The sequence below is a fragment of the Pseudosulfitobacter pseudonitzschiae genome, assembly GCF_002222635.1.
Classification (GTDB): domain Bacteria; phylum Pseudomonadota; class Alphaproteobacteria; order Rhodobacterales; family Rhodobacteraceae; genus Pseudosulfitobacter; species Pseudosulfitobacter pseudonitzschiae_A.
In genome coordinates this window covers 399,921-454,324 of sequence record NZ_CP022415.1, presented here as the reverse complement: position 1 = coordinate 454,324, position 54,404 = coordinate 399,921, and the positions used below count along the sequence as shown (strand labels likewise).

Below are 54,404 nucleotides of genomic sequence, written 5' to 3'. Positions count from 1 at the left end.
ATCGCGGGTGTGGCGGGCAACGGCCAGTCCGAATTGCTGGCACTGCTGGGTGGCTATGCCCACGGCACCGGCACCGTGTTGCTGAACGGCGATCCCATCGAACTCAGCGGCAAACATGCCGACGGCCAGTCGCGCCGTGCACGCGGCATCGCACACGTTCCCGAAGACCGCCAGCGCGAGGGTCTGATCTTGGGTTTTCACGCGTGGGAAAACACCGCCTTTGGCTATCACCGCGATCCGGCCTATCAATCGGGCCCGTTGATGAACAACGCCGCCATCCGCGCTGACACGGAAGCCAAGATGGAACGCTTTGACGTTCGGCCGCCCAATCCGAAATTGGCCGCCAAGAACTTCTCGGGCGGCAACCAGCAAAAAATCGTCCTCGCTCGCGAAATCGAACGCAACCCCGACCTTTTGCTGGTGGGCCAACCCACGCGCGGCGTTGACATCGGCGCCATCGAATTCATCCATCAACAGATCGTCGCCCTGCGCGATCAAGGCAAGGCGATCCTGCTGGTCTCGGTCGAGCTTGAAGAAATCTTTTCACTGTCCGACCGCATCGCGGTGATGTTCGACGGTCACATCATGGGCGAACGCCTGCCCGACCAAACCGACGAAAAAGAACTGGGGATGTTGATGGCCGGAATGGAGGTTCCGCTATGACCGTGCTTTCTTCTGGCTGTAAATATCTCAGGGGAGTCCCGCAGGGACGGGGGCAGCGCCCCCACCGCCCCGCCCGCCACACAGGAGCCGCCCGATGGATGTGATGCCAAAATGGGCCGAGGTAACCCTTGTACCTTTGATTTCGCTGATCCTTGCCGCGATCATTTCCGCGCTGGTGATCCTTGCTATCGGAGAAGACCCGATCGCCGCTGTTAAACTGATGGTCTCGGGCGCACTCGGGTCGACTTATGGCTGGGGTTATACGCTCTACTACGCCACCAATTTCATGTTTACCGGCCTTGCCGTCGCCGTCGCCTTTCACGCGCGGCTGTTCAACATCGGCGGCGAGGGTCAGGCGGCTTTGGGCGGTTTGGGCGTCGCGCTGGCCTGTCTTTTCATCCCTTGGCCACATTGGTCGCTGGCGCTGCTGGGCGCGATTGTCATGGCTGGTATTTTCGGCGCGATCTGGGCCGCGATTCCGGCCTATTTGCAGGCCAAGCGCGGCAGCCACATCGTGATCACCACGATCATGTTTAACTTTATCGCAGCCTCGCTGCTGAATTACATCCTAGTGAACGTCCTGCGCCCGCGCGGCAGCATGGACCCCGCCACCGCCCGTTTCCCCGAAACCACCCAATTGCCAACGCTGCACGAGGTTCTGGCCCCCTTTGGCATCAGCTTCTCGAAGGCGGCCCCTGCCAACATAACCCTGCTGGTGGCAGTTCTGGCCTGCGTTCTGGTCTGGGTTCTGATCTGGCGCACGCGTTTGGGTTTTGAACTGCGCGCTTACGGGCAGTCGGAAAGTGCCGCCAAATATGCGGGCATTTCGCCGTTCAAAATCACAATGGTCACTATGATCATCTCTGGCGGGTTGGCCGGACTAATGGCGATCAACAATGTGATGGGCGAGGCCGAGCGCCTGGTGCTGAACGCCGTCGAAGGTGCCGGTTTCATCGGCATCGCCGTGGCACTGATGGGCCGAAGCCACCCCTTTGGCGTGTTTATCGCCGCGATCCTGTTCGGGTTTCTCTATCAGGGCGGTGCCGAACTGGCGTTGTGGACGTCGATCCCCCGCGAGTTGATCGTGGTCATTCAGGCACTGGTGATCCTGTTCACCGGCGCGCTGGACAATATGGTGCGGATGCCACTGGAGCGGATGTTTCTTGCCATCCGCCGCGCCCGCGCGCCCAAGCCTGAACGCAAACCCGTAGAGCCGGCGGAGTAATCTTATGGATTTCCTGACCTTGATCCAGCTGCTGGACAGCACCGTGCGTCTGGCGACACCGTTGCTGCTGGCCTGCCTTGCGGGCCTGTTCAGCGAACGCGCAGGAATTTTCGACATCGGCCTTGAAGGCAAGATGCTGGCCGCCGCCTTCTTTTCTGCCGCTGTCGCTGCGGTCACGGGGTCGGTCTGGTTGGGGTTGCTGGCGGGCATCGCCGCGTCGCTCATGCTCAGCGCACTGCACGGCGTTGCCGCAATCACCTTTCGCGGCAACCAGTTGATTTCCGGCGTGGCCATCAATTTTCTGGCGGCGGGTCTGACCGTGCTGATCGCGCAAAGCTGGTTCCAGCAGGGCGGGCGCACCCCGTCGCTGATCGGCGGCGGGCGGTTCACGCCGATCACCCTGCCCTTTGCCGAGGCTCTGGCCGACGTGCCGGTTCTTGGCCCGATCTATGCCGAGTTGATCTCGGGCCATTCCATACTGGTCTACATGGCCTTTGCCGCCGTGCCGCTGACATGGTTCGTGCTGTTTCGCACACGCTTTGGCCTGCGTTTGCGGGCGGTGGGGGAAAACCCTGCTGCTGTGGACACTGCCGGCGTCTCAGTGGTCGGGCTGCGCTACGCCGCCATTGCGATTTGCGGCGTGCTGTGTGGCATCGCAGGGGCCTATTTGTCCACGGCTCTGCAGGCAGGTTTTGTCAAGGATATGTCCGCAGGCCGTGGTTATATCGCGCTGGCGGCGCTGATCTTTGCCAAGTGGCGGCCTTGGTACGCGCTTTACGCGACCTTGTTGTTCGGCCTTTTCGGAGCCTTGGAAACGCGGCCCGATGTGATCACAGCTCTGACCGGACTGCGAGTTCAGGGCCAGTTGTTGGGCGCACTGCCCTATATCATGACGGTGATTATTCTGGCGGGTTTTGTTGGTCGCGCCACACCACCCCGCGCGGGGGGCGAACCCTATGTCAAAGAACGATAGGTCCAGATCGCATGACTTATCGGTCCTGATATCCGATGCTGCGGTGTAGCATATTGCTTTCGCCCCTCGGCAAGGCCTAAGTATAGACATGCAAGTATACCTACCCATCGCAGAAGTTTCGATAAATGCCTTCTTGCTGTTGGGGCTGGGCGGGCTGGTGGGCATTCTGTCCGGCATGTTCGGTGTAGGCGGCGGGTTTCTGATGACGCCACTGCTGTTTTTTATCGGCATCCCCCCTGCGGTGGCTGTGGCCACCGGCGCGAACCAGATCGTTGCCTCGTCTTTCTCTGGTGTTCTGGCGCATTTCCGACGTCGCACAGTTGATCTGAGGATGGGCACTGTCCTGCTGATCGGCGGGTTGATCGGGGCCGCCGCTGGTGTGGCCGTGTTCAACTATCTGCGTGCGATCGGTCAGGTCGATCTGATGGTGCGTCTTTGCTATGTGCTGTTTTTGGGTATCATCGGCTCGTTGATGTTTGTCGAAAGCCTGTCCGCGCTCCGCCGGTCCAAATCCGGCAAGAAGCCACAGCGCAAAAAGCACGGGCTGGTCCACAAGATGCCCTTCAAGATGCGGTTTCGCGTTTCGGGTCTGTATATATCGGTGATCCCGCCGCTGCTGGTTGGACTTCTGGTTGGTGTGTTAGCCGCGATCATGGGCGTGGGCGGCGGGTTTATCATGGTGCCTGCAATGATCTACATCCTCGGGATGCCGACCAAAGTGGTGATTGGAACTTCGTTGTTCCAGATCATCTTTGTCGCTGGCTTTACCACCATGTTGCACGCCACCACCAACTATACCGTGGATGTGGTTCTAGCTGTCCTGCTGTTGGTCGGTGGCGTCATCGGTGCGCAGATCGGCACCAATATCGGCATGCGGATGAAGGCAGAGCAATTGCGCGTGTTACTGGCACTGTTGGTCATGGTCGTCTGTGGCAAGCTGGCGCTTGAACTGCTGTTGATGCCATCCGAGTTGTATTCCATCGCCGCCACGAGGGCACAGTGATGCTGGCCCGTATATTAGCCATCCTGACGCTGTTCACCGCCCTGCCCGCAATGGCGGAACAGGTCGTGCTGGGCCTGTCCCAGAACGAAGTTGCTATCACCGCCAGCTTTGACGGCTCGGAAATTCTGATTTTTGGCGCGGTCCGCCGCGAAGAGCCGATCCCCGACGGTCCACCGCTAGAGGTTGTGATTACTGTGGCAGGACCGTCGCTGCCCGTAACCGTGCGCCGCAAAGAGCGTCGCTTTGGCATCTGGGTCAACACTGATGCTGTCGATGTGGACCGCGCGCCCAGCTACTATGCCGTCGCCTCAAGCGGACCGCTGCGCGAGGTTCTGACCAACGTCGAAGATCTGCGCTACCGCATCTCGGTGCCCCGTGCGATCCGCTCGGTGGGGGCGCCGATGACCATTCAGGATTCGGCTTCTTTCACCAACGCGCTGATCCGTATCCGAACCGGGTCCGACCTCTATCAACTGCTTGAGGAAAAAGTGGCCGTGGACCAGCAAACACTGTTCCGCACTTCGATCCAGCTGCCCGCAGCGCTGACCGAAGGTGGCTATGTCACCCGCATTTTCCTGACCCGTGACGGGACAGTGGTATCGCAGTACCAGACGACCATCGATGTGCGCAAAGTGGGGTTGGAGCGGTGGCTGCACGCCCTGTCTCGCAATCAACCGCTGCTGTACGGGTTGATGTCGATTGCCATCGCCATTGCTGCCGGTTGGGGCGCATCGGCGGGGTTTGCACTGTTACGGCGCTAACTTCTACAAGAACGCTTCGGGCTCGGCCAGATTCAGCGGAGCGGCTGGAAGGGCTCTTAAATCGTCCACGCGCAACGGCTCGGTCGGTTTTGACAGACGGTTGCGCACCACCCAGATCAGTCGGTTCTGCGCACGGGTGATCGCCACATAGGCCAGACGTTTCCACAATGGTTGCCCCGCCTCGACGCGGCCCATGCGGGCGGCGACAAACAGGTCGGGTGTGAACACCTGCACCGTGTCCCACTGGCTGCCTTGTGCCTTGTGAATGGTTACGGCTGCGCCATGCAGAAATACCGCCCCCATACCTGCCGCAAAGGGGATGAACGGCTCTTCCTCGTCCGGCTTTTCAATCTTGACGATCGACGCTGCGGAAATCTGCGGATCTTCTGCGCCCATGACGTGCAGACGCGAAAACCCCGGCTTGCGCCCTGCCCCCAGAAACACCACCTGCGCGCCTTTGATCAGGCCGCGTGCTTCGAGGTCCAACCGCTTTTTGCGGTGTTTCAGCGGCAGCTCGATCCCGTCGCAAATCAGCGGCTCGCCTTCGATCAATGCGTCTTCGGGTGCGCCATAGACCGTGCGAAAGGCATTGATCAGCCGGATGCGGGTGGCGTTACGCCAGACCAGAACCGGGCTGCGTGACATCAGATCCACCTCGACCCGCTGGCCCCAAACGACACGTTCGTCGCGCTTGGAGGCCTCTTCGACCATCTTCTCGAAATGGTGGAACTCAAGCGCGGGGTCGGCCAGCGCGTGGGCCAGATCAAGGATCGGGTTATCGGCAGCCTGACGGTGGACGCGGCTAAGGTTCATCACCTGTGGCGCAGGCAGTTTTTCAAAGACCATCGTGCCGGACTGACCAACAGGTGCCAACTGGGCCGGATCACCAAACAGCAACAGCGTCGGGAAAATCTCCTTGAGGTCGCCGAACTGTTTGTCGTCCAGCATCGAAGATTCGTCGATAAACCCGATGTCCAGCGGCTCTTCCCGGCGTTTCCAGCCGGTGATGAAATCGCTACCGCGCAGGCCAGCGGCGGCCAATGCGCCGGGGATGGATTTGTTATTGGCATAAAATGCCGCTGCACGGTCCAGCGCCATTTCTGTCAGGTCGGCAATGTCGGGACGTTCGCCATTGCCCGCCAGCCATTCGGCGATGCGTTCGTATTCAGGGTCGTAAACCGGCGTATACAGGATGCGGTGGATCGTTGTGGCCGGCACCCCGCGCAGACGCAGAACGCTGGCCGCTTTGTTGGTCGGCGCAAGGATTGCAAGCGTGCGCTTTTCCTTGCGTTTGCGCGATTCATAATCGCCCGAAACAACCTCAACCCCTGCTTGCTCCAGCGCTTTGTAAAGCTGCGCAAGTAGCAACGTCTTGCCTGATCCGGCCTTGCCCGTCACAGCCATAACCGCGCTGGCCGAAGATTTTGGCGGCGTCAGAAGCTGTTCATCCAGATCAATGCCCGCGCCCCGCAACATTTCGGTGACTGCGTCATAGGCCACGGCCTGATCGTCGGAATATGTAAGGGCCGTGTCTATCATGGCGCAACCCTAAAGCGGGGCTGCGACGGGGACCAGAGGGAACCCGTGCTTTAACCGGTGTGTGCCAGATTTTGTGTGCGCGATACGCCAAAGGAACGGTCGAACCACTGGCGCGAAAGCTGTGGCGTGACGCCCGCACGCTCCGCGACTGCGGCCTTGGCGGTAGGGTCGAACTGCCACAATCCCACGCTGATCTGATCGCGGCCCTGCCCCTGACTGCCCAGAACTTCGGGAGATGAGCCGATCATGCGATAAATGCGTACCATACGCGCATCGAAAACTCCGACAAAATGGTCTACTTCAAAGTTTTCCATGATCTCGCCGCCCCCCAGCATGAGGGCTGCGGCGACATGGCTGCCTGCGCCGCGTGACAGACAAAACCGTGTGCATTCCCAGATGCGCGGGCTGGCGATAGGCACGCCGCCGGTCAGTTGACCAAAGTGGTCGTTGACCATCACCTGTCCCGTTGTGGGCAAAAAGCGCATGGAACCTCCGTGGCTGCCGTCAGGTTCTTCCCAGATCACATAGAGCGGGTTCATCCCGTCATATGCGTCGCGCTCGGCACCAGTGTCGTCCACGCTGACCTCCCAGCCCAGCCGCGTTTTGAACTGGTCGGCACGGTCGCGGAACATGCCATCGCGCAATTCGGGAAATGTCTGAAGATCGTGGCCATAGATGTAGCGTAGCATGGTGCGGCTCCCCTGAGGTCTGTGAGATCTCAGGGGTAGCGGCGGCAGTGTTAACGTGGGCAGTAGCGGGCGTGCGGTGCTGCGGGCGGATGCGCAACACTATACCACGATCAAACCTCTGCTCATGGCGCGGGCGACGGCGTGGGTGGTGTTCATTGCCCCCAGCTTGAACCGCGCGCTTTCGATATAAACCCGCAGCGTATGCTCTGAAATTGACAGGGTTTCAGCGACCTGTGCGCGGCTATAGCCCATCGCCAGCAGGGTCATGGAATCCACCTCGCGCGGGGACAAGCCACGGGCCTGTTCGGGCTGGCGGTCTGGTTCGAACTCCAGCGCCTTTTGGTTGAAAGCATGACCAATCAGGATCAAGGAACGCCGGTACGTTTCGGTAAACGTCGCCCAAGTCGCATCGTCACAGGTGTGCGATACGGTGAACAGCGCAAACTGGCCGTTGGGCCCACGGATCGGTACGGTAAACCCCTGATTGCCGACCCCGTATTCAATCGCTTCAGTCTGAAAGACGCGCGCGGCCTTGCTGGACCAATCCAGCCGCTTCCAGTCGACGGGGTGAAAACGCTGGTAGCAACCGATCACGACCGGATCAATGCGCAGGTAGTTTTGCTCGACATAGCGTTCGCGCCAGCTATCGGAATAGGTGCCACAGCCGTACTGATCCCCGGCGCTGTCGACCCAGTGATAGATCATGTGATTGATCGCGAATAATGCGCGAAATTCTTCGATGACACTCTGAAGAACTGCCAGCGTGTCAGATCGCTCCAGCTTCTCCAGTATAGCTTCCATTTGCGCATTCAGCGTCATCATGCCCGCCCGTTGCCAGTTCCGCTCTTTCGGCGATCTCGGCCATTGCAACGATTGCAGTATCGTCCAGCTGTTCAGCTAAAGCGGGCAATCCATTTGCGCGGGCAAAGGTCCTGAGATCCGTCAGAACATCCAAAATCCAATCACTCTTCATGGTAGGTTCACCCCTAGTTGGTTAACGCTTGGTTAATTCAACTATAGCATGAGCCAAAACTCTTAAGAAATTCGCGTATTGGCACTCCCCAGAAATGGTGAGGGGGTCGCGGCCAAGCCTTTGACACCAAAAGCCACCCTTCCAACAGCAAAACGCCCGCGAACCACTTGGTGATTCGCGGGCGCCGTATTCGCCACAAAATGCAGATGTTTGGATTACCTTCCGGCTTCCAATGCATCCTCAAAAGTGCGTAGGCCGGTCTTGGGGGCCTGAACCAGCACCGACATGTTGCCGGGCTTGTGTTCGTTGCGCATCATTTTCATGTGTGCGTCAGGCAGGTCTCCCCAAGCAAAAACTTCGGACATGCAGGGATCAAGACGGCGTTCCAGCATCAGACGGTTGGCGGCTGACGCCTGTTTGAGGTGGGCAAAGTGGCTGCCTTGCAGACGCTTCTGGTGCATCCACATGTATCGCACGTCAAATGTCAGATTGAACCCCGAGGTGCCCGCGCAGATCACGACCATACCGCCCTTTTTCACCACGAATGTGGATACAGGGAACGTCGCCTCGCCGGGGTGTTCAAACACCATATCGACGTTCACGCCCTTGCCGGTGATGTCCCAGATTGCCTTACCGAATTTGCGGGTCTCGTTGAACCACTCTTTATATTCGGGTGTATTCACCGTCGGCAGTTGCCCCCAGCAGTTGAAATCCTTGCGGTTCAGAACGCCCTTGGCCCCCAGATCCATCACAAAATCGCGTTTGCTTTCATCCGAGATCACGCCAATGGCGTTGGCACCAGCCGTATTGATCAATTGGATCGCGTAAGACCCCAGACCACCCGACGCGCCCCAGACCAGGACGTTCTGACCGGGCTTCAGATCGTGCGGCTCGTGGCCAAACAACATCCGGTATGCAGTAGCCAGTGTCAGCGTGTAACATGCGCTTTCTTCCCAAGTCAGGTGCTTGGGGCGCGGCATCAACTGTTGCGCTTGCACGCGGGTGAACTGGCTGAATGATCCATCAGGCGTTTCATAGCCCCAGATGCGTTGGCTGGGCGAATACATCGGATCACCACCGTTGCACTCTTCGTCGTCGCCATCGTCCTGATTGCAGTGAATCACGACCTCGTCACCGACCTTCCAGCGTTTAACCTTGTCACCCACCGCCCAGACGATACCAGAGGCGTCGGAACCCGCGATGTGGTAGGGCTGCTTGTGGCCGTCAAAAGGGCTGATCGGCTGGCCGAGGGCTGCCCAGACCCCATTGTAGTTGATGCCCGCAGCCATCACCAGAACCAGCACGTCCTGACTGTCAAGCTCGGGCACATCCACGACTTCTTGCAGCATAGCACTGTCAGGTTCACCGTGACGTTCGCGGCGGATGGCCCACGCGTACATCTGTTTGGGAACATAACCCAGCGGGGGCATTTCACCCACTTCGTAAAGGTCTTTTTCGGGTGCTTCGTATTGTGCGATGCCAGTGTCCAAAGCCATGCCAGCCTCCTTAACCATAGATGAAACGCCGCAGTGCAGAATCGCGGCGGGTTTAGGGTGAAATATTGCCCATCACGTAATATTGCAACCACATTTGGGTAAATTTTGTAATTTTATGACTTTGCGCACGCAGAAAGTTAGGGCGCAGGTGCAGCATCGCTGTAAAAGTGTTCGATCGAATTGGCATAGAACACCAACACGTCGCGTTCGGCAGGGTTCATCGCATAAAGACCATCGGTTTCGGTGATCAGCCCACGCAGCAACATATGTTTTTCCGCCTTCAGGCTGATGGCTGGAATTGATTCCCGAGTGACCAGCAGGTTGGTCTTGGCGGTGCGTATTTCCGTGTGTATCGCCTGCTGCAAGGCTTCATGGGTCAGTGGACCCGAGGCACGCAGCATCACCCGCGACAGCAAAGGCACAAAGGACAACGGCATTTCGCTTTCAATTCGGCGCATCAGATCGACCCCCAGCGCTTTTATGTCCGGCTTTGGTGCATAGCTGGACAGGGCCACCGGCTGGCCGAACACCACTGCGGCCTCGCCAAAACGCATATGTTTGCCTAGCAAACGCAGCCAGCCCTTGCGTATGATATAGAACAGGATCACCGAAATCCGGGCGCGAAAACGGCGGCTGCCTTCTTTGTTGGCTGAAATCAGGATGCGATCTTCGAGCACGCGATCATAGTTGATCGCAACGGGGACAAATACCACCTCACGGCCAGATTCCTCCCATGCCTCAACTACATATGTGAGCAGGCCCAGCTTCGCAGGCATTACGCGCCCTGTCAGCGAAAGCCCTCCTTCGGGGAAAATCGCCTGCGTGGCACCACCGGCTGTGGCCATCTGCACATAACGCTGCAAAACCCCGCGATAAAGCGGACCACGCGATTTGCGGCGAATGAAATACGCTCCCATCGACTTGATCAGACCGCTCAGCGGCCAGACCCGCGCCCATTCGCCCACGGCATAGGACAGCGCCGAAGCGCGCGCCGCCAGATAGGTGACCAGCACATAATCCATGTTAGAACGATGGTTCATCACAAAGATAACGGTGGCGTCGGGGGCCACGTTCTTAAGCGCCGTTTCGTTGAGCAAACCGGTGCGCACATCATATACAGTGTTGGCCAGAAAGCGCGCTGCGCGAATGCCAAAGCTAAAATAGGTGAAGGCCGAGAAGCTTGGGACAATTTCGCGGGCATAGCGCTTGGCTTGCTCGAAAGCGACAGCTTCGGGAACGCCTTCGGCGCGGGCGTGTTCAACGATGGCTTGGGTCACCTTGGGGTCATAGACCAGACGCTGGATCATATCGTGCCTGCGCGCCAGTTTGAACGGCTCGATCGGACGGGTCAGACGCGTGTTCAGTCGCGCCACAGCCTTTTCCAGACGCCGCCGGAAAAACCACCGCACCGACGGCAACAAAAAGTGGCTGAGCGCGGTGACCATGGCAAACAACACGATTACGATAAACAGCCAAAGCGGAAGTTGAATGGTTTGCGTCATGCAACCACATTTGCAGGCGGACACGCCCTAGGACAACAACCAACTTCACAATCACAGACCGTCGGCGCGCTTTGTGCCGGGTCAATCGCGCGAACCGGATCAAATGCGTTTACGCCGCAATGCAGCGAATTGACACTACCCGAAAGTTTCATATAGCTAGATCACAACGCAATAATATTGCCCACGCAGATTCATGAGGCCCTTCGATGACACAAAAAGACCGCCCCTGGCTTATCCGTACTTACGCAGGCCACTCGACCGCCAAGGCGTCGAATGCGCTGTATCGGTCAAATCTGGAAAAGGGCCAGACTGGCCTGTCCGTCGCCTTTGATCTGCCCACCCAGACTGGTTACGACAGCGATCATATTCTGGCGCGCGGCGAAGTGGGCAAGGTTGGCGTGCCCGTGGCACATCTGGGCGATATGCGCGCGTTGTTTCAGGACATTCCGCTGGAACAGATGAACACCTCGATGACCATCAACGCGACAGCGCCGTGGCTGCTGGCGCTTTATATCGCGGTGGCCGAAGAACAGGGTGCGGATGTAACGGGCCTGCAAGGCACCGTGCAAAACGACCTGATCAAGGAATATCTCAGCCGCGGCACCTATATCTGCCCCCCTGCTCCGTCGTTGAAAATGATCGCGGACGTGGCCGAATATTGCTATACTAATGTACCAAAATGGAACCCGATGAACGTGTGTTCCTATCACCTGCAAGAAGCGGGTGCTACGCCCGAACAGGAATTGGCCTTTGCGCTGGCTACTGCAACGGCTGTTCTGGATGAATTGAAACCCCGTGTTCCGGCAGAAGATTTTCCCGTATTAGTTGGGCGTATTTCGTTTTTCGTGAATGCCGGCATCCGATTTGTGACTGAAATGTGCAAAATGCGCGCTTTTGTCGATTTGTGGGACGAGATTTGCGCAACCCGCTATGGTGTAGAAGATTCCAAGTATCGGCGCTTTCGCTATGGCGTGCAGGTCAATTCGCTGGGGCTGACCGAACAGCAGCCTGAAAACAACGTCTACCGTATTCTGATCGAAATGCTTGCGGTCACCCTTTCCAAAAAGGCACGCGCCCGCGCGGTTCAATTGCCCGCTTGGAACGAAGCGCTTGGCCTGCCGCGTCCTTGGGATCAGCAATGGTCAATGCGGATGCAGCAAATCCTGGCGTTTGAAACCGATCTTCTAGAGTTTGACGACCTGTTTGATGGTAACCCTGCGGTTGACGCCAAGGTCGAAGAATTGAAAGCGGGCGCACGGGCCGAATTGGACAACCTTGATGGCATGGGCGGCGCAATTGATGCGATCGACTATATGAAGGCGCAATTGGTGCAATCCAATTCCGACCGCCTAAGCCGGATCGAAGCGGGCGAAACCGTAGTTGTCGGCGTAAATAAATACACCAACTCCGAGCCATCGCCGTTGATGACCGAAGACGGTGGCATCATGACCGTGGACCCTGCAACTGAAGCCGACCAGATCGCCCGTCTGGAAGAATGGCGCAGCAGCCGTGATCAGGCGGCGGTCGACGCCGCGCTGGCCGAATTGCGCACCGCGGCAGCAACGGGCGAAAACGTGATGCCAGCGTCAATCAGCGCCGCCCGTGCTGGTGTGACCACCGGCGAATGGGCCGCCCAGATGCGCAGCGTCTTCGGGGAATACCGTGGCCCCACGGGCGTGTCGGCATCGGTGTCGAACAAAACCGAAGGGCTGGAAGACCTGCGCAGTGCCGTCGACGCGGTCAGCGACAAGCTGGGCCGCCGCCTGAAATTCCTTGTGGGTAAACCCGGACTGGACGGACATTCGAACGGAGCCGAACAAATCGCTGTGCGCGCCCGCGATTGCGGCATGGACATCACCTATGACGGCATCCGCCTGACCCCCGAAGAAATCGTGACCGCTGCACTTGAGCAAAACGCACATGTGGTCGGCCTGTCGATCCTTTCCGGCAGCCACGTGCCTCTGGTCGAAGATTTGATGGAAAGAATGCGCGCTGCAGATTTGGGCCACATTCCCGTGATTGTTGGTGGCATTATTCCCGATGAAGATGCTAAACGCCTCCAGGGTTTTGGCGTGGCGCGTGTCTATACCCCTAAAGACTTCGAATTGAACACTATAATGAATGACATCGTAACTCTGGTCGATCCAAAAGCTGTGGCTGCCGAATAACCATCCAATGCGCCTATTACGAGAAACACAAAAATTCGCCAAATACGCGAGTCCACTTGACAATGTCAAATGTATTGCCAATTGCGCCGGAATGCGCGATGGATAAAGCTTGTGCTTTAGGAAAGGCAATCAAATGAACATTGATCTTAAGACCATGTCGCACAAAGACTTGGAAAAGCTTCTGGTCGACGTAAAGGCGGCGATTAAGAACGCTCAGACCCGGGACCGCCGCGAGGCGCGCAAGGCAGCAGAAAAAGCGGCTGCGGAGTACGGTTTTTCTCTGGAGGAATTGTCTGGCCCTGCCAGTTCGAAAAAGGCGGGAAAAGCGAAACGCCCATCCGAACCGAAATTCGCAAACCCGAATGATCCGTCGCAAACGTGGACCGGAAAAGGCCGACAGCCGAAATGGTATGTCGAAGCGGTTGCAGGCGGGAAAAAACCCGCCGATCTGGAAATCTGAACCAGACGACCGGCATTTTCTGGCGCGGCCAACATTCCGCGTATGAAGATCAAGCGCCACTTTGCGCCGTCTTGCTTCACTCTCACACCACCACCTGCGCGCGGCGTCTCGCGGGTGGCGGTGCCAGGCCCTGGAATCCATTGAAATAGAGGATGGAACTGGCGGCCGACCCCAACGTCATCCCACCGCAAATGTGGCAATCCTGGCTTGTCCTCTTGCCCCGTCGTCCCCATGAAGGCAGTCTGACCCAGACACCTTCAGGAGACCGCCATGACCGTCCACATCGGAGCCAAGCCCGACCAGATCGCAGAAACCGTGCTGATGCCCGGTGACCCCTATCGCGCCAAATGGGCCGCCGAGACGTTCCTGGACGGAGCTGAACTGATCAACGAAGTGCGCGGGATGCTGGGCTTTACCGGAACATGGAAAGGCAACCGCGTCACGATTCAGGGATCGGGCATGGGCATGCCGTCGCTGTCGATCTATGCCAACGAGCTGATCGGCGAATATGACGTAAAAACCCTGATCCGGATCGGGTCATGCGGCGGGATGCAGCCGTATGTGGGCATCCGCGACGTGATCGTGGCAATGACCGCCAGCACAATTACCTCGCCTTCCTCGGGTATTTTCCGCGAAATGAATTACGCCCCTTGTGCCGACTACGGCCTGCTGGCGGCAGCGGTCAAAGCCGCAGAGGCGCGCGGGACCAAGACACATGTGGGCGGGATCTATTCGTCGGATGTGTTCTATGCCGAACGGCCCGATCTGGATGAACAGATGGTGCGCCACGGTATCTTGGGTGTCGAGATGGAAGCGGCAGAGTTGTATACGCTGGCGGCGCGTCACGGACGCCGGGCGCTGGCGGTCCTGACGGTCAGCGACCATTTGCAGACGGGCGAGGCTTTGCCGTCCGAAGACCGCGAGAAAACCTTTGGCGACATGGTCGAGATCGCGCTGGAAGCCGCATTTGCGTGATTACCCAAGTGTCTGAAAGCCACAGGTAAGGAAATTGAGTCCGAAATGCAGGGCTGTCTGACCCTCTACCAGCCGTGGGTGCGGTTGTAACCGTTGGGCGCCAGAGGTTCCCAGTTCTTCAGGGCGTCTGGCTGCGGCTTGAAAACCTCGACCAGCAGCGGATGGCAAGGGACCGTGTCGCTGGAATGTTCGGAAGAACAATCACCGCCCGGGCATGCACTCAACCCGCCCAAAATGTCGATCTCGGCGAAAAAATCGATGTGGTCACCAGGGCGCACGGGGCTGGCCTTCATGAAATATTGACCGGTGTCCCGGGTAAAGCCTGTACACATGAACACGTTAAGCACATCATGAACGTGCGTTTCGGCCTCTTGCGGTGCTATGCCCAGATGGGCCGCCAGCGCGCGGGTCAGGTTCGAGTGGCAGCAGTGGTGGTACTGCCCGCCTGCCAACAGGTTGTGGGTATAGGGATCGCATCGGGTGCCGATCACATCGTGAACCGATCCGCCAAAGCTGTCGATACCGTACCAGTCCAGCGTGTCGTGGATCACCGTGGCCATCGGGCGCATCGCAGGAAAGCTGGACCACATACGGTCGCCCGTCGTCAGGTGGGTGCCGTGCAAGGCGCGGGTTTTGCCAGAGTAGAACCGTTCAGACAGATCGCGGGCGTTCCACAGATTCAGATCGCCGACCTGTGGGCCTTCTATGGATGAAATGCGAAAGATATGGCCCGCGGGTGCGCTGAATGTAGCGGCGTCGCGCGGTGGCACTGTGACCTCGTCCACCTTGCTCATACCTTTACGAGCGGCGGAATATAGGCCCATATCAGGCTGCGGCAGCGTTTCGACCGGATAGCAAATCACCGGCGTAATGGCGCGGCGGGCTTCGGCATCATCTGGAGGATTGGGCAATGGGTGACCTCTGGTCTGAGGGCGTGCGGCGCGCGCCGCAAGAGGCGCACGCCGGGTGAACATCAGATGGAGCGTTCAACCATCATTTTCTTGATATTCGAAATCGCTGCAGCAGGGTTCAGACCCTTGGGACAGGTTTTCGCGCAGTTCATGATGGTATGGCAGCGGTACAGTTTGAACGGATCTTCAAGATCGTCTAACCGCTCACCCGTAGCCTCGTCGCGGCTGTCGATGATCCAGCGATAAGCGTGCAGCAAAGCGGCTGGCCCAAGGTAGCGGTCGCCGTTCCACCAATAGCTGGGGCAGGATGTCGAGCAGCAGGCGCACATGACACATTCGTACAGGCCGTCCAGCTTTTCGCGATCCTCCACCGACTGCCTCCACTCTTTCGCGGGGCGGTTGGTCTTGGTTTCCAACCACGGCATCACCGACGCGTGCTGGGCGTAAAAGTGCGTCAGGTCGGGGATCAAATCCTTGACAACCGGCATATGCGGCAACGGATAGATCTTCACGTCACCCTTCACTTCGTCCATGCCATAGATACAGGCCAACGTGTTGATGCCGTCGATGTTCATCGCACACGAGCCGCAAATACCCTCGCGGCAGGACCGGCGGAATGTCAGCGTCGGGTCGATCTCGTTCTTGATCTTGATAAGCGCGTCCAAAATCATCGGGCCGCAGGCGTCCAGATCGATCCAGTAGGTGTCGACTTGGGGGTTTTTGCCGTCATCGGGGTTCCAGCGGTAAATCTGGAACTTGCGCAGATTGGTGGCACCTTCGGGCTTGGGCCATGTTTTACCGGTTTTGATCCGGCTGTTCTTGGGAAGCGTCAGTTGAACCATCTGGTGTCTCCTTTACGCGGTCAGGGCTGCAACGCCCGCCTTGGTGATGCATGATTGTGTTTCTGGCCGTTCGAGGACACCCCGAACCAGCACAGCGGTTGTTTCACGAACGCCGATCACGGCGTCTTTGGCGAATTCACCGATTTCACGGGCCGATGCATTGTCGATGATGCAATCGGAAAAGGGGGTCACTGCGGCCTTGGGCACCATCGGAAAACGGGTCACAAGTGTTTCAGCGACGGCCGCCTTGGCCGACTTGCGCGCCACACCGTCCACCGCCTGGGTGGTTTCAGCGCAGGCCGTCAGCGCCACCAGCGACAGGATCAACAGTGCCCTCATGCCGCCCACCGCGTGAACATCACGTCCATGTGGCGCGGTTGTGCGCGCTTACCGGGACCATCCGCAATGGCAAGAATGTCGCGCAGCTCCAGCCCCGCTTGCGCCAGCAGCGCGATGGCTTCTGATGGGGGCGCGGTTTTGGTGAAACGGTCAGTCACGCTCAACTCCAATATCACAAATTCGCAGCGTTTCAGTGTTTTGGGGCCACCCGCCAGCACGGCGGCCTCGAACCCCTCGGTATCGATCTTCAGACCGACGCGGCCATCATAGGCCTTGGCGACATCGTCCAGCCGTTTGACGGGCACCTCGTAAGTATCGACCTTGTTGAAGGTCGTGGCCAGATTATCTGTCCGCTCCATCAACGATGCCATCGCCCCGCCCTTGCCCGGTGTCGTTTCGGGAACATTCAGCGCAGCAATACCCGTTTCGGCGCCCAGTGCCACGGCATGAAAGTCGAAATCGTCCAACTGCCCCGAGGTGCGCACCGCATCTGCGCAATCGGGCTGCGGGTCGACCAGCACAAAGCGCGCATTGGGAAAGGATTTGTACAGCCACGGCGTGCCGTCATGTACCCCGACATCAAACACGACATCGGGGGAAAATCCGTATCCTTTCAGATAGAACGCACGCGTCTTGACGGGATGGACAGCCAACCCTTCGGACTTTAGCGTGCGCCGGATTTCACCAAGCATGGCTCAGAACGTCCGCTTTTTCGGTGCGATCTTCTTGGGGTCGATGCCACCGTCGTTGTGACTGGTCAAAGGCTGCTCGTGAACGCCGCGATAACCCAACGACGCCGCATTACCTTTGAACCAGACAAGGCTGTGCTTGCGCCAGTTCTCGTCGTCGCGCTCGGGATAGTCCTCATGGGCATGGGCGCCACGGCTTTCCTTGCGCTCGGCGGCGGCAGTGATTGTGGCCACTGCGTTGGGAAGCAGGTTGGCCAGTTCCAGCGTTTCCATCAGGTCCGAGTTCCACACAAGGCTGCGGTCGGTGACCTGAATATCGGACCATTTGCCTGCAATCTCGTCCATCGCGACCTTGCCTGCCTGCAACGTCTTGTCTTCGCGGAAGACAGCGGCGTCTTTTTGCATGGTCTGCTGCATTTCCATGCGCAGATCGGCGGTGGTCGTGTGACCCTTGGCATAACGGGTATTGTCAAACCGGTCGAGCGCGGCCTGAATGGACGCAGGGTTCGGCGTGGGCACGGCACTGTCGGGATCGACGATCTTGCCCGCGCGGATTGCTGCAGCACGACCAAAGACAACAAGGTCGATCAGCGAGTTGGACCCAAGACGGTTAGCCCCGTGCACAGATGCGCAACCGGCCTCGCCCACGGCCATCAGGCCCGGTGCAACACGATCAGGTTCGTCCGCTGTCGGGGACAGCACTTCACCCCAATAGTTCGTGGGAATACCGCCCATGTTGTAGTGTACGGTCGGAATCACGGGGATCGGCTCTTTGTTCAGGTTCACACCGGCAAACACGCGCGCGCTTTCGGAAATGCCTGGCAGACGTAGTTTCAGTGTTTCGGGTGGCAGGTGCGACAGGTTCAGGTGGATGTGGTCACCGTTCTTGCCCACGCCGCGCCCTTCGCGGATTTCCATCGTCATACAACGGCTGACGTAGTCGCGCGGGGCAAGGTCTTTGTACTGGGGCGCGTAACGCTCCATGAACCGTTCACCCTCGGAGTTGGTCAGATAACCGCCCTCGCCGCGCGCGCCTTCGGTGATCAGGCAGCCGGCACCGTAGATGCCGGTGGGGTGGAACTGCACGAATTCCATGTCTTGCAAGGGCAGGCCCGCGCGAGCGGTCATGCCGCCACCATCGCCGGTGCAAGTGTGCGCGCTGGTGGCGCTGAAATAGGCACGGCCATAGCCGCCCGTTGCCAGCACGACCATTTTCGCGCTGAACAGGTGCAGTGTACCGTCATCCAGCTTCCAGCACATCACGCCCTGACACACGCCGTCGTCGGCCATGATCAGGTCGATGGCGAAATATTCGATAAAGAACTCGGCCTTTTCTTTCAGCGACTGACCATAGAGGGTGTGCAAGATGGCGTGGCCGGTCCTGTCGGCGGCGGCACAGGTCCGCTGCACGGCAGGGCCTTCGCCAAACTCCGTTGTGTGGCCCCCAAAAGGACGCTGATAAATCTTACCCTCTTCGGTGCGCGAGAACGGCACGCCATAGTGTTCCAGCTCATAGACCGCCTTGGGGGCTTCGCGGGCGAGATATTCCATCGCGTCCGTGTCACCCAGCCAGTCCGACCCTTTTACGGTGTCGTACATATGCCATTGCCAGTTGTCGGGGCCCATATTGGACAGCGATGCGGCGATGCCACCCTGTGCGGCAACTGTGTGCGAGCGTGTCGGGAACACTTTGGTGACGCAAGCGGTGCGCAGGCCCTGTTCGGCCATGCCCAGCGTCGCGCGCAAACCGGCACCACCTGCCCCCACGACGACCACGTCGTATTCATGTGTTTCAAATTCATATGCAGCCATTGAAATGTCTCCTCTGACTGGCGATTAAAGTGCGATGCGGGCGATGGCGAAAAGGCCCGTCGCCGCAATGGCGTAGCAGACGCAGATCATCACCAAGATCGAGATCTTTTCGGCGGCACCGTGAACATAGTCTTCGATCAGCACCTGAACACCGTCCTTGAAGTGCTTCATCGTTATGACAAAGGTCATTGCCGCCACGATGGCGGGGAACGGTTGGCTGAAGTATTCCAACACTTCGGCGTGCGGCTTGCCCAGCATCGGACCAAAGGTGAAAACAAACAGCGGGATCAGGATCAGCAGCGCAAAAGAGCTGACTTTCATTGCCCAGAAATGCGCGGTGCCGGATTTGGCCGATCCCATGCCTACGGCGCGCTTGCGGTCTGTAAGATAACGCATCGGTGGCTCCCTTAGATGATGATGACGGTCAGGATGGTCAGCACAACCGATCCGCCGATGACAGCCCAACCGAGTTTTTGGGCGGTTTCGATCTCAAGACCGATGCCGGTGTCCCAGACCAGATGCCGGACACCTGCCAGCGTGTGATACCAAAGCCCCCACAGCGACAGCGTCATCACCAGATCACCAAACCAGCTGGTCAGAAACCCGTCAGCAGTTGCGAAAGCTTCGGGTGATATCGCAGCGGCAATGAACCACCATGTGATCAGCAAAGTGGTGACCAACAACGCATTGCCGGTGATCCGTGTCAGGATCGACGTCATCGACGTCAGCTGCGGGCGGTAAATAGTCAGATGCGGTGAGAGCGGGCGGTTGCCCCGGTTCACGTCGGCCATGACGACTCCTTTGGCTTGGTGCTTGGTCTCTTACTAAACCGTTTTTTGGCGCTGTCACCTAGATGCGCAGCTTTGTTTTCAATAACACACGTGGTTTTTTAGCGCATCGCGCGAAATTTTCCACTTTGTGATCACGGCAGATTGCACTGTGATCACAAATAAAACACGACTGTTTTTATAGGATTTATGTCGCCGCGCTCCCTTGATCTTAGAGCGGCACCAGCGCCCAATAGTCCAGATCCAGCAGAACGTCGGGCAGGTATTTGCCGTCATCCCCGCGCAACTTGAACGGATCGCCGCCCTTGGTCGCCACCAGCCGCAACCTCAGCGCGCCGACGCCGGGGGCGCGGGTCTCGGCCTTATCCAGAACCTCGGACCATGCGCGGATCGTATCGCCCGAAAGACAGGGATTGGCATGCGCCCCGCCGTTCAGCCCCACAACCATCTGTGCGTTGGCCAATCCGTTGAACGACAACGCCCGCGCCATCGAAATCACGTGACCACCATAGATCAGCCGACTGCCATCGGGTCGTGCCGAAGTGTCAAAGTGAACCTTGGCCGTGTTTTGCCACAAGCGTGTGGCCATCATATGTTCTGCTTCTTCCACAGTGACGCCGTCCACGTGGTCAATCTGCTCACCGATCTCGTAATCGCCCCATCGGTGCGGCTCGCCGGCCAACGTGAAGTCGTAGTTGGTGAAATCCAGCCCCTTGGGGATAACCAGCGCGCTCGGGGCCACCACCTTCGGCATCTCCGGCACCACAGTTTCAGGCGCGAGCGCATCCACGTCGCCTTTGCGCACCATGACCCAGCGCACGTATTCCAGCACTTCTTCGTCATGCTGGTTCAGGCCCGTTGTGCGCACATAGACCACGCCCGTCTTGCCGTTCGAGTTCTGTTTCAGCCCGATAACCTCGGAGCGCGCCCGCAGCGTGTCACCGGGCCAGACCGGCATTTTCCAGCGCCCTCCGGCATAGCCAAGGTTCGCCACAGCATTCAGCGACACGTCCGGCACGGTTTTGCCAAAGACGATGTGAAAGGCAATCATGTCATCCAGCGGTGAGAATGGCAGCCCGCAGGTCTGCGCAAACTGGTCCGACGAATACAGCGCATGTCGCGCCGGATAGAGCATGTGATAAAGTGCACGCTCGCCCATCTTGACGGTCCGTGGCACCGCATGGTCGATCACCTGACCCAGTGTATAATCTTCGAAGAAGCGCCCCGCGTTGGTCTTCATCACTGCGCACCCAGCTTGGTGTCTGGGGTGTAGATGCCGGGGGCCTCTTTGACGACGGCCTGCCCGCAGCGCATGATGCCTGCAGTGTGGTCCCATGTTTGGGTCGGGCTTCCGTGCAACTCCCAGCCCTTGTTCAGCGCATCCGTTACTTTGTGGCAGAATGCAGATGTGTCTTCTTCAGACAGAAAACGGTATAATTTCATTGTGTTGCCCCTATCCGAACGGGTTGTAGCCCAGCCATGCGTGGATTGCACCGATCACACCCATCAGCACCAAAGCGGCGACCAGAAACATGCCGTCCTTTGCGATACTGCCCTTGGGCGGCGCGGTCCAGTTCGGCTCGGCGCGGTTGATCACGAACATCTCGGCCAGCGACCAGACCAGCAGCCCGCCGAACAGCACGAACGATGGTGTATCTCCGTTAACCAACAGGTGCGCCACAGCCCAAAGGGCAAAGCCCGTCAGCATCGGGTGGCGCATCTTGTAAAAGATAGCGCCCTTTTTCGGGCCGGGGCTGACAAAGTACAGTGCGACGATCATCAACAGATTGTTGATGCCGGTCGTGGCCGGATGACGACCCCAGAAAAACGCACCGTCAGCGGCCTTGTATCCGAAGATCATCAGCAGAACCGACACGACCAGGGCACCTGCAATCACGCCGGCCCCAGCATTACCCAGCGCGGCACGTTGCGCAGGCATGGCGCGTTTGAAAAAGTGGGCCGCAGCCCACAACAAAACACCAAGTATCAAAAGCGCCATAATTCTATTCCTCTGCCGTTGTCGCAATGGCCTCGGCCTGTGCGATCAGCTTGCGTGCGGTTTCAACGTGTAGGTTTTCTACGATTTTGCCATCCACCACGGCAACCCCCTGCCCCGAGGCTTCGACTGCGTCAAATGCTTCGATCTGGCGGCGGGCGGTGTCAATCTCGGCCTCGGAGGGCGAATAGGCGGTGTTGGTCACAGCGACCTGTGCGGGATGGATCAGCGTTTTGCCGTCAAACCCCATGTCGCGGCCCTGTTCGCATTCCACGGCCAAGCCTTCATCATCCTTAAAGGCATTATAAACACCATCTACGATCGCCAATCCAAAGGCTTTGGCCGCCAGCAGGCACAGGCCCAGACCGGCCTGCAACGGCAAACGGTCGGCGCGTGCGCGTGTGTTCAGCTCTTTGGCCAGATCATTGGTGCCCATAACCAAACCTTGCAGCTTTGGGTGGGCAGCGATGGCGGCCGCGTTCAACATGCCCGCAGGTGTTTCCATCATCGCCCACAACGGGACATCACCGGTGATCGCGGCCAGCGCATCCAGATCGGCGGGGCTGGAAACCTTGGGCAGCAGGATCGCATCGGCGCCCATCGTGGCTGCGGCGCGCGCATCGTCTGCGCCCCAATCGGTATCAAGTGCGTTGATGCGGATAATCTTCATGCGCGCGCCATAGCCGCCTTGGGTCAACGCCTCGGCCAGAATGCCGCGTGCGCTGACCTTTTCTTCGGTGGTCACCGCATCTTCAAGATCGAAAATAATCGCATCGACGGGCAGCCCCCGTGCCTTGTCCAGCGCACGTGGTTTGGATGCGGGGATATAGAGAACGGAGCGCAACGGACGGTCGAGAGCCATAAGCCTGCCTTTCGGGTCGGGTAATATTGTTGCGCGCAAGGGGGGCATTTTTTTGCGAAAGGTTCAAGTGGAAACGCGCCGCAATGCAGCAAAACTGGAATTATTCGCAACTGCGCACGGCGCGTTAACCGTTATTTACCATTCTGCCTGCAGGTTTGTTTTGCCCGACATCACCGTAAGGGTCGTTTCGGCAGGGCCGCCGAACCTTTGCGGAAGGGATGTCGAGACTGCACAGCAACCGGGGCCGCCCGGTCATCCTCGGGCTACCGGATCAGGCCAGATGACTGCGGGTGACGCCTTTTCGATCAAAGGCTGAACAACATGACACGCAACAAAAAGTTTTTGCATCTTGCCGCACTGACTGCGGCTGCCACGCTCTATCTGACTGTAACAAGCCATGTTGCAGCTGAAACAGGCAACCGCAATTGCGGCCCCCGCGCACTGGTCGTGGACCGTCTGGCACAGGGCTATGGCGAAACCCGCCAGTCGATGGGGCTAGGCACCAACAACCAGATGATCGAGGTATTTGCCTCGTCCGAGACCGGCACATGGACGATCACGGTAACCTCGCCCGCAGGGGTGACCTGTCTTGTGGCCTCCGGTCAGGCCTTTGAAGAACTGGCCGAAGCATTGCCAGCACCCGGCAATGACGCCTGAAAACAATCAAGAAGGATTCAAGAGGCGGCCCAATTGGTCGCCTTTTTTATTTGTTCAGGTCAGCCCGTCCCAGATCAACTTGGTTCCCGTCAGCACCAGCAATACATAAGTCAGTGCGAAAAACGCACGTTCCGGCACCAGCCTGTGCGCCTTGACACCCAGCCACGCGCCCGCCAGCGCAAAAGGCGCCAGTGCCAAATTGGCCAATCCGGTTTGCAGCGTGAACATGCCCAGAAACGCGTAGGGAACGAACTTGGCCACATTGATAACCCAAAACAGCAATACCGTGCTGGCCTGATATTCAGTCTTGGTCATACCGCGCGACAGCAAATAGACCGCCGCCGGTGGCCCACCCGCATGGCTGACAAAACTGGTGAAGCCGGCAACCACGCCCGCAACGGCCCCCGCGCCCTGCCCCAGCGGCCTTGATGCGGACCTGATCCAGCCCAGCGCACGGCCCACCTGCCAGCAAACAAACGCCAGCGAAATCGCTCCGATCAGCACGCGGAACACATCAGCATCGGTCATCTGATACAGTGCCGCCCCCAGCGCCACACCGGGCAATGCACCCAAAATCAGCACACGCGCTTCGGGCCAGCGCCATTTGGCCCAGTAGGGCCCCAGCGTCGCCACGTCGATCAGCATCAACATCGGCAACATCACCCCCAGCGCCAGACCCGGCTCAACCACCAAAGCCAGAATCGACGCCCCCGCAAAGGCTGCCCCCGAGCCAAAACCACCCTTGGAAACACCTGCGAATAACACCGCAGGTCCAGCAACGGCAAAGAATGCCCAATCCAGTTCCAGCACGTTAACTCCTTGGAAACCTTTGCAATGCACTAAAGGTTAGCGGGTAACATCGCGCACCACCAGCGGCAGGTGACAGCCATGCCGCGCCGCAGCAGCCTTGCACGCGACGCCGATAAGGACTAGGCAAACCGCAAATTCACAGCAACCCTGGAGACTACTCATGGCCAGACCCAAGATTGCGCTGATCGGCGCAGGTCAAATCGGCGGGACGCTCGCGCATCTCGCAGCCATCAAGGAATTGGGCGACGTCGTCCTGTTCGACATTTCCGAAGGCATTCCCGAAGGCAAGGCACTGGACATCGCTGAATCCGGCCCCGCCGAGGGTTTCGACGCCAGAATGAGCGGCACCCAGTCCTACGAAGACATCGCAGGCGCAGACGTCTGCATCGTTACCGCCGGTGTGCCCCGCAAACCGGGTATGAGCCGCGATGACCTGCTGGGGATCAACCTCAAGGTTATGAAATCGGTCGGCGAGGGCATCCGTGACCACGCCCCGAACGCCTTTGTGATCTGCATCACCAACCCGCTGGACGCAATGGTCTGGGCGCTGCGCGAATTTTCTGGCCTGCCCCACGAAAAAGTCTGTGGCATGGCCGGCGTCCTGGACAGCGCGCGTTTCCGCCACTTCCTTGCCGAAGAATTTCAGGTGTCGATGCGCGACGTCACAGCCTTTGTGCTGGGTGGCCACGGTGACACAATGGTGCCGTTGACACGCTATTCGACCGTTGCCGGTATTCCGCTGCCTGATCTGGTCAAAATGGGCTGGACCACACAGGAGAAGCTGGACGCCATCGTGCAGCGCACCCGTGATGGCGGTGCCGAAATTGTTGGCCTGCTGAAAACCGGCTCGGCGTTCTATGCGCCTGCGACATCTGCCATCGAGATGGCCGAAGCGTTCCTGAAAGACCAAAAGCGCGTGTTGCCTTGTGCCGCATATGTTGATGGCGCTCTGGGCCTCAAAGGTATGTATGTGGGCGTGCCCACAGTGATCGGTGCCGGTGGCATCGAAAAAATCATCGACATCAAGATGACCAAAGACGAACAAGCCATGTTCGACAGCTCGGTTAACGCTGTTCAGGGTCTGGTCGACGCGTGCAAAGGCATCGACAGCTCGCTGGTGTAAGCCGTAACATGCTGTCATGAACAGGGCCGGGCACGTTAACGTGTCCGGCTTTTTTTATGGTCCATTCAACGTAAGTTGGGCCTAGGACATCGCCTCGCATACGGGGCAAACGGGGGTTCGGTATGTCCCAACTGCCTGACATCAAACGCAAGCTGACCACGATCCTGTCAGCGGATGCCGCGAATTATTCGGGCCGTATGGCGCGCAACGAAGTGGACACAGTGCAGGCCCTGCGCCGCGCCCGTCGGGTGATTGACGCCGCCATTTTCACGCGCGGCGGGCGCATCGCCAACACTTCGGGCGACGGTCTGATTGCCGAATTCTCATCCGTTGTCGAAGGCGTGGCCGCCGCCGTCACAATCCAGCGCGAGCTGAACGTCATGCCCGACGCCCTCCCCTTTCGGATCGGCGTGCACCTTGGCGATGTCATCATCGAGGGCGACGATCTGCTGGGCGACGGCGTAAACCTCGCGGCGCGGTTGCAGGAAAACGCCGTGGTCGGAGGCATTCTGGTGTCGCGTCAGGTGGTTGACCACGCCCGTGGGCGTCTTGACGTCGAATTTCGCCCCCTCGGCCCTGCCACGCCCAAAAACCTGATTGAAGAGATCGCATTATATGCCGTGCTGGCCGACGGCGTCGCGGCCCCCGGTGATCTGGCTTCGGTCGCGCCGCGCGTTGACCTGCAACCGCCCCACCACACAAGCCAAGACCCCGTTGCCGCATTTCGCAAGTCGTGCAGGCGTGCGGCTCTGGCCGCCGGGGTGCTGGTGATCATCGACATATTCAATGGCGCTGGCCCCGGCTGGCCCGCTCTGGTCATTACCGCCATTGGCGTGTCGCTGCTGCTCAAGTGGCGGAACCTGCGCGCGACCAAAGGCTGAACATTCCGCAGACCCAAGGGAATCTGTGTCATTGCGTCGCCAAATGCCATGACAGTCATAACCCGTAAGTTTTGTGATCACAGGAAAAATCGTGTGATCACAAATGGCGGATTTTCTGCGCAATTCCCCGCTTGCCGCACCTTTTCAGTTTACCATCCGTTCATGCATGATCGTATACAGCCAATTAAACCGCAGCTAATCAGGACCGCTTTGTCATGAACATCCACGAATACCAGGCCAAGGCCTTGCTTCGCTCTTACGGTGCCCCCGTTTCGGACGGGCGCGTTGTGCTGAAAGCCGAAGACGCCAAAAACGCAGCCGCAGAAATGGACGGCCCACTGTGGGTGGTCAAAGCGCAGATCCACGCAGGTGGACGCGGCATGGGCCACTTTAAAGAAGCGGGCGCCGGTGAAAAAGGCGGCGTGCGCCTGACCAAATCGGTCGAAGAGGCCGCTGAAGAAGCCAAGAAGATGCTGGGCCGCACATTGGTCACGCACCAGACCGGCCCCGCGGGTAAACAGGTCAACCGCATCTACATCGAAGACGGCTCGGGCATTGAAACCGAACTGTACCTGGCCCTGCTGGTTGATCGCCAGACCAGCCGCGTCAGCTTTGTCTGCTCCACCGAGGGCGGCATGGACATCGAAGAGGTTGCAGCTGCGACACCGGAAAAAATCCTGAGCTTTTCGGTCGATCCGGCCACCGGCTATCAGGCCTTTCACGGCCGCCGTATCGCATTTAACCTTGGCCTTGAGGGCAAGCAGGTCAAACAATGCGTCGGCCTGATGGGGTTGCTGTACAAAGCCTTCTTGGAAAAAGACATGGAGATGCTGGAAATCAACCCGCTGATCGTCACCGACGGTGGAGACCTCAAGGTGCTGGACGCCAAGGTCAGCTTTGACGGCAACGCGATCTACCGCCACTCCGACATCAACGAATTGCGTGACGAGACCGAGGAAGACCCCAAGGAACTCGCCGCCTCCAAATACGACCTGAACTATATCGCGCTTGACGGCGAAATCGGCTGCATGGTCAACGGTGCGGGTCTGGCGATGGCCACAATGGACATCATCAAGCTGTATGGCGCCGAACCTGCCAACTTCCTTGACGTGGGCGGCGGTGCGACCAAAGAAAAGGTCACCGAAGCGTTCAAGATCATCACCTCCGACCCGCAAGTCAAAGGCATCCTTGTGAACATTTTCGGCGGCATTATGCGCTGCGATGTGATCGCCGAGGGTGTTGTGGCAGCGGTCAAGGAAGTGGGCTTGAAGGTGCCGCTGGTTGTCCGCCTGGAAGGCACAAACGTGCAACAGGGCAAGGACATCATCAACAACTCCGGCCTTGATGTCATCGCTGCCGAAGACCTCAAAGATGGCGCGCAAAAGATCGTGCAAGCGGTCAAAGGCTAAGCATGGTAAAATTCGCTTTTCTACCCGCCATGCTGTCAGCCTGCACGTTGCTGGCAAGCTGTTCCCAAAGCTACACGGACGGTGCCGGCGAAACCAGTACGACGCCTGTGCCCAAAGCCGTGGTAAACGTTGACGAGACCAAATCGACCCTCAAAAGCCAGACAATGACAATTGGCATGGTGCCCCCGAAGTATCATGGTTCGATGCAGATTGGCGCCGTTACGGGGTTTGGCAAGAACAAGGCCTTCACTGTTCAGCAGGCTCCGATCTCCGACAAGCAAGCCCGCGCCTATTTCGCAGATAGCCTGAAGGAAGCGGGAGCATTGCCGGGTGGCAAATACGTTCTCGACATCGCCCTGCTCAAACCGGCGGTACCACCGAGCCTTGGGGCCGTAAGGGCAGAGACGGAAATTTCGTACACCCTTAAGAACCGAGCCGGACAAACCGTGTTCAGTACGATCGAAACCGCACCATTTTTAGTGACTTTCAAGGCAGTTCCGCTGGGCAACCTCCGCGGGATGGCGGCATTCACCGGCAGCCTCAACAACAACACAGCGCTTTTTGTTCGCGCCCTCAAGTAATCCAAGGAGCCTTCTGACATGGCAATCCTCATCGACGAAAACACCAAAGTCATCTGTCAGGGCCTGACCGGCTCGCAGGGGACATTCCACACCGAACAGGCCATCGCCTATGGCACCAAAATGGTCGGCGGCGTGACACCGGGCAAAGGCGGGCAGACCCATCTTGACCTGCCGGTCTACGATTCGGTCCACGAAGCAATGCACATGACCGAAGCAAACGCCTCAGTGATCTATGTTCCGCCCCCCTTTGCGGCGGATTCGATTCTGGAAGCCGTCGACGCGGAAATGCCGCTGATCGTATGCATCACCGAAGGTATCCCGGTTCTGGACATGATGCGCGTCGCACGCGCGCTGGAAGGGTCCAAATCGCGCCTGATCGGCCCCAACTGCCCCGGCGTGATCACCCCTGACGCCTGCAAGATCGGCATCATGCCCGGCCACATTCACAAGCGCGGCAGCTGTGGTGTTGTTTCGCGCTCGGGCACGCTTACCTATGAGGCAGTGAAGCAGACAACCGACATGGGTCTGGGCCAGTCCACGGCCGTGGGCATCGGCGGCGATCCGATCAAAGGGACCGAACACATTGACGTGCTGGAGATGTTCTTAGCCGACCCCGAAACCCAGTCAATCATCATGATCGGCGAAATCGGCGGTTCCGCCGAAGAGGAAGCGGCACAGTTTCTGGCCGACGAGCGCAAAAAAGGCCGCTGGAAACCCACAGCCGGTTTCATCGCAGGCCGCACAGCCCCTCCGGGCCGTCGCATGGGCCACGCGGGCGCAATCGTTGCCGGTGGCAAGGGCGACGCGGAAAGCAAGATCGAAGCGATGCGTGAAGCCGGTATCGTGGTGGCCGACAGCCCCGCGACACTGGGCGAAGCGGTCAAGGAAGCGATCGACAAGGGGTAATTGTGGAGGGCGCAAACAACATACCTTCCGGCATTTTGGCCATGTTCCGCTTCAAGGAGCGCATGGCCCGCAAGGCATATTGGCAGTTCCTGCCAATAGCCTTGCTGCCGCCTGTGTTGTATGCGTCGCAAGTCGATTGGCTGGAGGTGCATCCTTGGCATGGCATGGCGAAACTTGCGGTATTGTTTGTCACTGCCCTTCCCTTTCTTCTGGCAACCTCTCGCCGTCTCAATGACGCGGGGTTTGACGGCGCACAGGCTTTTTATCCCTTTGCCCCCTTTGTGATCCTCTGGCTCGGCTATCAGGTCTTCCTGTGGGCCGGGTTCGCAATCGGGTTGGTGGGTGGCGGCCTTATCGCTCTGCTTTTGTGGTTCGTTGCCGCACTTATCCTGATCCCACTCCACCTCATTATGCTCTTCGTAACTTTGATGACGACAGCCACCGTTCTTGGCCAAACGCTCGTCGCATCCGAACCCAGCACCAACGCACACGGTCCCAACCTTCGTGAGGTACTTTAATGACCGACCACCCCGCCAACGACCAGTTCCACTCCTCGTCCTTCATGCAGGGGCACAACGCGGAATACCTTGAACAGATGTATGCGCGCTATGCCAACAACCCCGGCGCTGTGGACGAAGCATGGCAGGCCTTTTTCAAAGAGATGGGTGACGACGATACCAACGTCAAAGCCGAGGCCGCAGGCCCAAGCTGGGCACGCGCCGACTGGCCGCCCGTGCCCGGTGATGACCTGACCCAAGCCCTGACCGGTGAATGGGCCGCCCCCGCCGAGGTCAAAGGGGCGGGCGACAAGATCAAGGCCAAGGCCGAAGACAAAGGCGTCGAGTTGAGCGACGAGATGGTCAAACGTGCCGTGCTGGACAGCATCCGCGCGTTGATGATCATCCGCGCCTACCGCATCCGCGGACATCTGGTCGCCGATCTGGATCCTCTGGGTATGCGCGACAAGACCCCGCACCCCGAGCTTGACCCAAAATCCTACGGCTTTACCGATGCCGACATGGATCGACCGATCTTCATCGACAATGTGTTAGGCTTGGAAATCGCCACGATGCGCCAGATCATGGACATCGTGAACCGCACCTATTGCGGCACCTTTGCCCTGCAATACATGCACATTTCCAACCCCGACGAATCCGCCTGGCTGAAAGAGCGGATCGAAGGGTTGGGCAAGGAAATCCAGTTCACCCGCGAGGGCCGCAAGGCAATCCTGAACAAAATGGTCGAGGCCGAAGGCTTTGAAAAGTTCCTTCATGTGAAATACATGGGCACCAAACGCTTTGGTCTGGATGGCGGCGAAAGCCTGATCCCTGCAATGGAGCAGGTCATCAAGCGCGGCGGCGCCTTGGGCGTCAAGGAAATCGTGATCGGCATGCCGCACCGCGGCCGTCTGTCGGTTCTGGCCAATGTAATGCAAAAACCCTACCGCGCGATCTTCAACGAATTTCAGGGGGGCAGCTTCAAGCCCGAAGACGTCGATGGATCCGGCGATGTAAAATACCACCTTGGTGCCTCGTCTGACCGCCAGTTCGATGACAACACCGTCCATCTGTCGCTGACGGCAAACCCCTCGCACCTCGAGGCGGTGAACCCCGTCGTCCTGGGCAAGGCCCGCGCCAAACAGGACCAGTGGGGCAGTGCGGACCGCACTTGTGTCATGCCGATCCTGCTGCACGGCGATGCGGCCTTTGCGGGTCAGGGCGTCGTGGCTGAATGTTTCGCCCTGTCCGGCCTGCGCGGTCACCGCACCGGTGGCACCATGCACATCGTGGTGAACAATCAGATCGGTTTTACCACAGCGCCGCACTTCTCGCGCTCGTCGCCCTATCCCACCGACAATGCACTGGTGGTCGAGGCGCCGATCTTCCACGTCAACGGGGACGACCCCGAGGCCGTGGTCCACGCTGCAAAAGTGGCCACCGAATTCCGCCAAAAGTTCCACAAAGACGTCGTTATCGACATCTTCTGCTACCGCCGCTTTGGTCATAACGAGGGCGACGAGCCCATGTTCACCAATCCGGTGATGTATAAAAAAATCAAAAAGCAAAAAACCACGCTGACGCTCTATACCGACCGCCTGGTCAAAGACGGCCTGATCCCCGAAGGCGAGATCGAGGACATGAAGGCAGCATTTCAGGCCAAGATGAACGAAGAGTTCGAGGCAGGGAAAGAATACCGCCCGAACAAGGCCGACTGGCTGGATGGCAAGTGGTCGCATCTGGATAAGATGAAGCAAAAAAGATACCAGCGCGGCAAAACGGCAATCAAACCCGAAACTTTGGCCGACGTCGGCAAGGGGCTGACCACCGCACCCGAAGGTGTTGCGCTGCACAAGACGGTTGAACGTCTGCTGGACGCCAAAAAAGCCATGTTCGAAAATGGCGCCGGCTTCGACTGGGCCACAGCCGAGGCGATCGCGTTCGGTTCGCTGCTGACCGAAGGATTCCCTGTGCGTCTTTCCGGACAGGACAGTGCGCGCGGAACGTTCAGCCAGCGCCACTCGGCCCTGATCAACCAGGACAATGATGATCGCTACTATCCGCTGAACAACATCCGCGAAGGTCAGGCCCAGTACGAGGTCATCGACTCGATGCTGTCCGAATACGCGGTGCTGGGGTTCGAGTACGGCTATTCGATGGCAGAACCCAATGCCCTGACCCTGTGGGAAGCACAGTTTGGCGACTTTGCCAATGGCGCACAGATCATGTTTGACCAGTTCATCAGCTCGGGCGAAAGCAAATGGCTGCGGATGTCGGGCCTGACGGTACTGCTGCCGCACGGCTTCGAGGGTCAAGGCCCGGAACACTCCAGCGCGCGTCTGGAACGGTTCCTGCAAATGTGCGGTCAGGACAACTGGATCGTGGCCAACTGCACCACGCCTGCCAACTACTTCCACATCCTGCGCCGCCAGATCCACCGCGACTTCCGCAAGCCGCTGATCCTGATGACGCCAAAATCGCTGCTGCGTCACAAGCTGGCCGTCAGCAAGGCAGACGAGTTCACCACCGGATCGTCCTTTCACCGTGTGCTGTGGGATGACGCCCAGCACGGCAATTCCGAAACCACGATGGCCGACGATGACAAGATCAAGCGCGTGGTAATGTGTTCCGGCAAGGTTTATTACGATCTGCTGGAAGAACGCGACGCCCGTGGCATCGACGACATCTATCTGCTGCGCTTCGAGCAATTCTACCCCTTCCCCGCGCAATCCGCGGTGAAAGAGTTGGAACGCTTCAAGAATGCCGAAATGATCTGGTGTCAGGAAGAACCGAAAAACCAAGGCGCATGGACCTTTATCGAGCCGAACATCGAATGGGTTCTGAGCCGGATCAAGGCCAAACATCTGCGCCCCGAATATGTCGGGCGTGCCACGTCGGCATCGCCTGCGACAGGTCTGGCCAGCCAGCACAAAGCACAACAAGCCGCACTCGTTGACGAGGCGCTGACCATCAAAGGATCGAAATAATGACTGATGTCCGTGTGCCCACCTTGGGCGAATCCGTGACCGAAGCCACCGTTGCCACATGGTTCAAGAAACCCGGTGACGCAGTGGCCGTCGACGAAATGCTGTGCGAACTGGAAACAGACAAAGTCACCGTCGAAGTACCCAGCCCCGTTGCAGGCACAATGGGTGAAATCGTAGCCGCTGAAGGTGAAACCGTGGGCGTCGATGCCCTGCTGGCCACCATCTCGGAAGGTGGCAAAGCCGAAGCAGACGCATCCAAGGAAGACAAGCCCAAGGCCGAAGCCCCGGACGACGCGCCTGCTGCTGACACATCGTCAGGCGGTGACAGCGTTGATGTGATGGTGCCCACATTGGGCGAAAGCGTCACCGAGGCGACCGTCAGCACCTGGTTCAAACAGGTTGGCGACACCGTCAGTCAGGACGAAATGCTGTGCGAGCTGGAAACCGATAAGGTCAGCGTTGAAGTGCCCGCGCCCGCAGGTGGCGTGCTGTCGGAAATCACTGCGCCCGAAGGGACCACTGTCGATGCATCCGCCAAGCTGGGTGTCATTTCCGGTTCGGCCTCGGGCGAAATCGCCCCCGCACCTGCCCCAGGCAAGGCAACCGAAGCAGCGCCATCCTCGGGCAAAGACGTCGAAGACGCGCCCTCTGCCAAAAAAGCGATGGCCGAGGCTGGTATCAGCCGCGATCAGGTCACAGGCTCGGGTCGTGATGGCCGCATTATGAAAGAAGACGTGGCCAAGGCCGTGGCCGCCGCTGGCAGCGCACCGGCCCCGCAAGCCTCTGCCGCTCCGCGCGCGCCTGTCTCTGCCGACGATGCCTCGCGCGAAGAGCGGGTCAAGATGACCCGCCTGCGCCAGACCATCGCACGCCGCCTGAAAGACAGCCAGAACACCGCTGCGATGCTGACCACCTATAACGAGGTCGACATGACCGAGGTGATGGCGCTGCGCAACGAATACAAAGATCTGTTCCTGAAAAAGCACGGCGTGAAGCTGGGCTTTATGTCCTTCTTCACCAAGGCCTGCGTTCACGCGCTGAAAGAAGTCCCCGAGGTCAACGCCGAGATTGACGGCACCGACGTGGTCTACAAAAACTTCGTTCACATGGGCATTGCCGCAGGTACGCCCACGGGTCTGGTCGTTCCGGTTGTCCGCGACGCCGACGCCATGTCCTTTGCCGAGATCGAAAAAGCGATTGCCGAAAAAGGTGCGCGCGCCCGTGATGGCAAACTGTCGATGGCGGAAATGCAAGGCGGTACGTTCACCATCTCGAACGGTGGCGTTTACGGCTCGCTGATGTCCTCGCCGATCCTGAACCCGCCACAGTCTGGCATCCTTGGCATGCACAAGATTCAGGACCGTCCAATGGCAATAGGCGGTCAGGTCGTGATCCGTCCGATGATGTATCTGGCGCTGTCCTACGACCACCGCATCGTGGACGGCAAAGGCGCCGTGACCTTCCTTGTGCGCGTCAAAGAAGCGCTGGAAGATCCCCGTCGTCTGTTGATGGACCTGTAAGGAGTGAGGCGGGGTAACCCCCCGTCACACCTTGCTAAGGGCTAAGGCAACTAATCGTTGAATGCAAAACGTCGCTAAGGTGCCCCGTGCAGAAGAAACAAGCACTTGAGTACCCGCAGAAATTGTTAACGAAATTGAATTCTTAATATTGGAGGCGGCCGTATGACGAAAACGAGTGCACTGATCTTGGTTGGAGCTATCGTTGGCCTAGTCTTGGGTTCTTCTATGGGCATTGCTGTTGGTGGAACAGCATACAATGCCATGTATTTTCTTGCCCCGACAGGAGCATTCATAGGCTGGCTGGTTTCAAGAGACAAAGATGCGGATGGTAGAACCAGCGATGTTGGAACATTTTCAAGCAACTCAGAATTTGGATTGGACGAAGACTCCGCGCCGAAAAGCCCAGACAATAAACCCGACGAGAAGAATTTCTTCATGGGATTATTTTGGGCTGCGGCAGCACTGTTGGCTACATTATGGAACTTCCAAATTGATCTGCTCGAAAGAGTTGGCGTTCTAAATAGTTTTGTCCAGAGGCCTCTCTACTTCTTGGCATTATGCATCTGTATTTCATTGTTTTTTCCGCCATTCATAGGTCTGTACATTTTGGCATGGCTTGGCGCACATCAATTTGGGATTTCAGAAACTAGCAAATATAGGGCGGATATCAATTGACCCCGATCCTCCTCACCATCGCCCTCGCAGGCCTGTTGCACATCACGCAATTTGTCGTTGCCTCTTACATGGCCAATGTGGACATGGGCCCCGGTTATACCACCAGTCCGCGCGACCACGACTCCACGCGCCCGGTGCGCACCACCACCGGACGGATGCTGCGGGCCTATGACAACAACGTGCAGATGTTTCCGTTCTTTGCCTCCGGCGTATTGCTGATCCATCTGACGGATCAGGCCACTGGCGTAACGGTGGGCGCTGCTTGGGTTTATATTACTGCCCGCGCACTTTATATTCCCGCCTATGCGCTGGGATGGCAACCGTGGCGTTCCTATATCTGGCTGGTGGCGATGGCCGCTGTTGCCACGCTTTTCATCGCGTCCCTGATCTAGGGCGCGCCCGCATCACACGGGGCCATCAATGCCTCGGCAGAAACAGATGGCACACGTGCCGACACGACAGCCGACAGTGGTTCGATACGGACCGCAGCGGCCAAAACGACCAAGGAGAAGACCTCATGGCATCCTACGACGTTATCATCATCGGAGCTGGCCCCGGCGGCTATGTCTGCGCAATCCGTTGCGCGCAACTGGGTCTGAAAGTGGCCTGCGTCGAGGGACGCGAGACATTGGGCGGCACCTGCCTGAACGTCGGTTGCATCCCGTCCAAAGCATTGCTGCACGCCTCGCACATGCTGCACGAAGCCGAGCATAACTTTGCCGAAATGGGCCTGAAGGGCAAAAGCCCCTCGGTCGACTGGAAGCAGATGCTGACCTACAAACAGTCCACCGTCGACACCAACACCAAAGGCATCGAGTTCCTGTTCAAAAAGAACAAGATCGACTGGCTCAAGGGCTGGGGCTCCATCCCCGAAGCAGGCAAGGTCAAGGTCGGTGAGGAAGTCCACGAGGCCAAGAACATCGTCATCGCCACCGGCTCTGCGGCGGCGTCGCTGCCTGGCGTAGAGGTCGACGAGAAAGTCGTCGTGACATCGACCGGCGCGCTGGAACTGGGCAAGGTGCCCAAATCGCTGGTGGTGATTGGCGCAGGCGTTATCGGTCTGGAACTGGGCAGCGTTTACGCCCGTCTGGGGTCAGAGGTGACAGTCGTGGAATACCTTGACGCGATTACCCCTGGCATGGACCCTGAGGTTCAGAAAACCTTCCAGCGGATGCTAACCAAGCAGGGCCTGAAATTCATCATGGGCGCCGCTGTTCAAAAGACGGAAGCGACCAAAACCAAGGCCAAGGTGCATTACAAACTGCGCAAGGATGACAGCGAAGCGGTGCTGGACGCCGATGTGGTTCTGGTTTCGACCGGCCGCAAACCCTTTGTCGACGGTCTTGGCCTTGAGGGTCTGGGGGTCGAAATGACCGAACGGGGCCAGATCAAGGTGGGAAAAGACTGGCAAACCAACGTGTCGGGTGTCTATGCCATCGGCGACGTGATCGAAGGGCCGATGCTGGCCCACAAGGCCGAAGACGAAGGCATGGCCGCCGCCGAGCAGGTCGCGGGCAAACATGGCCACGTGAACTATGGCGTGATCCCCGGCGTGATATACACTCACCCTGAGGTTGCCAATGTAGGCGAAACCGAAGCCACGCTGAAAGAAGCGGGCCGCGCTTATAAGGTTGGCAAGTTCAGCTTTATGGGCAACGCGCGGGCCAAGGCCGTGTTTGCAGGCGACGGGTTCGTAAAGATTCTGGCAGACAAGGAAACCGACCGCATTCTGGGGTGCCACATCATTGGTCCCGGTGCCGGCGATCTGATCCACGAGGTTTGCGTGGCAATGGAATTCGGTGCCTCCGCCGAAGATCTGGCCATGACCTGCCACGCCCACCCCACCTATTCCGAAGCGGTCCGCGAGGCCGCTCTGGCCTGTGGCGACGGCGCGATCCACATGTGATCGCGCCCAATGGGCAGGGGCGTCAGCGATGCTTTGCCGCAACCGCTTGCCGTTCGAACCTGGCGCCAAAGGGTGGCGCCCGGCCTTAAGGCAAGCTGCGTTTCCCGGCAGATGAAAGTCTAAGATGCCAACGGTTGCCGTTGGCATCTTATTACTTCACCACATCGTCTCACTTGCCCGCTTGGGCCACGCAGCGTCATAGGCGGCACCACCCTCCTGACCATCGGAAACTTCGGCCAGTATCTCGCCCGGACGGGGCAGATAGGCGCTGTCGTCACGGCCCCACAGGTCGGCGCGCATCACGGCGCGGGCGCATTGGGTGTAAACCTCGGCAATTTGGATCACGATCACGGTGGCGGGCACCGCTTTGTCTGCGGCAAATCGTGCGCGCAGGTCCGCATCATCGGTCAGACGCGCCTGACCGTTCACCCGCACCACGGAATTCGACCCCGGCACCATGAACATCAGCGACACGCGCCCGTCGGTCACGATGTTACGTAGAGAATCCAGCCGGTTGTTGCCACGCCAGTCGGGCATGGCCAGCGTGTCCGGGTCCAGTTCCTGCACCACGGGGCCATCGTCACCGCGTGGGCTGCCATCGGTGCCAGAGGCGCCCACAGTGGTCAGCACGCAAAACCGTGATGCCATGATCCATTTGCGATAAAGCGGTGTCAGGTGGTCCGACACCTTGCGCAGCGCGGGCTGTCCGGGCCTGCCATAAAGCGCCTCAAGGTCAGCTTCAGTTTCGATCCATTGCATCAACTTAACCTTTCCGGTGTGAAACCCGCCTCTACCAGCAAAGCATCCGATCGCTCCTCGACCGTCTGTTGCAGCGCGGCCATAAATTCCTCGCGGGGCAGCCCCTCGGGCATGGTGGGCAGGAACTCTACCACAGCCAGCCCCGGTTTTCGCAAGATCCCCTTACGTGGCCAGAACAGGCCCACGTTGGTGGCGACAGGCACACAAGGCTGGCCCAGCTCGTTGTACAGAACCGCAGTGCCAACCTTATAGGGTGCCTTGACCCCCGGCGCGACGCGGGTGCCTTGTGAATAGATGATCAACTGCCCCGCCTCCAGACGGCCCGCATCGACGTCGCGGACCATTTTTTTGATCGCAAGACCACGTTTACCGCGCGCCACGGGAATACATCCGATGCCCTTGGCATAAAGCCCGATGATCGGTGTCCACAATATCTCGCGTTTCATGATGAACTTGCCCTTGGGCACCGCGTGAAAGATCAGCATAATGTCCAGAAACGACTGGTGCTTGGCGGCGATCAGCACGTCGCCTGTGGGCACGGGTCCACGCACTTCGGTGCGGATACCCACCATCCAGCGGGCCGTCCAGAACACCCATTTGCACCACGTTTTACAGGCTGCGCGGGCACCCGCACGGCTGAACAGCGCATAGGGTGCAAAGGCCACGCCGACCACCAGCATGGCCAGATAGATCTGCACCACAAAGACCAGCGACCGCAGCCATTGAATTGCTTTCATGACAGGTTCTCCAATGTACGTCGTGCCGCCCTGCCGGTCGCGGAAAAGGCCACCAATGCTGTCAGTGGCGGGATCAGGAACGGCACGACCCATCCCAACCCCTGAAAGCGCAGTCCGGTAAGAAAGCCAGACATTTCACTGCCCCCCGATGGCATCAGCAACACGGCGATAACGCCCGCAACTACACCCGCCGCCGAACCGGCCAAGGCGCGCAGGGTAAAGCGGCGGATAAAGGCCTGCGCGATATAGCGGTCCGTTGCCCCAACCAGCCGCAGCACTGCAATCACCTGCGCATTGGCGGCCAGTGCTGCCTGTGCGGCCAATGTTACCATCGCGGCAACCGTGGCCACGATCAGCGCCGTGGCGATCCACCCCAGCAGACGCAACCGCGACGCGGCCCGCACCAAAGGTTCGCGCCAGCGACTGTGGTCATCCAGCACCGCACCCGGCACCTCGGCAGACAGCCGCAGCCGCAGACCTGCAGCATCAATGCCGTCGGCGGTCTCTACAATTTCGATCAGACGTGGCACCGGCAGCCCGTCCAAAGACACATCAGGGCCGAACCACGGGGCCAACAGCGCCGACTGTTCTTCATCACTCAGCGCGCGTGCGCTTTCGACGCCTGCGGTGGTCTTCAACAGTGCCAATGCCGCCTCGGTCTGGGCTGCCCGCTGGTCCAGCGGCGCCACGATACGTACCGTCGCCGTGCGCGCCAGTTCGGCGCTCCATTGGCTTGCCAACCGTCCGGTGGCCATCGACAGCGCCAACGCGAACACCGCCAGAAACGCCATCGCACCCGCCGCAAACACCGTCAGCCGCGCAGTAAAACCCGAAGGCGGTACGACGCGGTCGGCCTGACGGTCGCTGTGGGTTAGCGATTGCAAGGCATCAAGGTTCATTTTCAGCTTCACAGATCCGCCCCTGCCAGTTGGATGCGCCGGTTGGCGATGCGCAAAACCCGTGCCTGCACCTGCGCCTTGGCGGCGCGGATCAACGAAAGGTCATGGGTGGCAATCACCACGGTCTTGCCCATGCGGTTCAGCTCGATCAGCAGATGCAACAGACGCTGTGACATTTCCCAATCGACGTTGCCCGTAGGCTCGTCCGCAAGCACAATATCGGGCGACATAATAACCGCCCGCGCAAGCGCGGCACGCTGGCGTTCACCTCCCGACAATTCAGGGGGAAAGCCGTTGGCCCGTTCAGTCAGACCGACCCACGACATCAATTCGTGCAAATCACTGTTTTCGGCGTCACCACCGCGCCCGGACACCGTCAAAGGCAGGCCAATGTTTTCCGAAACCGGTAAATGGTCCAGAAACTGCACGTCCTGATGTACCACACCGATCCGGCGGCGCAGCATTGCGATGTCGTCACGCTCCAGCGTGCGCACATCCGCGCCCAGCAATCGCACCGTGCCGGCAGAGGGCAGCAAAGCGCCATAGCACAGTTTCAGCAGCGTGGTCTTGCCCGCGCCCGACGGTCCTGTCAGAAAGTGAAAGGATCCCGGCGCCAGTTTGACGGAAATATCCGACAAAAGCTCACCGCCACCGTAGCTGTACGCCACATTTTCTAGCTCGATCACGTCTTACCCCGCTTGATGCACCTGTTGTGCCTTAGCATCGGTGCGGTTTCAATGCGCCTTGCAAAGGGGGGCTAGGAGAGATTGCACTTTTCTGCGCATGATCAACACCATATCCTGTGCTATAGGGCGTGAAACGGGTGAAACACGGGGAGTGTCGGCGATATGCGGCTGGTTTGTCCAAATTGCGATGCACAATATGAAGTTCCGGACGAGGTCATTCCGTCCGACGGTCGGGATGTGCAATGCTCTAATTGCGGGCAGACGTGGTTTCAAAACCATCCTGACCAAACGTCCCCCGAGTCCGGCGAAGACGAGGTTGCAGCGCCCCTGCCAGACACGCCTGCGGCCGGAGAAGAGCGCGTGCCCACGCCAGAGCCGAAGCGCCGCACATTGGACCCTGCGGTATCCGACATCCTGCGCGCCGAAGCCGAAGCAGAGGCGCGTGTCCGCCAAAGCGAAGGATTGGAAAGCCAGCCGGATCTCGGTCTGGCGGAAGGCAACGGCTTGCGCGATGACGAAGCCTCCCGCCGCACCCGCGAAGCGCGCGACCGGATGGCGCGGATGCGCGGTCAGGAACCACCCGCCGCGACCGCAGCTGCCGAAGCTGCGGCAGCCGCCGCCGCAGGGTCGCGCCGCGATTTGCTGCCTGACATCGAAGAGATCAATTCGACCCTACGCTCGACCGGCGACCGCCAGATCGCCAAAGGCGATCCGACCCCCGATGCCCCCGTTCGCGAGCGCCAAAAACGCGGCTTCCGGCGCGGGTTTGTCACATCTTTGCTGATCGTGGCTGTGCTGGCGGTGCTATATGTCTACAGCCCGCAAATTACCGCCGCTCTCCCGGCGCTTGAGCCGGTGATGAAAGATTATGTCGGCACCATTGATCAGGCCCGGGTCTGGTTGGACAGTCAGGTGACCAGCCTGCTGATGTGGTTGGACACAACCGCAGCCTCCTAGGCTGAACCCCACACCAGCCACACCTTAGCCGCGCTGCTTGGCAGTGGTGCGGGACGAAGCAGACCTGCAGATCGCGTCCAACTGCTTCGACATCTTGAAATTGGTTAAGGATATTCCATTTTTAGTAACCGCTTGCTCTTTGTCGACTTGCCATCCCATTCGCATAAAGAACGGCTTAGCCTTTGTGCTGGCCTCGGAGGTCAGCCTTGGAAGGTTCTCCGCTTTAGCCCTTGCTTCAATTTGACGATAGAGCAACTTGCCTATTCCTCGCCCCGATAGTTCAGCTTTAACAAATGCGAGATCAATGTAACCTGCTGCATCTAAGGTCATAAATCCGACCATTGAATCGTCGATGTCTGCTGCAAATCCTGATGTGTTTTCAAACTTGCGCAACCATCCATTCGGGTTGACGACACGCCCAGCCCACGCCGTTCGCTGCTCAAGCGAATAAACGTCGGCGGTTCCATAATGCACAGCATCAAAGAAAATTTCCGCAGCGGTTTCAGCATCTTCCGGTGTCAGCGGTCTGATTTCTATCGGCATACGCTCTCACGATTTTTAGTATTCTCTATGCCTAGGAATATCTTCCAGCACCGTCAGAACCGGTCCAGCAGCCGTTCCAGATAGTCCAGTTCGACTTCCGGTCGCTCTCCCTGCGCCGAACGGCGGCGGATTTCGTCCAGCAATTCGCGGGCGCGGCGATAAACGTCTTCGCCTTGCAACAGCCCTTCCTCGGTGCCGGTGCCGCCATTTGCGCCGGGCGTGCGGCCCAGCGGATCACGCGCTTCGGCGCGGCGGTCGCCCTGGGCTGTGCCTTGGCCCGGCTGGCTGTCACGTTCTTCCTGCGCCATCGCCTCGCCCAGAGCCCGCATACCTTCGCGCAGCGCTTCCATTGCTTGGGCCTGATTGTCGATGGCTCCGGCATTGTCGCCATTGCGCAGTGCCTCTTCGGCCCCTTCCATCGCACGGCCTGCGCGGTCCAGCGCCTCGCGCGCGGCGTCGCCTTCGGGTGTCCCTGCACCAGGCATGTTGCCTTGTTGGCGATTCAATTCGTCACGCAGCGCCTGCTGGCGGTCGGCCAGCGATCCGCCGCCCTGTTCCGCGCCCTGCCCTCGCTGGTCACCATTCTGCGCGCCTTCGCTGCCTTCGCCGCCCTCACCCTGACTGTGCTGCTGGCCCTCGCCCTGACTGCCGCTGCGGCCACGATTGCCTTGGCTTTCTCCGGCCTGCGCATCGGGGTTGAACTGTTCTTGCAGATCACGAAAGGCCTCGTCGCTCAGCCCCTGTTGATCGCGCAGGGTTTCTGACAGACCTTCCATCGCCTGTTCACCTGGGCTTTGACCGTTTTGACCCTGCCCTTGGGTGACACGCATGTTCTCCATCATTTCCTGAAGCTCGCGCAGCGCCTCTTCGGCCTCGGCCATGCGGCCTTGTTCCATCAGTTCCTGAATACGGTCCATCATGCGTTGCAAGTCGTCTTGCGTCATCTGCATGCCGTCCTGCTGGCCCTGTTGCTGGTCACCGTTCTGTTCGGCCTCGCGCTGGGCCTGTTCCCCCAACTGTTTAAGGTAATCCTCGGTAGCGCGGCGCAATTCGTTCATCAGCTCCGCGATTTCGGCCTCGGACGCGCCTTCGCGCATGGCCTGTTCCAGACGTTCCTGTGCCTGCCGCATCCGGTCCAACGCATCGGCCAAATCGCCTTCTTCCAGTTCAATTGCCAGTTTCCACAGGTCGTCAGCCAAGGCCTGTTGCTGTTCGTCATTCATACCGTAGTTGGCCAACGTCTCCATCTGGCGGATGGCCTGACGCAGCTTCAAATACCGGGTTTCCTTGCGAAACACCTCGTCCGGCCTGTAGCTGATCGCGCGCAACACCTGCGCACTGCGTTCAGCGTTGCTGCGGTTCCACAGCAGATCGCGGCGCATCTCGATGATGGCTGCGGCCAGCGGATCAAAAAAGCGACGGCCGGGCAAGGTGATCTCGCGCGGGACCGATTGGGTTTGCTGTTCGGCGGCGTCCAGAACGCTCAGCGTGATCGTGACTGGCAGATTGGCCCAGGGATGCTCCGAGAAATCCTCGACCAGATTTTCCTCGAACGCGCGGCGATCGCCAGCGATGGGCATCGGCAAGGGTACGATAATTTCGGGACGGTCCTCGGGTTCGGGGATCAGTCCATAGATGCGGTCAACATTGGCCAGGTCCAGCGCAATCCGCGCCTCACCCGCCTCGACTCCATAGTCATCATTGGCAGAGAACGGCAAAGTCATCTCGCCCAGCGCTGCGCGTTCGGGATCATCAAGGATCAGTACAGACGGCGCATCATCGGGCACCACGGCCACCTGCCAGTTGCGCCCGCCGGGGCCGTTGACCGAAATGTCACCGCTTTGCGTCACGGTAAAATCATGCGCAGCTCCCGAGGCGGGCGGCACGTCACCCACGCGGCCCGACACTGTTTCGGACACGGTCAGCGCGCCCACTTCGCCATAAAGACGCAGGGTGATCAGGCTGCCCACAGGCAGTTTCAGCGTTCCTTGCGGGATGTCGTTAAGATAGATCGTGGGCAATCCGGTGTAGCGTGGGCTTTCGGCCCAGCCCTCCCAGACCGGACCGGTGGCCAGCCCTCCGCCGCCCGGTGTCATCTCTGTGACCGTTCCCACGCGCCAGATCGACCCGAACAGCAGCGCCACCACAAAGGCCAGCAACGCCACATAGCGCAGGGCAAATGGGTCATACCGCGCGACACGCAGATCGCCCGGCACGGCGCGGGCCTGCGACGCGCGCGCAGCCATACGTTTCTGGTGCGCAGCCCAGACCGCAGCCGAGGCCGCATCGCCGAGGCCAATCGCCTGATCGTCCATCAATGCCTGAATGGGTCGCCCCGGCAGACTGGCATCCAACCGGGTCAGGGCCTGCGCCCATGTGGGCAAACGGAACTGCCGAAACGCGTAAACCAACGCGGCAGCAGCCGCGAGGCCACTGAGCACCGCTGCGCTCCAAACCACTTCGATCAAGACGATATCATGCAGGCCCAGCATCAGCATCGCCAGCACTGTAAAGACCACCGCCAGCAAGGGCCACAACGCGCGCGACAGGTTCTCTGCCAGCATCCCAGCCCACGTCAACCGCAAGGGCCAGCGCAAGGCGCGCAGCCCTGCGGGCGTGTCAGGTCGGGAAGAATTGGCCATGTGTCGACGTTACCTCATACTTGAGTATGACATAGGGCGACACGCGGACGCGTCACACCCATTCGGGAATGGTATCGCGATTTATCATTTCGTCAAAGGTCGGGCGTGAGCGGATAACCGCGAATTGATCACCTTTCACCAGAACTTCCGGTATCAGGGGCCGCGAATTATACTCGCTGCTCATGACGGCGCCATAGGCACCGGCACTGCGGAATGCCACAAGATCATCCGCAGCCAGCGCCGGCATCATCCGCCGCTTGGCAAAGGTGTCACCGGATTCGCAAACGGGCCCAACCACATCATAAGGTTGCTGTTCGGTTCCCGCCTCGGGCTCAACAACTGGTATGATGTCATGATAAGCGTCATACATCGCAGGCCGGATCAGGTCGTTCATCGCACCGTCAAGGATCAGGAAATCGCGGCCTTCGCCGGATTTCACATAGATCACCTTGCTGACCATCAAACCCGCATTGCCCGCGATCAGACGGCCCGGCTCGATCTCGACCTCGCACTCCAGATGTCCCAGCGTACGCTTGACCATCGCGCCATAATCCGTCGGCAACGGCGGGGCCGCGTTCGACCGCTCATACGGGATGCCCAGACCGCCCCCCAGATCCAGACGGCGGATAGTGTGACCATCCGCGCGCAGTTGCACGGTCAGGTCTGCAACCTTCTGATAGGCGGCCTCGAACGGGGTCAGATCGGTCAGTTGGCTGCCGATGTGTACGTCGATGCCGATCACCTCAAGCCCCGCAAGGTTGGCCGCATGGGCATAGACCGCGCGGGCACGAGCGATGGGAATGCCGAATTTGTTCTCGGATTTGCCGGTGGCAATTTTGGCATGTGTTTTTGCATCAACGTCAGGATTTACGCGGATGGTGATCGGAGCCACCTTGCCCATGCTGACAGCCACAGCGCTGAGCATTTCCATTTCCGGCTCGGATTCGACATTGAACTGGCGAATGCCACCCTCAAGCGCTGTGCGCATTTCGTCCGCCGTCTTGCCGACACCGCTGAACACGATCCGCTCGCCCGGCACGCCTGCGGCGCGCGCGCGGCGGTATTCCCCGCCCGAGACCACGTCCATGCCCGCCCCTGCATCGCCCAAAGTCTTGAGGATGGCCTGATTGCTGGCCGCCTTCATCGCGTAGCACACCATGTGGTCCATACCCTCGAGCGCCTCGTCGAACAGGTGGTAATGGCGCAACAGGGTGGCGGTGGAATAGACATAAAACGGTGTGCCAACGGCGGCGGCAATGTCGGCCACCGGGACATCCTCGGCGTACAAAGCGCCATTGCGATACAGAAAATGATCCATGCCAGACCGCTTAATCCAGCGGCGGCGCAGGATCAATCACGCTTTGCGCTTCTTGGCCTTTTCGCGCGCCTGAAAGATTGCGACCTTGCCGCGCAGGATTGCCTGAGACTCTGCCGCCGCCGCGTCCAGCTTTGGGGTAAAGTCTGTGTTCAGGATGCCGCGCCCCGTGGCCAACTGGTACAGCGTATGGAACGGGTTGTCGTTACATTCCACGATCACCGGACCTTGTGGTCCAACGGCCATGTCCCACCCGACGATACCAAATTCAGGGAACATCATATGCGCCTGTTGCGCGACGTGCTGGACCTGATCCCAGTGGGGGATCTGAAACCCCGCAAAGGGACGCTGCGACACCGGATGCATGTCGATCCACTCGGCGCTCAAGCCGCTGCCCTTGTTGCAACGCACCACGCGCCCTGTGTCGTCGACCTCGGCGACCATGCTGCCTGCCTGCCAGAAATTGTCGGACATCGCCTTTGGTGAGGGCACCTTCCATACGGTATACAGCATTGAAACACCATGCGCATCCCGCAGCGTGACAATCCGCAATGTGCCAACCGCATCACCCGTCATGGCGGCCATATCGGGATGCTGGCGGATCGCTGATTGCAGGATGAACCCTTCTGGATAGTCGTGGAAAATCTCGTGGGCAAAACTGTCCAGACCCACATCGCGGCCATTGCCCAGATGCAGCAGGCCCGCGCCACGATCCAGACCGGTGATCAGGGCTGATCCGACACTGCCCGCGCCTTCGCAAGGTTTGGCAAAGATCGGATAGACAGCTTCATTTTGCAAAAACTGCGCCACAGCGTCAGGGTTGCGCAGCGCTGGAATCGCACCAAACACACGACGTGCAGACACCACCGCTTGCGTGGTGGTTGTGGGCAAGCTCAACTGTGTCAACAATGCGGTATACATCACCTTGTCGCGCAGAAACGCACGGGTTTCCGTCAGCTTGGGAGGCGACAGGCGCACATTGATATTATAGCTGCCGATACGACCCACATAAGTCTTTTTGTCATCCATCGCCATGTCAGGCACATAAACACCAGTGGCGTGGTATTCGTGACCTTCAAGCTTGCCGGGGCCACGTTTCAGCGTCCACATCTCGCGCATTTGCCGCACCGGGCTGACCCCGTGTTTGCGGGCCACTTCGATCATAGTCTGGCTGGCGGCGGGTGCAGGGTTTGGCGGGGCCGCCAAAAGCGCCTTTTGCGGGTGGGTTTGCATATTCATTGCCAATTGCCCTGCTGTCTTGTACCTGTTTTGGCAAGAATAGTACGAGATAATGGCGTAAATTTGGCAGGACTGTTTCTGAAATCGCTCAAATCAGAGACCATTCAGAGGGCGGGATCACGTTATGGCCCGCGTCCGCAAGAACAGATAAAGCGGCAAACCGCAACTGACCCCGATGCAAAACGTGGCGGGAATGGCGATCAGCGCCAGCCAGTTGCGACGCACCCAAACTTCGGAGCAAATCCAAACGGTCAGGGTGATCGCGGCAATCGTCAGATCCCAGACCAGCCCGCTGGACGCGGCATTGACATGCCATGCGTCCACCATCAGCCCGATGTCAAAGCCGTTTTTGCGAAACCACGTCACGAACCAATACATCGGATGCACCGCACCCCAGATCGCCAGAGCCAGATACACACCGCGCAGCGCTGACATCAGAACGTCTTGACCACACCGACTTTGGCAAATCCGGACACATGCAACCCCGGTTCGGTCACCGAAGGTTGCTGGCGGTCGTTGGGTGCGCGCTGTGCCTCACGCGATGATGCGCCGGGATCACAGGCAGCCAACCCAGCGATGGCGGTCAAAAATACAAAAATACGGATCATTTCACACGATACCCCAAAGTTAGCGGCCCTTTGCGCAGCCCCAAGCCGACATGAGTTCCGACACCGGACGTGCCCAGACTGATACCCGCGTTCATCGTCGGTTGCACGGGTTCGCCGTCGGCACCACAGGCTGCAAGCGCCAACAGGGACAATGCAGCAATTGTTCGGATCATTTCAACACCTCGCGCCAGCGTTTGACCTGCGCGCGCACCTGCGCGGGGGCCGTTCCACCATAAGACATACGCGAATTCACCGAATTTTGCACCCCCAACACATCAAAGACAGCGTCCGTGATGTCACTGTGAACGGATTGCATATCGGCAAGGCTGAGATCGGGCAGATCGCAGCCCTTGGCTTCGGCCATCGCGACCAGCGAACCAGTAACGTGGTGTGCATCGCGGAACGGCATGCCCAGAACCCGCACCAGCCAGTCGGCCAGATCGGTTGCGGTGCTGAAACCGGCACCCGCAGCGGCGGCGAGGCTTTCGCGGTTGGCGGTCATGTCGCGCACCATGCCCTCCATAGCGGCCAGCGCCAGCATCCAGTTGTCGGCGGCGTCGAACACCTGTTCCTTGTCTTCCTGCATGTCCTTGGAATAGGCCAGCGGCAGCCCCTTCATCACCATCATCAGGCCCACGTTGGCCCCCATGATCCGGCCCACCTTGGCGCGGATCAGCTCGGCGGCATCGGGGTTCTTCTTTTGCGGCATGATCGACGATCCGGTGCTGAACCGGTCGGAGAGGGTTACGAACCGGAACTGCGCCGACGACCAGATCACCAGTTCTTCGGCGAACCGGCTGAGGTGCATGGCGCAGATGCTGGCCACACCCAGAAATTCCAGCGCGAAATCGCGGTCGCTGACAGCATCCAGCGAGTTTGCCGCAGGCCGGTCAAAGCCCAGCGCCTGCGCCGTCATCTCGCGGTCGATGGGGAACGAGGTGCCCGCCAGTGCCGCAGCCCCCAAGGGGCATTCATTCATCCGCGCCCGCGCATCGCGCACACGGCTCAGATCGCGGCCCAGCATTTCGACATAGGCCATCATGTGATGGCCCCAGGTCACCGGCTGCGCGGTTTGCAGGTGGGTGAAACCGGGCATCACCCAATCGGCCCCCGCTTCGGCCTGCGCCAGCAGCGCGTCGATCAGCGCCAGCAGACCCGCCTCGGCGGCGTCCAGCTGATCGCGGACCCACAGTTTGAAATCGGTCGCAACTTGATCATTCCGGCTGCGGCCTGTGTGCAGTCGCCCCGCCGGCTCACCGATCACCTCTTTCAGCCGCGCCTCGACGTTCATGTGAATGTCTTCGAGTGCGGTGGAAAATTCAAAAGTCCCTGCCTCGATCTCTGACAAGACCGTGAGTAGCCCTTCCCGAATGGTCTCGGCATCACTAGTAGTGATAATGCCCACCGCACCCAGCATTGCGGCATGGGCGCGCGAGCCTGCAATGTCCTGCGCCGCCATCCGTTGGTCGAACCCGATCGAGGCATTGATCGCCTCCATGATCGCGTCCGGGCCGGCGGCAAAGCGGCCGCCCCACATGGTGTTTGCAGTCTTGTCTGTCATGGTTTGGACCTTTGGAGGGAATATGAAGAAACTCTTTGCTGCGCTCGTGTATACGGCCCTTGCCTTGGGTGCAAATACTGCCCTTGCCGATGTACAGACCGCAATGGGCCTGCGCGACGGATCAATGAAGAAACTGGTGTTCCATGACACCCCCCAAGCCACATCCACAGCCGCATTCCAATTGCAGGACGGTGGCGGCACCGCAACGCTGGAAGATCATCGAGGCAAATGGGTTTTGCTGAACTTCTGGGCCACATGGTGCGCGCCATGTCGCAAGGAAATGCCAATGCTGTCAGAGCTGCAAACGCAATTCGGTGGCGATGATTTCGAAGTGCTGACACTGGCCGCGGGTCGCAATTCCCCCGAAGGCATCAAGAAATTCTTTGCCGACATGCAAATCGACAACCTGCCCCGCCATCAGGACCCCAAACAGGCAGTGGCCTCGCAGATGGGAATTTTCGGCCTGCCAATCACCGTGATCATAGACCCCGAAGGCCGAGAAATCGCCCGCCTGCGCGGCGACGCCGAGTGGAATTCGGACAGCGCCAAGGCCATCATTGCCGAACTGACGGGGCAGTCGCTGACTGGCAAATGACTGTGCGGCCCTGCGGCGCACGACAATGGCCAACGGCACATCCCGGGGCTTGGGCACCGTCGGATATTATGATATTGATGGCTTGCTGTCCTTACCGGGTGACCCGTTGTGCCATGTGATTGTCGGGCCTTTCCCGAGCATAAATTGATATGGTTGCGCTATTGGGGCAACCTGACCAGGTCTGAGCTCTACGCCATGATGACGGGCTATCGGAATGTGCCCGATTATGACCCTGCATTCGACGTCCTTCAGGATTTCCGGGGCACTGAAACGAACGAGCTGACATATTCCGACGTCAGTATGATGGCGGAAAACACCAAGGCCTTTCGCCAGAAAGTCGGCGTAGAAGTGCGCCTTGCGTTGCTGGCACCGGGTGATCTGGGTTTTGGCATGGGGCGGATGTTCACGACCTTGCTGGGCAATTGCCCCCTGATCAACGCTGACGTGTTTCGCGATCTTGAAGGGGCTGCGGCATTTCTCGATCTGTCTGCGCAGGCCCGGACCCTGATCGGAAACGGGGCCAATTCGCTCAGCATTTCTGTCTCCCACCGGACCTAGCGCGATGCCCGATCCGGCCTTTTGCGCATCTTGTTGACCCTACGCCGCACTTGACGCCTCCCGCTTGTGTCCGCTGATATGATCCGGATAAAACGCTCGGGAAGGTGCCCCATGCCACTGTATCTTCTGCTGATCCTCGTTATCGGCGGCATCGCCAGCATTGCGTTGGCGCTGCATCTGCTGGGCCTGTCGCAGATCACACCGCTGGGCGAAGACAGCGCACGGGCCGGATGGCTGCGCGAATACCCCGATGCAGAGCCTCAAGAGATTACGGTGACGGCCTCTGGCCGTGCCGCTCTGATCCAAACCGAGAATGGCGCAGGGCTGGTCTGGGCGGTCGGTGCAAACACCACCGCACGCCAACTGATCGCACCGCGCATTGCCGACACGGCCAAGGGTCTGAGGCTGACCCTGCGCGACCCCGCCGCGCCACGCATCACGCTGGTGCTGACAGACACCGAACGCCGCACATGGCGCAAAGCCCTCACCGGAGCCACCTCATGACCTATCCCGATGTCGTTCAACTGGCCGTACCCTTTTTCATCGCGGCCATCGTGGCCGAACTTGCATGGATCGTGATCAAAGGTCGCGGCGGTCGCTATGAGACACGCGACGCGCTGACGTCGCTGGTGATGGGTGCAGGCAATGTGGCCTCGGGCATCCTGCTGGGGTTTGTCGCTTACGCATTTTTCATGTGGCTCTGGGCGCTGACCCCGCTGGATCTGGGCAACAGCCTTTGGGTGATTGCGCTGTGTTTCGTGCTGGACGACCTGCGGTATTACTGGGTCCACCGCTTTGGCCACCGCATCCGCTGGGTCTGGGCCAGCCACGTCAACCACCATTCATCCCAGCACTACAACCTGACCACAGCACTTCGCCAGACGTGGACAGGCACATTCACCTTCATGATGATTGTACGCACGCCGCTGATCCTGCTGGGGTTCCACCCTGCGATGGTCTTGTTCGTCGGCGGCCTGAATCTGATTTACCAGTTCTGGATTCACACCGAAGCGATCAGCCGCCTGCCCCGCTGGTTCGAAGCGGTGATGAACACGCCCAGCCATCACCGCGTCCACCACGGACGCAACGCCCGCTACCTTGATGCCAACTACGCTGGCGTTTTTATCATTTGGGACAAGTTGTTCGGAACCTTTGTCCCCGAACAGGACAGCGACAAGCCCGATTACGGGCTGGTGCAGAATCTGGGAACGTTCAACCCGCTTCGCGTGGCCTTTCACGAATGGATCGGCATCTGGCGCGACGTGACCCAACCCGGCCTGACCGCGGGCCAACGTCTGAAATACGCCTTTGCCGCCCCCGGTTACAGCCACGACGGCAGCCGCGACACCTCGCGAACGATCAAGACCAAGCACCTCGCCCGCAGGCCAGACGACACAGGCACTCCCGGTTTCTCCTGAATCTTCTTTTGGCCCCAATTATCCCGGGGGTCAGGGGGCAGCGCCCCCTTAAGCCGCGTGCCGCAAGATCGCAGCTTCCGACCCCGACAGATTGCGCCGCGCAAAGCGGCCATAGATGTGCGGATCATAGTCCAGATCAGGAAACCACTCCAACAGGCGTGTGCGGTCGCCCGAGGCCAGCGTGGTCAACGCCGTATTGGCGGGATGAAAACTTTCTGTCTCGACGCCATTGGCCCACAGAATTTCGTGGCACGGCAACATCAGATGCACATAGGTCACTTGCGGTACCTGCAAATCCACCGTGATCGTGCGCCCGTTGATCAGGTCTTTGGCCGCAACCAGCACTTCGGGCGTGTTGAACAGCGCCTGCGCCACATCGCCTTTTACCAGCATCCGGTGTTCGGGGGAAACCAGCAGCGATTCATCGGGGCGTTCAACGCCCAAGGCGCCTGCCCGAATGCGAATGGGCCGCATATGCGGCATGGCAAACAAACGCGCGCCGGTCATCGGGCGGCTGCCCACCCATTCGATCGGCTGCGCGCCACTGTCCTTGGTCTGGACCAGATCGCCTTCGCGCAACTCTTCGATCAGCCGCGCCCCGTCCGGTGTGCTGATCCACGTGCCGGGGGTAAAGCAGATCACTCCGCCCGCATCGCGCCCCGTTGGATTGCCGCGATTGGCACCCAAAGTGTGATGCACCACCCAAAGATCGCTGTTGCGTGGCGGAATATCGTTCAGGAACATCAGCAACGGCTGCGCCCCGCGCCCGACCTCGATCAAGGTGACTGTAAATGTGCGGGCGCCGTCCGTGACAACAAAACTGCTGTCCAGAAGCGGGGCCGCCTCGTCCCATTTCACATGATCCGCTGGCGTATAATCCAACGCCGCGCCCACAAGGCGATGCACCATACGTGCCGCCCGCTTGCGCAAATTCTCTGAACCGTCTGCACCATCCAGTCGCAAAATATCCGACGGGCCATCCACACGCACTGGATCACCATACCATGACCACGCCGCCCCTACGTTGAGGGACTGCATCGGAGCGGCCTCAAGACCGTCTATTTCTGTTTGCGACCAGGAGATGACAAACGTGCCACGAAAGCCCGTTCCCATTGCCTGCTTGCCTGCCTCTTAGTTTTTTATTGCTATCAGCGTATCAAAACTGATTCGATGCGCATAGCGTTTATTTATGTTGATCTACGAACTGTTGCAGGATCAACCTCATTCAGAACCGGAAGTGCGCGCGAAAACTGCCAACGAACTGCCCTTCGCCCTGTCCCTCGAATTCCTGACCCAGATAGCTCAGGCCATAAAACACGCCGCCGCCGTTCTCGCCGCGCCATTCCATGCCTGCGCGGGCGCGCACCCGTGCGTCGCGCGGCTTGTATCCGCGATCTTCGGGCAGGAACACGCTTCCGGCCACATGGGTCACGTCGCCCCCCAGCACAAAGCCAAAGCCGGTCGCGCCGCCATCGATGGCGCGGTAGTGCTGGCCGCTGACCGGATCGCGCACCAGCAGGCCACCCTGCTCTAACCCGCCCCAGCGCACATCGACACCGGCCCGCACCAGCATTTCGGCCCCTGCACGCCCTTCGACAAACGGACGCACGACGCGGTCGCCATAGGAAAATCTGCGTCCGGCTTCGACCACCAGTGTGGGATATATTCCATTGTCGATCTGCGCCGCACGGGTCGCGTCGGAGACATCTGGCCCGCCAAAGACATCGTGCATTGCGCCGTGGAATGCGTCCAACCCCGTTGATGGGCCCACCACAACCAGATCACCGCCCACGGCCATGTCCATCCCATAGGCCTGAAAGTGGCTGTGCAGCCCGACCGACAGTGCCCCCGCATAAGGGCGGTCGGCGGGATCGGGGGCTTCGAGATTGGCAGGCGCGATGATCTCGGCGCCCAGCCGCAATTCGATCAGATCGCCAAAGCCTGAAGGTAATGCGCCGTCCCAGCCCCTGCCCCAGACGCGCGACGAGGCGACCGAACCGGTGCGCCAGCGGTCCTGCCCGTCACCGATGAAATCATTTGTGAGCAGATAGCCAAAGCCCAAACGTGTGTACTCTTGCGCCTGTGCGCAAAAGGGCAACAGCGCGATCAGCGCTGCGGGTGCGTATTTGAACATCAATCGGTCCCGTTATATCTGCCCCCCGGCTGTGCCCTCTCTATGACATACCAGCCCGCAGAGAAAACGTCCCTATGGAGTTTGTAGAATAATCATGCGCTTTCGTGTCCTTCGGGCCGCAGATCAAGCGCAGGTCAGTGCGCCAGACGCCTGCGATCTGTGCGCTCTTGCGCAGATCAAAACGCCCGCCACCCTGCCTATCTGTTGTCGGGAAAGGAGACCGCCATGACCGATCTCATCCCCATCCGCACAACTGATATGCCTGCCGAAATGGGTGTGCTGCTGCACGACTACCCCCGTGACGCCTGGGCGGCCAATCCGCATTTTGCCAAATCCACCCGCCAGTGGATGCGCGCCCACGAAAAGTTCCGCGTGCTGGCAGACCATTTGCACGACCAGACACAGGGCTTTCTAGACCGCAATCACGATCCGGACGATTTTGCCGATCATCTGGGCCGCTATGGAACTGCGCTGGTGCGCAATTTGCATGGGCACCATCACTTCGAGGATCGCACGTTCTTTCCCGAACTGTCAGCGGTGGACCCGCGCTTTGATGCGGGGCTGGAGATACTGGAAAAGGATCACGAGGCACTGGACCGTGTACTGGATGATTTCAGCCACATCGGCAGCCGCGTGATCAAGCTTGTGCAGTTGGACAAAGCCGCCGCCCGCGAAGAAGCCGGTCTGCTGATAACACAGACCGGCGCGATCCGTGCGTTTCTGGATCGCCATCTGGGCGACGAAGAAGATCTGGCCGTTCCGGTCATCCTGCACCATGCCCTGCGCGGTTAGCCGTCTATAACCACAAACCCGCTCGGGCGGCCAACTTGTCCATTTCATCCATTTGAAATGGCCATTAAAAATTAGAAAATGCCGCCGCAAGGCGGCATTTCGGGGAGACCGGACACGCGCGCACCCGGCAAACCAAAGTTTTGCGATATCTACAGGCGCGCGAGCCCGTGCAAAATCGTTGCGCGGGTTCCCCCGGTTTTCGCGGCGGGACCAATCCGCTGTTGCGCTACAGGTCCGCCCAGCAGGTTCAACCCTGCGACCAGCTTTCACGCCGCCCGACTGACTTCGCGCAACTTAGTATGGTCATCTTTACGGCCTGTTGATCTGGTCCGAAGCTAAGAAC

General features: G+C 59.3%; 58 protein-coding genes (1 of these 58 only partly in view). 26 read left to right on the top strand and 32 right to left on the bottom strand.

Going from position 1 to position 54,404, the window contains the following annotated elements; translation table 11 throughout:
* The 5 genes from SULPSESMR1_RS02085 to SULPSESMR1_RS02065 form a co-directional block, all read left to right on the top strand.
* On the top strand, positions 1-663 hold the final stretch of the coding sequence (locus SULPSESMR1_RS02085; RefSeq protein ID WP_089419347.1) for an ABC transporter ATP-binding protein. The gene continues 876 nt to the left of window position 1, outside the view; only the last 663 of its 1,539 coding nucleotides appear in the window; the start codon falls outside the window, past its left edge; its stop codon occupies positions 661-663.
* Between the two features lie 94 nt (positions 664-757).
* Complete coding sequence (locus tag SULPSESMR1_RS02080; protein WP_089419346.1) at positions 758-1,888, top strand: ABC transporter permease; 1,131 nt, start codon at positions 758-760, stop codon at positions 1,886-1,888.
* 4 nt (positions 1,889-1,892) lie between these two features.
* On the top strand, positions 1,893-2,861 hold the full coding sequence (locus tag SULPSESMR1_RS02075) for an ABC transporter permease (protein ID WP_089419345.1): 969 nt from the start codon (positions 1,893-1,895) through the stop codon (positions 2,859-2,861).
* An 88-nt stretch (positions 2,862-2,949) separates the two neighbouring features.
* A complete protein-coding gene (locus SULPSESMR1_RS02070) occupies positions 2,950-3,864 on the top strand; it encodes a sulfite exporter TauE/SafE family protein (RefSeq protein WP_089419344.1) in 915 nt (304 codons plus the stop codon).
* On the top strand, positions 3,864-4,625 hold the full coding sequence (locus tag SULPSESMR1_RS02065) for a TIGR02186 family protein (protein WP_089419343.1): 762 nt from the start codon (positions 3,864-3,866) through the stop codon (positions 4,623-4,625). Before SULPSESMR1_RS02070 ends, SULPSESMR1_RS02065 begins: the two co-directional genes overlap by 1 nt.
* A gap of 3 nt (positions 4,626-4,628) precedes the next feature.
* On the opposite strand, the gene SULPSESMR1_RS02060 is transcribed toward SULPSESMR1_RS02065, so the two are convergent.
* The 6 genes from SULPSESMR1_RS02060 to SULPSESMR1_RS02035 all read right to left on the bottom strand — a co-directional run bounded on the left by SULPSESMR1_RS02060 (position 4,629) and on the right by SULPSESMR1_RS02035 (position 10,824).
* Positions 4,629-6,164, bottom strand: coding sequence for an ATP-dependent DNA helicase (locus SULPSESMR1_RS02060; RefSeq protein ID WP_089419342.1), 1,536 nt, complete (start codon positions 6,162-6,164; stop codon positions 4,629-4,631).
* Between the two features lie 50 nt (positions 6,165-6,214).
* Positions 6,215-6,853 carry an acyl-homoserine-lactone synthase gene (locus SULPSESMR1_RS02055; RefSeq protein ID WP_089419341.1) on the bottom strand — a complete coding sequence of 213 codons (639 nt, stop codon included), beginning with the start codon at positions 6,851-6,853 and terminating at the stop codon, positions 6,215-6,217.
* Positions 6,854-6,952: 99 nt separating this feature from the next.
* Positions 6,953-7,654 carry a helix-turn-helix transcriptional regulator gene (locus SULPSESMR1_RS02050; protein ID WP_240311503.1) on the bottom strand — a complete coding sequence of 234 codons (702 nt, stop codon included), beginning with the start codon at positions 7,652-7,654 and terminating at the stop codon, positions 6,953-6,955.
* Entirely contained in the window at positions 7,620-7,826 is a 207-nt protein-coding gene (locus tag SULPSESMR1_RS02045) for a hypothetical protein (RefSeq protein WP_089419339.1), read from the bottom strand. Before SULPSESMR1_RS02045 ends, SULPSESMR1_RS02050 begins: the two co-directional genes overlap by 35 nt.
* Positions 7,827-8,041: 215 nt before the next feature.
* A complete protein-coding gene (ccrA, locus tag SULPSESMR1_RS02040) occupies positions 8,042-9,322 on the bottom strand; it encodes a crotonyl-CoA carboxylase/reductase (RefSeq protein ID WP_089419338.1) in 1,281 nt (426 codons plus the stop codon).
* A gap of 137 nt (positions 9,323-9,459) precedes the next feature.
* Positions 9,460-10,824 (bottom strand): 1-acyl-sn-glycerol-3-phosphate acyltransferase, encoded by a 1,365-nt coding sequence (locus SULPSESMR1_RS02035; protein WP_089419337.1) that lies wholly within the window; start codon positions 10,822-10,824, stop codon positions 9,460-9,462.
* Between the two features lie 206 nt (positions 10,825-11,030).
* Here SULPSESMR1_RS02035 and SULPSESMR1_RS02030 point away from each other — a divergent pair, with 206 nt between their 5' ends.
* The 3 genes from SULPSESMR1_RS02030 (at position 11,031) to deoD (ending at position 14,427) form a co-directional block, all read left to right on the top strand.
* Positions 11,031-12,992 carry a protein meaA gene (locus SULPSESMR1_RS02030; RefSeq protein ID WP_089419336.1) on the top strand — a complete coding sequence of 654 codons (1,962 nt, stop codon included), beginning with the start codon at positions 11,031-11,033 and terminating at the stop codon, positions 12,990-12,992.
* 133 nt (positions 12,993-13,125) lie between these two features.
* Positions 13,126-13,452: an H-NS family nucleoid-associated regulatory protein gene (locus SULPSESMR1_RS02025; RefSeq protein ID WP_089419335.1), complete on the top strand. Its 327-nt coding sequence runs from the start codon at positions 13,126-13,128 to the stop codon at positions 13,450-13,452.
* A gap of 270 nt (positions 13,453-13,722) precedes the next feature.
* A complete protein-coding gene (deoD, locus tag SULPSESMR1_RS02020) occupies positions 13,723-14,427 on the top strand; it encodes a purine-nucleoside phosphorylase (protein WP_089419334.1) in 705 nt (234 codons plus the stop codon).
* A 65-nt stretch (positions 14,428-14,492) separates the two neighbouring features.
* Here the strand turns inward: deoD and SULPSESMR1_RS02015 are convergent, their stop codons facing one another.
* The 11 genes from SULPSESMR1_RS02015 to SULPSESMR1_RS01965 form a co-directional block, all read right to left on the bottom strand.
* Positions 14,493-15,338, bottom strand: a complete 846-nt coding sequence (locus tag SULPSESMR1_RS02015) for an urea carboxylase-associated family protein (protein ID WP_240311504.1) — start codon at positions 15,336-15,338, stop codon at positions 14,493-14,495.
* A 62-nt stretch (positions 15,339-15,400) separates the two neighbouring features.
* Positions 15,401-16,180, bottom strand: coding sequence for a succinate dehydrogenase iron-sulfur subunit (locus tag SULPSESMR1_RS02010; RefSeq protein WP_089419332.1), 780 nt, complete (start codon positions 16,178-16,180; stop codon positions 15,401-15,403).
* 12 nt (positions 16,181-16,192) lie between these two features.
* Positions 16,193-16,519 (bottom strand): hypothetical protein, encoded by a 327-nt coding sequence (locus SULPSESMR1_RS02005; protein WP_089419331.1) that lies wholly within the window; start codon positions 16,517-16,519, stop codon positions 16,193-16,195.
* Complete coding sequence (locus tag SULPSESMR1_RS02000; protein WP_089419330.1) at positions 16,516-17,211, bottom strand: FkbM family methyltransferase; 696 nt, start codon at positions 17,209-17,211, stop codon at positions 16,516-16,518. The genes SULPSESMR1_RS02005 and SULPSESMR1_RS02000 overlap by 4 nt, the downstream gene beginning before the upstream one ends.
* A gap of 3 nt (positions 17,212-17,214) precedes the next feature.
* A complete protein-coding gene (gene sdhA, locus SULPSESMR1_RS01995; protein ID WP_089419329.1) occupies positions 17,215-19,020 on the bottom strand; it encodes a succinate dehydrogenase flavoprotein subunit in 1,806 nt (601 codons plus the stop codon).
* 24 nt (positions 19,021-19,044) lie between these two features.
* Complete coding sequence (sdhD, locus tag SULPSESMR1_RS01990; RefSeq protein WP_089419328.1) at positions 19,045-19,416, bottom strand: succinate dehydrogenase, hydrophobic membrane anchor protein; 372 nt, start codon at positions 19,414-19,416, stop codon at positions 19,045-19,047.
* Positions 19,417-19,427: 11 nt separating this feature from the next.
* The gene (sdhC, locus tag SULPSESMR1_RS01985; RefSeq protein WP_089419327.1) at positions 19,428-19,811 is read right to left on the bottom strand and encodes a succinate dehydrogenase, cytochrome b556 subunit; all 384 of its coding nucleotides are present in this window, start codon (positions 19,809-19,811) and stop codon (positions 19,428-19,430) included.
* Between the two features lie 208 nt (positions 19,812-20,019).
* Entirely contained in the window at positions 20,020-21,048 is a 1,029-nt protein-coding gene (locus SULPSESMR1_RS01980) for a MaoC family dehydratase (RefSeq protein WP_089419326.1), read from the bottom strand.
* Positions 21,048-21,251 carry a DUF1737 domain-containing protein gene (locus tag SULPSESMR1_RS01975; RefSeq protein ID WP_089419325.1) on the bottom strand — a complete coding sequence of 68 codons (204 nt, stop codon included), beginning with the start codon at positions 21,249-21,251 and terminating at the stop codon, positions 21,048-21,050. The genes SULPSESMR1_RS01980 and SULPSESMR1_RS01975 overlap by 1 nt, the downstream gene beginning before the upstream one ends.
* A gap of 10 nt (positions 21,252-21,261) precedes the next feature.
* Complete coding sequence (locus tag SULPSESMR1_RS01970) at positions 21,262-21,807, bottom strand: NnrU family protein (protein WP_089419324.1); 546 nt, start codon at positions 21,805-21,807, stop codon at positions 21,262-21,264.
* 4 nt (positions 21,808-21,811) lie between these two features.
* On the bottom strand, positions 21,812-22,666 hold the full coding sequence (locus tag SULPSESMR1_RS01965; protein WP_089419323.1) for an HpcH/HpaI aldolase/citrate lyase family protein: 855 nt from the start codon (positions 22,664-22,666) through the stop codon (positions 21,812-21,814).
* A gap of 321 nt (positions 22,667-22,987) precedes the next feature.
* On the opposite strand from SULPSESMR1_RS01965, the gene SULPSESMR1_RS01960 reads away from it, so the two are divergent.
* Positions 22,988-23,323, top strand: a complete 336-nt coding sequence (locus SULPSESMR1_RS01960; RefSeq protein WP_089419322.1) for a hypothetical protein — start codon at positions 22,988-22,990, stop codon at positions 23,321-23,323.
* 54 nt (positions 23,324-23,377) lie between these two features.
* Here SULPSESMR1_RS01960 and SULPSESMR1_RS01955 read toward each other — a convergent pair whose 3' ends face one another.
* Positions 23,378-24,133, bottom strand: coding sequence for a sulfite exporter TauE/SafE family protein (locus tag SULPSESMR1_RS01955; protein WP_089419321.1), 756 nt, complete (start codon positions 24,131-24,133; stop codon positions 23,378-23,380).
* Between the two features lie 160 nt (positions 24,134-24,293).
* On the opposite strand from SULPSESMR1_RS01955, the gene mdh reads away from it, so the two are divergent.
* The 11 genes from mdh to lpdA all read left to right on the top strand — a co-directional run bounded on the left by mdh (position 24,294) and on the right by lpdA (position 36,618).
* Positions 24,294-25,256, top strand: coding sequence for a malate dehydrogenase (gene mdh / locus SULPSESMR1_RS01950; protein ID WP_089419320.1), 963 nt, complete (start codon positions 24,294-24,296; stop codon positions 25,254-25,256).
* Between the two features lie 122 nt (positions 25,257-25,378).
* Complete coding sequence (locus SULPSESMR1_RS01945) at positions 25,379-26,137, top strand: adenylate/guanylate cyclase domain-containing protein (protein WP_089419319.1); 759 nt, start codon at positions 25,379-25,381, stop codon at positions 26,135-26,137.
* Positions 26,138-26,352: 215 nt separating this feature from the next.
* Positions 26,353-27,546 (top strand): ADP-forming succinate--CoA ligase subunit beta, encoded by a 1,194-nt coding sequence (sucC, locus tag SULPSESMR1_RS01940; protein WP_089419318.1) that lies wholly within the window; start codon positions 26,353-26,355, stop codon positions 27,544-27,546.
* Between the two features lie 2 nt (positions 27,547-27,548).
* The gene (locus SULPSESMR1_RS01935; protein WP_089419317.1) at positions 27,549-28,127 is read left to right on the top strand and encodes a hypothetical protein; all 579 of its coding nucleotides are present in this window, start codon (positions 27,549-27,551) and stop codon (positions 28,125-28,127) included.
* Positions 28,128-28,145: 18 nt separating this feature from the next.
* Positions 28,146-29,033, top strand: a complete 888-nt coding sequence (gene sucD / locus SULPSESMR1_RS01930) for a succinate--CoA ligase subunit alpha (protein ID WP_089419316.1) — start codon at positions 28,146-28,148, stop codon at positions 29,031-29,033.
* A gap of 2 nt (positions 29,034-29,035) precedes the next feature.
* Positions 29,036-29,551 carry a DUF805 domain-containing protein gene (locus SULPSESMR1_RS01925; RefSeq protein ID WP_089419315.1) on the top strand — a complete coding sequence of 172 codons (516 nt, stop codon included), beginning with the start codon at positions 29,036-29,038 and terminating at the stop codon, positions 29,549-29,551.
* A complete protein-coding gene (locus SULPSESMR1_RS01920) occupies positions 29,551-32,517 on the top strand; it encodes a 2-oxoglutarate dehydrogenase E1 component (protein WP_089419314.1) in 2,967 nt (988 codons plus the stop codon). The genes SULPSESMR1_RS01925 and SULPSESMR1_RS01920 overlap by 1 nt, the downstream gene beginning before the upstream one ends.
* Positions 32,514-34,037 (top strand): 2-oxoglutarate dehydrogenase complex dihydrolipoyllysine-residue succinyltransferase, encoded by a 1,524-nt coding sequence (gene odhB, locus SULPSESMR1_RS01915; protein WP_089419313.1) that lies wholly within the window; start codon positions 32,514-32,516, stop codon positions 34,035-34,037. The genes SULPSESMR1_RS01920 and odhB overlap by 4 nt, the downstream gene beginning before the upstream one ends.
* Before the next feature lie 162 nt (positions 34,038-34,199).
* Positions 34,200-34,712, top strand: coding sequence for a hypothetical protein (locus SULPSESMR1_RS01910; protein ID WP_089419312.1), 513 nt, complete (start codon positions 34,200-34,202; stop codon positions 34,710-34,712).
* Positions 34,709-35,104, top strand: coding sequence for an MAPEG family protein (locus tag SULPSESMR1_RS01905; protein WP_089419311.1), 396 nt, complete (start codon positions 34,709-34,711; stop codon positions 35,102-35,104). Before SULPSESMR1_RS01910 ends, SULPSESMR1_RS01905 begins: the two co-directional genes overlap by 4 nt.
* A gap of 125 nt (positions 35,105-35,229) precedes the next feature.
* A complete protein-coding gene (gene lpdA / locus SULPSESMR1_RS01900; RefSeq protein WP_089419310.1) occupies positions 35,230-36,618 on the top strand; it encodes a dihydrolipoyl dehydrogenase in 1,389 nt (462 codons plus the stop codon).
* A gap of 156 nt (positions 36,619-36,774) precedes the next feature.
* On the opposite strand, the gene SULPSESMR1_RS01895 is transcribed toward lpdA, so the two are convergent.
* Genes SULPSESMR1_RS01895 through SULPSESMR1_RS01880 form a run of 4 tightly spaced genes read right to left on the bottom strand, consistent with a single transcriptional unit; the run spans position 36,775 to position 39,699 of the window.
* Positions 36,775-37,377: a pyridoxamine 5'-phosphate oxidase family protein gene (locus SULPSESMR1_RS01895; RefSeq protein ID WP_089419309.1), complete on the bottom strand. Its 603-nt coding sequence runs from the start codon at positions 37,375-37,377 to the stop codon at positions 36,775-36,777.
* Positions 37,377-38,114 (bottom strand): lysophospholipid acyltransferase family protein, encoded by a 738-nt coding sequence (locus SULPSESMR1_RS01890; protein WP_089419308.1) that lies wholly within the window; start codon positions 38,112-38,114, stop codon positions 37,377-37,379. Before SULPSESMR1_RS01890 ends, SULPSESMR1_RS01895 begins: the two co-directional genes overlap by 1 nt.
* The gene (locus SULPSESMR1_RS01885) at positions 38,111-39,013 is read right to left on the bottom strand and encodes a cell division protein FtsX (protein WP_089419307.1); all 903 of its coding nucleotides are present in this window, start codon (positions 39,011-39,013) and stop codon (positions 38,111-38,113) included. The genes SULPSESMR1_RS01890 and SULPSESMR1_RS01885 overlap by 4 nt, the downstream gene beginning before the upstream one ends.
* 8 nt (positions 39,014-39,021) lie before the next feature.
* Positions 39,022-39,699: a cell division ATP-binding protein FtsE gene (locus SULPSESMR1_RS01880; RefSeq protein ID WP_089419306.1), complete on the bottom strand. Its 678-nt coding sequence runs from the start codon at positions 39,697-39,699 to the stop codon at positions 39,022-39,024.
* A gap of 162 nt (positions 39,700-39,861) precedes the next feature.
* Between SULPSESMR1_RS01880 and SULPSESMR1_RS01875 the strand changes: the two genes are divergently transcribed.
* Positions 39,862-40,656 (top strand): zinc-ribbon domain-containing protein, encoded by a 795-nt coding sequence (locus tag SULPSESMR1_RS01875; protein WP_089419305.1) that lies wholly within the window; start codon positions 39,862-39,864, stop codon positions 40,654-40,656.
* Positions 40,657-40,680: 24 nt separating this feature from the next.
* On the opposite strand, the gene SULPSESMR1_RS01870 is transcribed toward SULPSESMR1_RS01875, so the two are convergent.
* The 8 genes from SULPSESMR1_RS01870 to argH all read right to left on the bottom strand — a co-directional run bounded on the left by SULPSESMR1_RS01870 (position 40,681) and on the right by argH (position 48,564).
* Positions 40,681-41,199 carry a GNAT family N-acetyltransferase gene (locus tag SULPSESMR1_RS01870; protein ID WP_089419304.1) on the bottom strand — a complete coding sequence of 173 codons (519 nt, stop codon included), beginning with the start codon at positions 41,197-41,199 and terminating at the stop codon, positions 40,681-40,683.
* Between the two features lie 53 nt (positions 41,200-41,252).
* Positions 41,253-43,841, bottom strand: a complete 2,589-nt coding sequence (locus SULPSESMR1_RS01865) for a TIGR02302 family protein (protein WP_089419303.1) — start codon at positions 43,839-43,841, stop codon at positions 41,253-41,255.
* A 52-nt stretch (positions 43,842-43,893) separates the two neighbouring features.
* The gene (gene lysA, locus SULPSESMR1_RS01860) at positions 43,894-45,159 is read right to left on the bottom strand and encodes a diaminopimelate decarboxylase (protein WP_089422078.1); all 1,266 of its coding nucleotides are present in this window, start codon (positions 45,157-45,159) and stop codon (positions 43,894-43,896) included.
* A 36-nt stretch (positions 45,160-45,195) separates the two neighbouring features.
* Positions 45,196-46,395: a sugar-transfer associated ATP-grasp domain-containing protein gene (locus SULPSESMR1_RS01855; protein ID WP_089419302.1), complete on the bottom strand. Its 1,200-nt coding sequence runs from the start codon at positions 46,393-46,395 to the stop codon at positions 45,196-45,198.
* A 117-nt stretch (positions 46,396-46,512) separates the two neighbouring features.
* A complete protein-coding gene (locus tag SULPSESMR1_RS01850) occupies positions 46,513-46,830 on the bottom strand; it encodes a DUF2834 domain-containing protein (RefSeq protein WP_089419301.1) in 318 nt (105 codons plus the stop codon).
* Positions 46,830-47,003, bottom strand: coding sequence for a hypothetical protein (locus SULPSESMR1_RS25175; RefSeq protein WP_198362837.1), 174 nt, complete (start codon positions 47,001-47,003; stop codon positions 46,830-46,832). The genes SULPSESMR1_RS01850 and SULPSESMR1_RS25175 overlap by 1 nt, the downstream gene beginning before the upstream one ends.
* The gene (locus tag SULPSESMR1_RS25170) at positions 47,000-47,176 is read right to left on the bottom strand and encodes a hypothetical protein (protein WP_198362836.1); all 177 of its coding nucleotides are present in this window, start codon (positions 47,174-47,176) and stop codon (positions 47,000-47,002) included. Before SULPSESMR1_RS25170 ends, SULPSESMR1_RS25175 begins: the two co-directional genes overlap by 4 nt.
* Positions 47,173-48,564: an argininosuccinate lyase gene (gene argH, locus SULPSESMR1_RS01845; RefSeq protein WP_089419300.1), complete on the bottom strand. Its 1,392-nt coding sequence runs from the start codon at positions 48,562-48,564 to the stop codon at positions 47,173-47,175. The genes SULPSESMR1_RS25170 and argH overlap by 4 nt, the downstream gene beginning before the upstream one ends.
* A 22-nt stretch (positions 48,565-48,586) precedes the next feature.
* On the opposite strand from argH, the gene SULPSESMR1_RS01840 reads away from it, so the two are divergent.
* The 4 genes from SULPSESMR1_RS01840 (at position 48,587) to SULPSESMR1_RS01825 (ending at position 51,135) form a co-directional block, all read left to right on the top strand.
* The gene (locus SULPSESMR1_RS01840) at positions 48,587-49,159 is read left to right on the top strand and encodes a TlpA disulfide reductase family protein (protein ID WP_089419299.1); all 573 of its coding nucleotides are present in this window, start codon (positions 48,587-48,589) and stop codon (positions 49,157-49,159) included.
* Between the two features lie 195 nt (positions 49,160-49,354).
* A complete protein-coding gene (locus SULPSESMR1_RS01835) occupies positions 49,355-49,717 on the top strand; it encodes a hypothetical protein (protein WP_089419298.1) in 363 nt (120 codons plus the stop codon).
* A gap of 111 nt (positions 49,718-49,828) precedes the next feature.
* Positions 49,829-50,221 (top strand): hypothetical protein, encoded by a 393-nt coding sequence (locus SULPSESMR1_RS01830; protein WP_089419297.1) that lies wholly within the window; start codon positions 49,829-49,831, stop codon positions 50,219-50,221.
* On the top strand, positions 50,218-51,135 hold the full coding sequence (locus SULPSESMR1_RS01825) for a sterol desaturase family protein (protein WP_089419296.1): 918 nt from the start codon (positions 50,218-50,220) through the stop codon (positions 51,133-51,135). Before SULPSESMR1_RS01830 ends, SULPSESMR1_RS01825 begins: the two co-directional genes overlap by 4 nt.
* Positions 51,136-51,183: 48 nt before the next feature.
* Here SULPSESMR1_RS01825 and SULPSESMR1_RS01820 read toward each other — a convergent pair whose 3' ends face one another.
* Complete coding sequence (locus SULPSESMR1_RS01820) at positions 51,184-52,248, bottom strand: Hint domain-containing protein (RefSeq protein ID WP_089419295.1); 1,065 nt, start codon at positions 52,246-52,248, stop codon at positions 51,184-51,186.
* Between the two features lie 112 nt (positions 52,249-52,360).
* The gene (locus SULPSESMR1_RS01815) at positions 52,361-53,269 is read right to left on the bottom strand and encodes a lipid A-modifier LpxR family protein (protein WP_089419294.1); all 909 of its coding nucleotides are present in this window, start codon (positions 53,267-53,269) and stop codon (positions 52,361-52,363) included.
* 225 nt (positions 53,270-53,494) lie between these two features.
* Here SULPSESMR1_RS01815 and SULPSESMR1_RS01810 point away from each other — a divergent pair, with 225 nt between their 5' ends.
* Positions 53,495-54,061, top strand: a complete 567-nt coding sequence (locus SULPSESMR1_RS01810; RefSeq protein WP_089419293.1) for a hemerythrin domain-containing protein — start codon at positions 53,495-53,497, stop codon at positions 54,059-54,061.
* Positions 54,062-54,404: the final 343 nt, after the last annotated feature.

What these genes read in the sequence shown, in the direction of transcription:
- SULPSESMR1_RS02030 (WP_089419336.1), top strand. Translation starts at nt 11,031, where the DNA reads ATGACACAAAAAGACCGCCCCTGGCTTATCCGTACTTACGCAGGCCAC.
- SULPSESMR1_RS01910 (WP_089419312.1), top strand. Translation starts at nt 34,200, where the DNA reads ATGACGAAAACGAGTGCACTGATCTTGGTTGGAGCTATCGTTGGCCTA.
- SULPSESMR1_RS01980 (WP_089419326.1), bottom strand. Translation starts at nt 21,048, where the DNA reads ATGAAGACCAACGCGGGGCGCTTCTTCGAAGATTATACACTGGGTCAG.
- SULPSESMR1_RS01855 (WP_089419302.1), bottom strand. Translation starts at nt 46,395, where the DNA reads ATGAATATGCAAACCCACCCGCAAAAGGCGCTTTTGGCGGCCCCGCCA.
- SULPSESMR1_RS02080 (WP_089419346.1), top strand. Translation starts at nt 758, where the DNA reads ATGGATGTGATGCCAAAATGGGCCGAGGTAACCCTTGTACCTTTGATT.
- sdhC (WP_089419327.1), bottom strand. Translation starts at nt 19,811, where the DNA reads ATGGCCGACGTGAACCGGGGCAACCGCCCGCTCTCACCGCATCTGACT.
- SULPSESMR1_RS01935 (WP_089419317.1), top strand. Translation starts at nt 27,549, where the DNA reads ATGGTAAAATTCGCTTTTCTACCCGCCATGCTGTCAGCCTGCACGTTG.
- SULPSESMR1_RS01885 (WP_089419307.1), bottom strand. Translation starts at nt 39,013, where the DNA reads ATGAACCTTGATGCCTTGCAATCGCTAACCCACAGCGACCGTCAGGCC.
- deoD (WP_089419334.1), top strand. Translation starts at nt 13,723, where the DNA reads ATGACCGTCCACATCGGAGCCAAGCCCGACCAGATCGCAGAAACCGTG.
- SULPSESMR1_RS01970 (WP_089419324.1), bottom strand. Translation starts at nt 21,807, where the DNA reads ATGGCGCTTTTGATACTTGGTGTTTTGTTGTGGGCTGCGGCCCACTTT.
- SULPSESMR1_RS02055 (WP_089419341.1), bottom strand. Translation starts at nt 6,853, where the DNA reads ATGCTACGCTACATCTATGGCCACGATCTTCAGACATTTCCCGAATTG.
- sucD (WP_089419316.1), top strand. Translation starts at nt 28,146, where the DNA reads ATGGCAATCCTCATCGACGAAAACACCAAAGTCATCTGTCAGGGCCTG.
- SULPSESMR1_RS01865 (WP_089419303.1), bottom strand. Translation starts at nt 43,841, where the DNA reads ATGGCCAATTCTTCCCGACCTGACACGCCCGCAGGGCTGCGCGCCTTG.
- SULPSESMR1_RS01835 (WP_089419298.1), top strand. Translation starts at nt 49,355, where the DNA reads ATGATGACGGGCTATCGGAATGTGCCCGATTATGACCCTGCATTCGAC.
- ccrA (WP_089419338.1), bottom strand. Translation starts at nt 9,322, where the DNA reads ATGGCTTTGGACACTGGCATCGCACAATACGAAGCACCCGAAAAAGAC.
- SULPSESMR1_RS01830 (WP_089419297.1), top strand. Translation starts at nt 49,829, where the DNA reads ATGCCACTGTATCTTCTGCTGATCCTCGTTATCGGCGGCATCGCCAGC.
- SULPSESMR1_RS01815 (WP_089419294.1), bottom strand. Translation starts at nt 53,269, where the DNA reads ATGTTCAAATACGCACCCGCAGCGCTGATCGCGCTGTTGCCCTTTTGC.
- SULPSESMR1_RS01875 (WP_089419305.1), top strand. Translation starts at nt 39,862, where the DNA reads ATGCGGCTGGTTTGTCCAAATTGCGATGCACAATATGAAGTTCCGGAC.
- SULPSESMR1_RS02045 (WP_089419339.1), bottom strand. Translation starts at nt 7,826, where the DNA reads ATGAAGAGTGATTGGATTTTGGATGTTCTGACGGATCTCAGGACCTTT.
- argH (WP_089419300.1), bottom strand. Translation starts at nt 48,564, where the DNA reads ATGACAGACAAGACTGCAAACACCATGTGGGGCGGCCGCTTTGCCGCC.
- SULPSESMR1_RS02060 (WP_089419342.1), bottom strand. Translation starts at nt 6,164, where the DNA reads ATGATAGACACGGCCCTTACATATTCCGACGATCAGGCCGTGGCCTAT.
- SULPSESMR1_RS01870 (WP_089419304.1), bottom strand. Translation starts at nt 41,199, where the DNA reads ATGCCGATAGAAATCAGACCGCTGACACCGGAAGATGCTGAAACCGCT.
- SULPSESMR1_RS01840 (WP_089419299.1), top strand. Translation starts at nt 48,587, where the DNA reads ATGAAGAAACTCTTTGCTGCGCTCGTGTATACGGCCCTTGCCTTGGGT.
- SULPSESMR1_RS01825 (WP_089419296.1), top strand. Translation starts at nt 50,218, where the DNA reads ATGACCTATCCCGATGTCGTTCAACTGGCCGTACCCTTTTTCATCGCG.
- SULPSESMR1_RS02070 (WP_089419344.1), top strand. Translation starts at nt 2,950, where the DNA reads ATGCAAGTATACCTACCCATCGCAGAAGTTTCGATAAATGCCTTCTTG.
- sucC (WP_089419318.1), top strand. Translation starts at nt 26,353, where the DNA reads ATGAACATCCACGAATACCAGGCCAAGGCCTTGCTTCGCTCTTACGGT.
- SULPSESMR1_RS01890 (WP_089419308.1), bottom strand. Translation starts at nt 38,114, where the DNA reads ATGAAAGCAATTCAATGGCTGCGGTCGCTGGTCTTTGTGGTGCAGATC.
- SULPSESMR1_RS02005 (WP_089419331.1), bottom strand. Translation starts at nt 16,519, where the DNA reads ATGAGGGCACTGTTGATCCTGTCGCTGGTGGCGCTGACGGCCTGCGCT.
- lpdA (WP_089419310.1), top strand. Translation starts at nt 35,230, where the DNA reads ATGGCATCCTACGACGTTATCATCATCGGAGCTGGCCCCGGCGGCTAT.
- SULPSESMR1_RS01810 (WP_089419293.1), top strand. Translation starts at nt 53,495, where the DNA reads ATGACCGATCTCATCCCCATCCGCACAACTGATATGCCTGCCGAAATG.
- SULPSESMR1_RS02075 (WP_089419345.1), top strand. Translation starts at nt 1,893, where the DNA reads ATGGATTTCCTGACCTTGATCCAGCTGCTGGACAGCACCGTGCGTCTG.
- SULPSESMR1_RS25175 (WP_198362837.1), bottom strand. Translation starts at nt 47,003, where the DNA reads ATGATCCGTATTTTTGTATTTTTGACCGCCATCGCTGGGTTGGCTGCC.
- SULPSESMR1_RS02010 (WP_089419332.1), bottom strand. Translation starts at nt 16,180, where the DNA reads ATGGTTCAACTGACGCTTCCCAAGAACAGCCGGATCAAAACCGGTAAA.
- SULPSESMR1_RS01850 (WP_089419301.1), bottom strand. Translation starts at nt 46,830, where the DNA reads ATGTCAGCGCTGCGCGGTGTGTATCTGGCTCTGGCGATCTGGGGTGCG.
- sdhA (WP_089419329.1), bottom strand. Translation starts at nt 19,020, where the DNA reads ATGGCTGCATATGAATTTGAAACACATGAATACGACGTGGTCGTCGTG.
- SULPSESMR1_RS01820 (WP_089419295.1), bottom strand. Translation starts at nt 52,248, where the DNA reads ATGGGAACGGGCTTTCGTGGCACGTTTGTCATCTCCTGGTCGCAAACA.
- SULPSESMR1_RS02025 (WP_089419335.1), top strand. Translation starts at nt 13,126, where the DNA reads ATGAACATTGATCTTAAGACCATGTCGCACAAAGACTTGGAAAAGCTT.
- SULPSESMR1_RS25170 (WP_198362836.1), bottom strand. Translation starts at nt 47,176, where the DNA reads ATGATCCGAACAATTGCTGCATTGTCCCTGTTGGCGCTTGCAGCCTGT.
- SULPSESMR1_RS02035 (WP_089419337.1), bottom strand. Translation starts at nt 10,824, where the DNA reads ATGACGCAAACCATTCAACTTCCGCTTTGGCTGTTTATCGTAATCGTG.
- SULPSESMR1_RS02000 (WP_089419330.1), bottom strand. Translation starts at nt 17,211, where the DNA reads ATGCTTGGTGAAATCCGGCGCACGCTAAAGTCCGAAGGGTTGGCTGTC.
- SULPSESMR1_RS01945 (WP_089419319.1), top strand. Translation starts at nt 25,379, where the DNA reads ATGTCCCAACTGCCTGACATCAAACGCAAGCTGACCACGATCCTGTCA.
- SULPSESMR1_RS02065 (WP_089419343.1), top strand. Translation starts at nt 3,864, where the DNA reads ATGCTGGCCCGTATATTAGCCATCCTGACGCTGTTCACCGCCCTGCCC.
- mdh (WP_089419320.1), top strand. Translation starts at nt 24,294, where the DNA reads ATGGCCAGACCCAAGATTGCGCTGATCGGCGCAGGTCAAATCGGCGGG.
- lysA (WP_089422078.1), bottom strand. Translation starts at nt 45,159, where the DNA reads ATGGATCATTTTCTGTATCGCAATGGCGCTTTGTACGCCGAGGATGTC.
- SULPSESMR1_RS01920 (WP_089419314.1), top strand. Translation starts at nt 29,551, where the DNA reads ATGACCGACCACCCCGCCAACGACCAGTTCCACTCCTCGTCCTTCATG.
- sdhD (WP_089419328.1), bottom strand. Translation starts at nt 19,416, where the DNA reads ATGCGTTATCTTACAGACCGCAAGCGCGCCGTAGGCATGGGATCGGCC.
- SULPSESMR1_RS01960 (WP_089419322.1), top strand. Translation starts at nt 22,988, where the DNA reads ATGACACGCAACAAAAAGTTTTTGCATCTTGCCGCACTGACTGCGGCT.
- SULPSESMR1_RS01895 (WP_089419309.1), bottom strand. Translation starts at nt 37,377, where the DNA reads ATGCAATGGATCGAAACTGAAGCTGACCTTGAGGCGCTTTATGGCAGG.
- SULPSESMR1_RS01965 (WP_089419323.1), bottom strand. Translation starts at nt 22,666, where the DNA reads ATGGCTCTCGACCGTCCGTTGCGCTCCGTTCTCTATATCCCCGCATCC.
- SULPSESMR1_RS01975 (WP_089419325.1), bottom strand. Translation starts at nt 21,251, where the DNA reads ATGAAATTATACCGTTTTCTGTCTGAAGAAGACACATCTGCATTCTGC.
- SULPSESMR1_RS02050 (WP_240311503.1), bottom strand. Translation starts at nt 7,654, where the DNA reads ATGGAAGCTATACTGGAGAAGCTGGAGCGATCTGACACGCTGGCAGTT.